The following is a 54,007-nucleotide window of genomic DNA, read 5'->3' on the forward strand; positions in this document are numbered from 1 at the left end:
TCGCTCGTCATCTCCGTACGCATCGGACGAGGACTCGTCGTCGAACTGGTGAGCCTGCGCAACAGCGCCCTGGAGATCGCACGCCGCAAACTCCCTCAGGCCATGCGCAGGCTGCGCGCGGGGGAGGAGATCGACGTCGACTCCGAGGCGCCCGGCGGTCCACCCGCCGATGACGAGACCGGGCAGGTCGCCGAGGCCCTGGGCATCGTGCACCGCGCCGCTCTGCGCGCCGCCGTCGAACGCGCGGAACTCGCCAGCGGAATCTCCGGGGTGTTCGTCAACCTCGCGCGGCGCAGCCAGGTCCTGGTGCACCGCCAGCTCAACCTGCTCGACAGCATGGAGCGCCGCTCCGAGGACCCGAGCGAACTGAGCGACCTCTTCCGGCTCGACCACCTCACCACGCGGATGCGCCGCCACGCCGAGAGCCTCATCATCCTCTCCGGCGCCGCGCCCGGCCGGGCCTGGCGCATGCCCGTCTCACTGACCAACGTCGTACGGGCCGCGGTCTCCGAGATCGAGGACTACGCGCGCGTGGAGGTACGGCAGCTCCCCGAGGCCTTCGTGATCGGCACCGCGGTAGCCGACCTCACGCACCTCCTCGCCGAACTCATCGAGAACGCCGCACAGTTCTCGCCGCCCCACACGCGCGTGCGCGTCAACGGAGAGCCCGTCGGCAACGGCTACGCCGTCGAGGTCGAGGATCGGGGACTCGGCATGGGCAAGGAGACCCTCACCGAGGCCAACCGGCGCATCGAGCAGTCCGAGGCGCTCGACCTGTTCGACAGCGACCGGCTCGGCCTCTTCGTGGTCAGCAGGCTCGCCTCCCGGCATGACGTCAAGGTGCACCTGCGCACCTCGCCCTACGGCGGCACCACCGCCGTCGTCCTCCTGCCGACCGCCCTGCTGCACGACGGCGCAGCGGAACCCCCTCCTCGTACGGCGGACGCCGAGCGGGACGAGGACCGCGAGTACGCGCGCGTGGCCGCGGTCCCGCCGCCGGGGGAGCCAGTGGCGCAGGCCGCGGAACGGCCCGCGCTGGCACGTTCCGCCCGCGTCGCAGCGGAACGCTCCGCCGATTTGCCGCCCGAGAACCATCCCCCTGGAGTCGCTCCCCTGAGGCTGCACCGCCCCGCGGACGACCCCGAGGCCTCCGACGACCTCCCGCGACGGGTACGGCAGGCGAGCCTCGCCCCCCAGCTTCGCGACCGACGCCCGGAAGACGGCGCGACAAGCGCTCCCGGCTCCTGGCGCGACGACGAGCGCACCCCCGAACGAGTACGGGACCGCATGGCGGCCTACCGAGACGGCTGGGCACGTGGCGGTGGCCGCGCACCCGGACATGCGGCCCGACCCGCCGGCGACAGCAGTGAAGGAGACCCCGCATGATCCAGGACCCGAGCATGAGGGCCGCCCAGCGGTCGGGTGAACTCGACTGGCTGCTGGACGACCTGGTGGTACGCGTGAACGAAGTCCGGCACGCCGTGGTGCTGTCGAACGACGGCCTGGCGGTCGGCGCCTCCACCGGCCTCAGCCGGGAGGACGCGGAACACCTGGCGGCCGTCGCCTCCGGCTTCCACAGCCTCGCCAAGGGCGCGGGCCGCCACTTCGGTGCGGGCGGTGTACGGCAGACCATGGTGGAGATGGACGACGGCTTCCTCTTCGTGGCGGCCGCGGGCGACGGCTCCTGCCTCGCCGTCCTCACCGCCGTCACCGCCGACATCGGCCTTGTGGCGTACGAGATGGCACGACTGGTCAAACGCGTCGGCGAGCACCTCTACACCGCGCCCAGGGTGGGCGCGCGACCGCCCGCCGCCGGATGAGGACCGAGGGCGGTCGCAGATGACCGAGGACAGGACAGGCGTCCCGTACCAGCCGGGCAGCCAGTGGTACGACCACGAGGCGGGCCCCCTCGTGCGGCCCTACGCGATGACGGGCGGCCGCACCAAACCGGGCCCAACCGGGGTGCGCTTCGACCTCATCGCCCTCGTCTCGCTCGACCCCGGGGCACCGAACCTCGACGACGACGCCGCGCTGGGCCCGGAACACCGGGCCCTGATCGACCTGTGCCGCATCGAGACCCAGTCCGTCGCCGAACTGGCCGCGGGGGCCGACCTGCCCGTGGGTGTCGTCCGAGTGCTCCTCGGGGACCTCCTGGAGTTGGGGTGTGTGTCGGTCAGCCGCCCCGTACCGCCGGCCCAACTTCCTGATGAACGGATTCTGCGCGAGGTCATCGAGGGACTGAGGGCGCTGTAGGCGATGGGCCGTAAGCACAGCGGGCCGGACCCGTACCGAGTTGTACGTTCATTCGGGCGCCGAATGGACGACAGGTGGTCGCATCGGTCAAAAGCGGTCGAACTCCCCGTGGGTGCACCGCCGTTGCCATGATGCTGACTCCGCACGGATGTACTGAAGTCGACCGTGGTCGGCACTCCCGAGAGAAGTGATCGATGGTCTCCGAGCACTCCGACGCCACCGAGGACGAGATGGCCGCCCTGGCGTTGAAGATATTGGTCGCCGGCGGATTCGGCGTGGGCAAGACCACCCTGGTGGGCGCGGTCAGCGAGATCAGGCCGCTGCGCACCGAGGAACTGCTGAGCGAGGCGGGCCAGTCCGTGGACGACACCGACGGTGTGGACCAGAAGGTCACGACGACCGTCGCCATGGACTTCGGGCGCATCACCATCCGGTCCGGGCTCTCGCTCTACCTCTTCGGTACACCGGGTCAGGACCGGTTCTGGTTCCTGTGGGACGAGCTCTCCCAGGGCGCCCTCGGTGCCGTGGTGCTCGCGGACACCCGACGGCTCGAGGACTGCTTCCCGGCGGTGGACTACTTCGAGCACCGGCACATCCCGTTCGTGGTCGCCGTCAACTGCTTCGCCGGAGCCCGCGGCCACGCGGCCCAGGACGTGTCGCGCGCCCTCGACCTCGACCAGGGCACGCCGGTGGTGCTGTGCGACGCGCGGGACCGCGACTCGGGGAAGGAGGTGCTGATCCGCCTCGTCGAGTACGCCGGGCGGATGCACACCGCCCGGCTGCTCGACTCCGTGGGCTGACGCGTCGGCCGGCCAGGGCCGGCCGGTCCTATTGGGCGACGGACGAATAGGCCAGGACCTTCTCGACCCGTACCCGGACGAGGAGTTCTCCCGGAACGCCGTTGCGGGCTCCGAACTCCTCGGCCCGGTCCTCACCCATGTACCGGGCACCGAGCCGCGTCGCCCAGTGCCGCACCTCCTCCGGATCCTCCGACAACTCGGCCCGCCCGTGGAGCACGACGAAGTCGTACGGAGGGTGGTCGTCGTCCACACACAGGGCGACTCGGCCGTCCCTGGCCAGATTCCGCCCCTTCACGGTCTCCTTACCCGTGTTGAAGACCACGTCGTCACCGTCCAGCAGGAACCAGATCGGCGCCACATGCGGGCTGCCGTCGGCGCGGACCGTGGAGAGCTTCCCGGTGCGCGTCCCGTGCGAGACGAAGGCCCGCCATTCCTCGTCGGTCATCTTCTGTGCCATACCCCCATCCTGCTTGCCGGGACGGCGGCTGTGGGGAAGGCTGGCTGTCCGGATCCTCCGGCCAGGGAGAGCTACGACACGGGGAGAACGGACCATGGCGCAGAACACGGAGCTCGGCTGGCTCCTGGACGACCTGACCGAGCGTGTGGAGCCGATACGACACGCGCTGGTCCTGTCCAACGACGGACTGGTGACCAGCACCAGCACCGGGCTGCGGCGCGAGGACGCCGAGCACCTCGCCGCCGTCTCGTCCGGTCTGCACAGCCTGGCCAAGGGCTCAGGCCGCCACTTCGGCGCGGGCCAGGTACGGCAGACCATGATCGAATTCGAGGACGCGATCCTGTTCGTCACGGCGGCCGGGCCCGGAAGCTGCCTGTGCGTGCTCAGCGCCGCCGAGGCCGACATCGGCCATATCGTCTACGAGATGACACTGATGGTGAACCGGGTCGGGGAGCACCTCGCCGTGGCCGAGCGAGAGCGGGGCACGCCCACAGTGGACCTCTGACCTGCGTCGACGGTGGAGCGAGCGGAGTTTTCCACAGGCTCGTTCCGGGATCCGGCGATGGGGCTACGGTCTCTCCGACGCGGACGCACACGGCGACCGCAGCGGACTCCACGGGGGAGAACGGCCATGTCCGGACGCATGATCACGCCCGTCAACGCGGAAACCACCGGTGCCGCGGACGTCACGTCGCGGTTGCCGTCGCTGGCGTTGACCCGCGCCGCACGTGAACTGGGACTCAGGCGGGGCGAGTTGGACCTCGCCGTCCGGCTCGGCTGTGTGCGGACGGTACCCGACGACAGGGGAGGGGGCGGCCGCCGCATCACGCGTGCCGAAATCGACCGGGTCCGATGCGAGGACGGGTTCCCCGAGACGCTCCGGGAACGGGTGGCGACGGTGGGCACCAGGGACGGCGCGGCCCTGATGGACGTGACGCCCGCCCGGTTCACACGGTTCGCACGCCTGGGTCTGATCGTGCCGGTGAACTGGTACCTGAACCGCTACCGTGCCGTGGTCTGGCTGTATCTGGCCGAGGAGGTCAAGCAGTTCGCCTCCGGAGAGGCGAACGCGCCGCTGCTCACCGGCCGAACGCCGGAGGGGCTGCGTGACCAGTTGGACGCGGGGCTGGATCTGCGGCCCCGCAACTGGCGGGGGCGCAACCTCGGATTCCGGCTGCGGCTGACGGAGGACCGGTGGGCGAAGGCCGCCGTGGTGGCGTCCCTGCTGGAGCCGGCGCACGTGGCGGATGTCGTCCGGGATCCGTACGAGCGTGCCGAGCTGTACCGCCTGCGGCCTGCCCAGTCCGTGCAGTGGCCGCCCGACTCACCCGCGGCCCGGATCGCCGCGCGGATCATGATCGCGGACGATCCCGACGAAGTCGGCTGGCTCCGGGCCGATCTGGGCCGGGCGCTGATCGAGGCGCGGCGAGAGCGGCCCGCGTCGTGGCTGTCACCAAAGGTCCCCGACGACGAACGCCTCGGGCTCGGGACCGTCCACCGTCCTGCGCCGGCCCATGGGGCCGGGGCCGCGACGGTCTGCGGGAACACGACCGTGCACAGGGCCACGGACGTGGGCCGGACCGCGAGCCTCACCGAAACGGCCATCCCGGGAGAGCCTGTGGCACACACCGGGACCGCGCCCGACCGGCAGGCGAGGGCCGGGCGCCATGAACAGACGCCGCCGCGAGGCGTGCTCGGGTGGCTCCGCCGCAGAAACCCCTGACCGGCCTCGCGGCGACCGGCCGACGCGGGCGTGAGACAGGCGTGCCCGTCACCGCTCGAGCCGACGGAAGAGCCCCTCCTGGACGACCGAGACGAGCAGGCGACCCTCGACGTCGTAGATGCGGCCCCGGGCAAGACCCCGGCCACCCACCGCGATCGGGGACTCCTGGTCGTACAGGAACCACTCGTCCGCGCGGAACGGCCGGTGGAACCACATGGCATGGTCCAGCGACGCCATGTCGAAGCCCCGCGGCCCCCAGAGCGGTTCGACGGGGATGCGGACGGCGTCCAGGAGCGTCATGTCGCTCGCGTACGTGAGCGCGCAGGTGTGCACGAGCGGATCGTCCCCGAGCGGGCCCACGGCACGCATCCACACCGCGCTGCGTGGGTCGGCGTCCTTGATCTCGTCGGTGCTCCAGCGCAACCGGTCCACATAGCGGATGTCGAACGGCTGGCGCCGGGCCATCCGCTCCAGCGTCTCGGGCAGCGCGCCCAGATGTTCCTTGACCTCCTGCGCCACCGTCGGCAGCGACTCCGGGGCCGGTACCTCCCGGGCCGGCGGCAACTGGTGCTCGAAGCTCCCCTCTTCAGGCTTGTGAAAGGAGGCGGTCAGATTGAAGATCGTGCGGCCCTGCTGCACGGCCGTGACCCGCCGGGTCGTGAAGGACCTTCCGTCACGGACCCGTTCGACCTGGTACACGATGGGCACGCCCGGTATGCCCGGGCGCAGGAAGTACGCGTGCAGCGAGTGCACCGGCCGTTCGCCGTCCGTGGTGCGGCCGGCGGCGACCAGCGCCTGGCCGGCCACCTGGCCGCCGAAGACCCGCTGCAAGGACTCCTGGGGGCTGCGGCCACGGAAGATGTTGACTTCGATCCGCTCCAGGTCGAGCAGGTCGACGAGCCTCTCGGCTGGGTTCGTCATGGGTGGTGTGCTCCTGTGTTCACAGCTGGCCGACGTCGGTGACCCGGACGACGGCGCGGCCCTCCGCGTCGGAGGCCGCGAGGTCGACCTCGGCGCTGACGCCCCAGTCGTGGTCGCCGTTCGGATCGGCGAAGATCTGGCGGACCCGCCACAGCCCGTTCTCCGGCTCCTCCTCGATGATCAGCAGCTTGGGGCCGCGAGCGTCGGGGCCGGTGCCGAGTTCGTCGTACTCGTCCCAGTACTTGTCCATGGCGGCCCCCCACGCCTCGGCGTCCCAGCCGGACTCGGCGTCCATCTCGCCGAGTTCCTCGATCTGGTCGAGGGCGGCGAGCTCGACGCGGCGGAACATGGCGTTGCGGACCAGCACCCGGAAGGCGCGCGCATTGGCGGTGACCGGTTTGACCTGGTCGGCCTTCTCCTGGGCTTCCTCGGCCGTCATCTCCTCGGGGTTGGCCAACTGCTCCCACTCGTCCAGCAGGCTGGAGTCGACCTGGCGCACCATCTCGCCGAGCCAGGCGATCAGGTCCTCCAGGTCGTCCGACTTCAGGTCGTCGGGGACGGTGTGCTCGAGGGCCTTGTAGGCACTGGCCAGGTAGCGCAGCACGATGCCCTCGGTGCGTGCCAGCTCGTAGAACGAGACGAACTCCGTGAAGGACAACGCCCGTTCGTACATGTCGCGGATGACCGACTTGGGCGAAAGCGGATGGTCGCCGACCCAGGGGTGGCTCTTGCGGTAGGTGTTGTACGCCTGGAAGAGCAGCTCCTCCAGCGGCTTGGGGTAGGTGACGTCCTGGAGCCGCTCCATGCGCTCCTCGTACTCGACACCGTCCGCCTTCATCGCGGCCACGGCCTCGCCGCGCGCCTTGTTCTGCTGGGCGATGAGGATCTGACGCGGGTCGTCCAGCGTGGACTCGACGACGGAGACCATGTCGAGGGCGTAGGACGGGGACTCGGGATCGAGGAGTTCGAACGCGGCCAGCGCGAAGGTGGACAGCGGCTGGTTGAGCGCGAAGTCCTGCTGCAGATCGACGGTGAGGCGCACGATGCGGCCGGTGGCGTCCGGCTCGTCGAGCTTCTCGACGATGCCGCCGTCCAGCAGCGAGCGGTAGATCGCGATCGCCCGCCGGATGTGCCGCAGCTGCTGCTTGCGGGGTTCGTGGTTGTCCTCCAGCAGATGGCGCATCCCCTCGAAGGCGTTGCCCGGGCGGGCGATCACCGACAGCAGCATCGTGTGGGTGACCCGGAAGCGGGAGGTGAGCGGCTCCGGCTCGGAGGCGATCAGCTTCTCGAAGGTGTTTTCCGTCCAGCCGACGAAGCCTTCCGGTGCCTTCTTGCGCACCACCTTGCGACGCTTCTTCGGGTCGTCGCCGGCTTTGGCGAGCGCCTTCTCGTTCTCGATGACGTGCTCCGGCGCCTGCGCCACGACGAGGCCGGCCGTGTCGAACCCGGCGCGCCCGGCGCGACCCGCGATCTGGTGGAACTCCCGGGCGCGGAGGGTGCGCACCCGGTTGCCGTCGTACTTGGTCAGGGCCGTGAAGAGCACGGTGCGGATGGGAACGTTGACGCCGACGCCGAGGGTGTCGGTGCCGCAGATCACCTTCAGCAGGCCGGCCTGGGCCAGCTTCTCCACCAGGCGCCGGTACTTCGGCAGCATGCCGGCGTGGTGGACGCCGATGCCGTGCCGCACGTAACGGGAGAGGTTGCGGCCGAACTTGGTGGTGAAGCGGAAGTTGCCGATCAGTTCGGCGATCTGGTCCTTCTCCTCCCGCGAGCACATGTTGATGCTCATCAGCGCCTGGGCCCGTTCCACGGCCTGCGCCTGGGTGAAGTGGACGATGTAGACAGGGGCTTGCCGGGTCTCCAGCAGTTCGGTGAGCGTCTCGGTGAGCGGGGTGCGTCGGTACTCGTAGGAGAGCGGCACCGGACGCGTCGCCGAGCGCACCACCGCCGTGGGGCGACCGGTGCGGCGGGTCAGGTCCTTCTCGAACATCGAGACGTCGCCGAGCGTCGCCGACATCAGGATGAACTGTGCCTGCGGCAGCTCCAGGATCGGGATCTGCCACGCCCAGCCGCGGTCACCCTCGGCGTAGAAGTGGAATTCGTCCATCACGACCTGGCCGACGTCGGCCTGCCTGCCGTCGCGCAGCGCGATCGACGCCAGGACCTCGGCCGTGCAGCAGATCACAGGCGCGTCCGCGTTGACGGAGGCGTCACCGGTGAGCATGCCGACGTTCTCGGTGCCGAAGAGCTTGCACAGCTCGAAGAACTTCTCCGAGACGAGTGCCTTGATCGGTGCGGTGTAGAAGGTGACCTCGTCCCGGGCGAGCGCCGCGAAGTGCGCGCCCGCGGCGATCATGCTCTTGCCGGAGCCGGTGGGCGTCGACACGATCACGTTCGCTCCCGAGACCACCTCGATCAGAGCCTCCTCCTGGTGCGGATAGAGGGTGAGCCCGCGCTCCCCGGCCCACGACTCGAAGGCTTCGTAGAGGGCGTCGGGGTCTGCGGTCTGCGGGAGCTGATCGATGAGGGTCACGTCACCATCTTGCCTGCCCGCGCACCCGATGAGGGAATCGGCTGCCGACCCGAAGATCATGAACGCTACGCTGTGGCGCCGACAGTACGTCGACGCACAGGGACAACTGGACAGCGCTACAAGAGGAATGGGGCGGGATGCGGCCATGATGGGACCAGCACACTCACTGTCGGGGGCCGCGGCCTGGCTCGGGGTGGGAGCGGCCGCCGCAGCGTCGGGTCATCCGATGCCCTGGCCGGTCCTTCTCGTCGGTGCGCTGATCTGCGCTGGTGCCGCGCTCGCCCCGGATCTGGATCACAAGGCGGCCACCATCTCGCGGGCCTTCGGACCCCTTTCCCGCTGGGTGTGCGAGATCGTCGACAAGCTGTCGTACGCCGTCTACAAGGCGACCAGGAAGCCGGGCGATGCTCGCCGGTCGGGCGGGCACCGCACGCTCACGCACACCTGGCTGTGGGCGGTGCTGATCGGGGCGGGAACGGCCGTGGCGGCCGTCACGGGCGGCCGCTGGACGGTGCTGGCCATCCTCTTCGCGCACATGGTGCTGGCCATCGAGGGACTGCTGTGGCGAGCGGCGCGCGGCTCGAGCAGCGATGTGCTGGTGTGGCTGCTGGCCGCGACGAGCGCGTGGATTCTGGCCGGCATACTCGACAAACCGGGCAACGGTTCCGACTGGCTGTTCACGGCGCCGGGCCAGCACTACCTGTGGCTCGGCCTGCCGATCGTCCTCGGCGCCCTGGTGCACGACATCGGGGACGCGCTGACGGTCTCCGGCTGCCCGATCCTGTGGCCGATACCCGTGGGCCGCAAGCGCTGGTATCCGGTGGGCCCGCCGAAGGCGCTGCGGTTCCGGGCGGGCAGCTGGGTGGAGCTGAAGGTGCTGATGCCGGTGTTCATGCTGCTGGGCGGGGCGGGCTGCGCGGCAGCGCTCAACGTCATCTGAGGGCGGCTGGGGGACGACGGCCGTTCGACGGGTGCTGCGACCTACTGTCCGGAGCCGCCGTCTGCTCCCCGTCCCCTGGCGTAGCGCCGCTCGAAGCGGGCGATGCGCCCCTCCGTGTCCACCGTGCGGGCCTTGCCCGTGTAGAAGGGGTGGCTTTCGGAGGAGATCTCGACGTCCACCACCGGATACGTCGTCCCGTCGTCCCACTCGATGGTCTGGTCACTGGTCGCGGTGGACCGGGTCAGGAAGGCGTACCCGGCGGCGCGGTCGCGGAAGACCACGGGGTGGTAGTCGGGGTGCTTGTCCTGCTGCATGGGGCCTCCTTGCGTGACGCGTGCGGCGGGTGGCGTTCAGCCGGGCAGCGTGTCCTCGTCGACGATGTGCACGGCCGCCTCCTCGGCCGAGGCTGCCGCGCCGTCGATGCCGACATCGGTGGCGACCAGTCCGTGCTCCTCGTCCTCGTGCGCCCCTTCGTCCGGGGCGACGAGACGGCCGGAGCGGGTGTCGCCGACCTCGTTGTCCAGGGGTTCCCCGTCGCCGTCGGACCAGTCCCCGATGCCGTCGTCGTCCGGGACGGAGATGTCCGGTATTTCCTCGGCGAGCCGTTGGTCCAGGGTTTCGCCCTGATGCCCCTCGGCCGCGGTCACGCCCACGTGCTCCACCGCCCAGGGCCGCTCGGGCGGCGACCAGCCCCGGTCGAGCGGGTTGGTGACGCCGTCGCTCTCCAGGGTGTCCTCGGCGTCGAGCAGCCCCGCGTCGTCCTGCACCTCGGATCCGTCGGGCTGGTAGACGTCGTCGCCCCATCCCTCGGTGCTGTCCACAGATACCTCCAGGTGGTGGGGACGGAACCGATTGCCGCCATGCACGCGTCGCGGACGCGGGGGACCACTCGGACGGGCCGCGCCCTCCCGAGCCGGATGGTTCCGGCACGTCCCCCGGGCCGGTGCCACCTCCAGCCTTCCACCCCGCGTCGGCACCGCGCAACGGCAGCCGGACAGCGGCCGGGAAAGGCCGGGGCAGGCGTGTGCGAGCGGGCGGACCGGCGCACTCGCGACGGCAGCGGGGTGACCGACCGCCTGCCCGGGCCGCCGATCCCGGGCAGTCGGCCCCGGACCGCCGCGGGCGGGCGGCTGAGGTCACCCGTGCCAGGAGCGCCACAGCGCCGCGTACGCCCCGTCGGCGGCGACCAGCTCCTCGTGGCTGCCCAGCTCGCTGATCCGCCCGTTCTCGACGACGGCGATGACGTCGGCGTCGTGGGCGGTGTGCAGCCGATGCGCGATGGCGACGACTGTGCGGCCGTCCAGCACACGGGCCAGGGAGCGCTCCAGATGGCGGGCCGCCCGCGGGTCGAGCAGGGAGGTCGCCTCGTCCAGGACCAGCGTGTGCGGGTCGGCGAGTACCAGCCGGGCCAGCGCGATCTGCTGCGCCTGCGCCGGGGTGAGCGCCAGACCACCGGAGCCCACCTCGGTGTCCAGGCCGTCGTCCAGGGCACGCGCCCAGCCGTCCGCGTCCACGGCTCCGAGGGCGGCCCACAGCTCGGCGTCGACGGCTCCCGTCCGGGCCAGCAGCAGGTTGTCGCGCAAGGAGCCCACGAAGACGTGGTGCTCCTGGTTGACCAGGGCCACGTGCGAGCGCACCCGCTCGGCCGACATCCGCGACAGTTCCGCGCCGCCGAGAGCGACGCGGCCGTCCCGGGGCGCGTAGATGCCGGCGAGCAGTCGGCCCAGCGTCGACTTGCCCGCGCCGGACGGGCCGACCAGGGCAAGGCGGGTGCCGGGCGCCACCTGCAGGGAGACCTTGTGCAGCACGTCGACGCCCGCGCGGTAGCCGAAACGCACCTCCTCGGCGGCCACGTCACGGCCGTTCGGCGTCAGGGAGGTGTCGCCCGCGTCCGGCTCGATCTCGCGGACCCCGACGAGCCGGGCCAGCGACACCTGGGCCACCTGCAGCTCGTCGTACCACCGCAGGATCAGCCCCACCGGGTCGACGAGCATCTGAGCGATGAGCGCGCCGGTCGTCAGCTGGCCGATGCCGATCCAGCCCTGCAGGACGAACACCCCGCCGATCAACAGGACCGAGGACAGGACGGTGACGTGTGTGACGTTGATGACCGGAAAGAGGACCGACCGCAGCCAGAGGGTGTACCGCTCCCAGGCGGTCCACTCCTTGACCCGCCGGTCCGACAGCTCGATGCGCCGTTCGCCGAGGCGATGCGCCTCGACGGTGCGCCCCGCATCCACGGTCTCGGCGAGGACCGCGGCCACGGCGGCGTACCCGGCGGCTTCGGAGCGGTAGGCGGACGGGGCTCGCTTGAAGTACCAGCGGCAGCCGATCACCAGCAGCGGTACCGCGACGAGCACGGCCGGTGCCAGCGGCGGGGCCGTGACGGTGAGGCCGCCGAGCAGCAGCACGGCCCACACCACGCCGATCGCCAGCTGCGGCACGGCCTCGCGCATGGCGTTGGCGAGCCGGTCGATGTCGGTGGTGATCCGTGAGAGCAGGTCGCCGGTACCGGCCCGCTCCAGGACGCCCGGCGGCAGTCTCACGGACCGTACGAGGAAGTCCTCGCGCAGGTCGGCCAGCATCCGCTCGCCGAGCACGGCGCCGTGCAGCCGCACCAGGCGTACGAAAAACGCCTGGACGACGAGCGCGACGACGAACAGCGCGACGGTGCGTTCCAGATGGAGTTCCCGGGCGCCGTCCGAGACGCGTTCCACGAGCCCGCCCAGCAGGTACGGGCCGGCCATCGAGGCGACCACGGAGACCGTGTTCACGGCGATGAGCAGCAGGAAGGGGCGGCGGTGCCGGCGGAACAGTTCGGCCACGTAGGCGCGTACGGTCTCGGGGGCGCCGACGGGCAGCGTGGTCGCCGTCGTCGGGGCCGCCGGGTCGTACGCCGGTGGCGCCACGCCGATCATGCGGTCTCCTCGATCTCTTCCAGGTCTTCAAGCTCGTGCAGTTCGGCCAGGACGTCGGCGCGCGCGGCGGTCTCGTCGTCGGTCTCGCGGGTGACGACCGAGCGGTACCGGGGTTCGGCGTGCACCAGGTCGCGGTGCAGGCCGACTGCCGCGACCTCTCCCTCGTGCACCAGCACCACCCGGTCCGCTCGGTCCAGGAGCAGGGGCGAAGAGGTGAACACGACCGTTGTGCGACCCGCCCGCAGACGGCGGATCCCGTCGGCGATCCGTGCCTCGGTGTGCGAGTCGACGGCGGACGTCGGCTCGTCCAGGACCAGCACCTGCGGGTCGGTGATGAGCGACCGGGCCAGGGCGAGCCGCTGGCGCTGGCCGCCGGACAGGGACCGGCCGCGCTCGGTGATCCGTGCGTCCATCGGGTCGTCGGTGTCCGTCGACCCCTCCACGAGGGCGTCCAGGACATCACCGCACTGCGCGGCGGCGAGCGCCTCCTCGGCGCCGACCTCGCCGGAGGCGGGTACGTCGAGCAGGTCGCGCAGGGAGCCGGACAGCAGCACCGGATCCTTGTCCTGGACCAGGACGGCGGTGCGGGCCGTCTGGAGCGGCAACTCGTCCAGCGGGACGCCGCCCAGCAGCACCGGGGGGCTTTCCTCCGTTGGGTGTCCGCCCAATCGTTCGGCCAGCACCCCCGCCGCGTCCGGGTCGCCGCAGACGACGGCGGTGAACTCTCCCGCGGGCGCGAGCAGGCCGGTTTGCGGGTCGTACAGGTCGCCGGCCGGCAGGCTCGCCTCGCGGGAGCCCTCGGCGTCCGTGGCGCGCTCCAGGGCCAGCACCCGGGCCGCGCGCCGGGCGGACGGCCGAGAGAAGGAGTACGCCATGGCGATCTCCTGGAAGTGCTGCAGCGGGTAGGTGAGCAGCATGACGGCGCTGTACACGGTCACCAGTTCGCCGACCGCGATACGCCCCTCATGGGCCAGCTGGACACCGCGCCAGACGAGGGCGATCATCAGCAGACCCGGCATCAGCACCTGGATCGCCGCGATCAGCGACCACATGCGGGCGCTGCGCACAGCCGCGGTGCGGACCTCCTGGGAGGCCCGGCGGTAGCGCTCCAGGAACAGTTCCTCGCCGCCGATGCCGCGCAGCACCCTCAGGCCCGCGACGGTGTCCGAGGCCAGCTCGGTGGCGCGGCCCGCCTTCTCGCGCTGGACGTCGGCGCGCCGGGTCGCCCGGGGCAGCAGCGGCAGCACGGTGAGCGCCAGCGCCGGCACGCCCACCGCCACGATGACGCCGAGCGCGGGCTGGTAGACGACGAGCGCGACGCAGACCGCGACGACGGTGAGCGCGGCCGCGCTGAACCGCGAGAGGGCCTCCACGAACCAGCCGATCTTCTCGACGTCACCGGTGGAGACCGCGACGACCTCACCGGCCGCCACCCGCCGGGTCAGGGCGGAGCCGAGCAGGGCCGTCCTGCGCGCCAGGAGCTGCTGGACCCGCGCGGCGGCGGTGATCCAGTTGGTGACCGCGGTGCGGTGCAGCATGGTGTCACCGAGTGCGATACCGGCCCCGCACAGCACAAGCAGTCCGCCCGTCAGCGCGAGCCGGGCGCCCGACCGGTCGACGACGGCCTGGACGGCGTGACCGACGCAGAAGGGCAGTCCGCAGACGGACAGGAAGTGCAGCAGCCCCCACGCAAGGGACTTAAGTTGCCCGCCCAGTTGGTTCCGGCCGAGCCACCACAGGAATCGGGGGCCCGAGCGTGCGTCCGGCACACCCGGGTCGGGATACGGAAGGTCGTGAATCTGCATGACGTCCCAGTGGCTCGTGTCAGCGGAAACGGGTGGCGGGGCAGGCCGGGGCAGCGTCTGGGGGTCCGCGCCTGCCGTGACAAGCCGTGACAGCCTCGCGTCGGAACGCGCTCGAAAGCAAACGGTTTTCCGGCCCGGCAGCAGAGAACCGGCCTCCGCAGTTGCGTGCGGCCGGATGGCGGACATCCGGACGGAAGGGCCCGGAAAGTGATGTGACGATACGACATATGCGAACAGGTCGTGTGAGCGGTGCGGCGGTGGACAGGTGGACGGTGGCGGCGGCCTGCGGTGTGCTGCTGATGTCCGTACCCGGGTGTGGCGGTTCGGCGGGTGAGGGCCACCGGGCGAAAGGCCCCGATCCGACACGGGACGGCCGGACCGTTCGCGGTGCTCCGGGGAACGGGGCCGGGAGAACACCTGCATCCACGCCCGGGCCGGGCCGCATTCCGGGTGTCGGTGACGGGCTGCACCGGCGGATCCCCGACGGGTCGCGTCAGGTCGTGGTGGTCTACGGCGACGACGAGGACTCTCCGCAGTCCACGGTCGTTCTCTACCTGAGGGAGGGCCCGGCATGGAGGGAGTCCGGGCGCTGGCGCGGGCACAACGGGAAGGCCGGCTGGACGACGGACCACTACCTGGGCGATCTGCGCAGTCCGGTCGGGGTGTTCACTCTCAGCGACGCCGGCGGTCTCCTCGACGATCCGGGGACGAAGCTCCCGTACAGCCAGGGGGAGTCGTACAAGGCACCGGAGGAGTGGGGCGAGTCGCACCGGAACGTCTTCGACTACGTCATCGCCGTCGACTACAACCGGCTCAGGGGCACCCCGCCCCATGATCCGGCCCGCCCCGAGGGCGAGGAGAAGGGCGGCGGCATCTGGCTGCACGTGGATCACGAAGACGGCACGCTCGCCTGTGTCACACTGCCCGAATCCGGTATGAGGCACCTGCTGCGCGTGCTGGATCCCGACCAGAAGCCCGTGGTGGTGATGGGCGACAGGGCGCACCTGAGGACCTGGGAGCAACCGGAGGCACTCGCTGACGCCCGGTGAGGCCCCGTCGTGGGCCGGGGGAGTTCCCGTGGAAACCGCGACGGGGGAGGCGGGCGTCGCTCCGCAGGCCGGCCCCAACGGCGCGTCAGGAGCCCGCGCACGAGGTCTGACGCAATGACAGGGCGCGGCTGCCGGGGGAAAGCGGGAGCCGCACCCCGCCACACGTGGTTCAGGTGCCTGATGTCAGCACCGGCGCTCCCGTTCCGCTGCGAGCCCCCGCTCGGCTGTGAGGTCGCGCTCGGCTGCCAGGGCGCCGTCGCCGCCGTCGATCAGTGTGGTGAGCAGATCGCCGAGCACCTCACGCTGCTCGTCCGTCAGGGGAGCGAGAATCTCCTCGGCCGCGGACCGGCGCGCACCGCGCAACGCGCGCAGCGCCCTGCGCCCCTCGTCCGTGACCTCTATCCGGATCACCCGTCGGTTGGTCGGATCCGGTACCCGGCGCACCCTGCCGCTCGCCTCCAGGCCGTCGACCAGCGTCGTCACCGCCCGCGGCACCACCTCCAGACGCTCGGCCAGATCCGCCATGCGGGGCGGTGAGCCGAAGTGGGCGAGGGTGCGCAGCAGCCGGGACTGGGCGGGGGTGATACCCAGGTCGCATCGCTCCAGGTGGCGCTTCTGGATGCGGTGGACCCGACGGGTGAGCCGCAGCAGCTGCTCGGCGAGCATGCTGTCCGGATCGGGGGTCGTCATGCGGGAACAATATCAGGACCTTGTGCATTGTGAGTATAGGTAACAATGAGCTAGGATCCCGATACTCGTCGAGACTCGTCCATGCGCGTTCCGACGCGTTCCGACGCCTCACCTACGTAGGAGCCCATGCACCCCGACCAACCCACATGGACACCGTCGCCCGGTGACTCACCGGAGCAGCCGCGGCAGGTCCGCCGCATCCTGAAGCTCTTCAAGCCCTACGGTGGCCGGCTCGCAGTCGTCGGCCTGCTCGTCGGCGCATCGTCGCTGGTCTCCGTCGCCACTCCCTTCCTGCTGAAGGAGACCCTGGACGTCGCGATCCCGCAGGGCCGCACCGGTCTGCTGACCCTGCTCGCCCTCGGCATGATCCTCAGCGCCGTCGTCACCAGCGTCTTCGGCGTGCTGCAGACCCTGATCTCCACCACCGTCGGCCAGCGCGTCATGCACGATCTGCGCACCGCGGTCTACGGCCGGCTGCAGCGCATGTCGCTCGCCTTCTTCACCCGCACCCGCACGGGCGAGGTGCAGTCCAGGATCGCCAACGACATCGGCGGCATGCAGGCGACGGTCACCTCCACCGCGACCTCCCTGGTGTCCAACCTCACCAGCGTGGTCGCCACCATCGTCGCCATGGTCGCCCTCGACTGGCGCCTCACCGTCGTCTCGCTGCTCCTGCTGCCGCTGTTCGTGTGGATCAGCCGACGCGTCGGCAACGAACGCAAGAAGATAGCCACCCAGCGCCAGAAGCAGATGGCCGCGATGGCCGCCACGGTCACCGAGTCGCTCTCCGTCAGCGGCATCCTGCTCGGCCGCACGATGGGCCGCGCCGACTCGCTCACCCAGTCCTTCGGGCGTGAGTCCGAGAGCCTGGTCGACCTCGAGGTGAAATCCAACATGGCGGGCCGCTGGCGCATGGCCGTCATCACCATCGTCATGGCCGCCATGCCCGCAGTCATCTACTGGACCGCGGGGCTGGCGGTCCAACTCGGGGGCCCGTCCATCTCGATAGGCACCCTGGTCGCGTTCGTCTCGCTCCAGCAGGGCCTGTTCCGGCCGACGGTCAGCCTGCTCTCCACCGGTGTCCAGATCCAGACCTCCCTGGCGCTCTTCCAGCGCATCTTCGAGTACCTCGACCTGCCCATCGACATCACCGAGCCCGACGAGCCGGTCCACCTCGACCAGGTCAAGGGCGAGATCCGTTTCGAGGACGTCGAGTTCCACTACGACGACAAGAGCGGCCCGGTCCTCAAGGGCATCGACATCACCGTCCCGGCAGGCGGCAGCCTCGCCGTGGTGGGACCCACCGGCTCAGGGAAGTCCACGCTCGGCTACCTGGTGCCCCGGCTGTACGACGTGACGGGCGGGCGGGTCACGCTCGACGGCGTGGACGTGCGCGAACTGGACTTCGACACGCTCGCCCGCGCGGTCGGCGTCGTCTCCCAGGAGACCTACCTCTTCCACGCCTCGGTCGCCGACAACCTGCGCTTCGCCAAGCCGGACGCCACCGACGAGGAGCTGTACGCGGCGGCCGGGGCGGCCCAGATCCACGACCACATCATGTCCCTGCCCGACGGGTACGACACGGTCGTCGGCGAGCGCGGTCACCGCTTCTCGGGTGGTGAGAAACAGCGGCTAGCCATCGCCCGAACCATCCTGCGCGACCCGCCGGTCCTCATCCTCGACGAGGCGACCAGCGCGCTCGACACACGGACCGAGCACGCCGTCCAGGAGGCCATCGACGCCCTGTCGGCCAACCGCACGACGCTCACCATCGCGCACCGGCTGTCCACCATCCGCAGCGCCGACCAGATCGTCGTCCTCGACTCCGGACACGCGGTCGAAGGCGGCACGCACGAGGAGCTGTTGGAGCTGAACGGCCGGTACGCGGCCCTGGTCCGGCGGGACGCGCAACTGGAGACCACGAGTTGAGGGCCGGCGACATCGCGCCTCATGCGGCGGCGACCGGTTCCCCCGCCAGCAGACGCCTGATGTCCTGCACGGCCGCGCGTCCCGCACGGTTCGCGCCGATCGTGCTCGCCGACGGACCGTAGCCGACCAGGTGGATCCGCGGGTCGGAGACCACCTGCGTGCCCTCCACCCGGATTCCGCCGCCCGGCTCGCGCAGCCGCAGCGGAGCCAGGTGGTCGATCGCGGCCCGGAAGCCGGTCGCCCACAGGATGACGTCGGCGTCCACATGCCGCCCGTCGTCCCACTCCACGCCGTCCGGCACGATCCGGTCGAACATCGGCTGCCGGTCCAGCACACCGTCGGCTATCGCCTGCCGGACCGCGTCATTGAGCGGCAGCCCGGTCACGGACACCACGCTCCTCGGCGGCAGCCCCTGCCGCACCCGCTCCTCCACGAGTGCCACGGCAGCCCGTCCCACGTCCTCGGTGAACGGGCCCTCGCGGAACACCGGCGGACGCCGGGTCACCCATGTGGTCGCTGCGGCGTAAGGGGCGATCTCCATCAGATGCTGGGTGCCGGAGGCGCCGCCACCGACGACGACCACCCGCTGTCCGGCGAACTCCTCGGGCCCGGGGTACTGGGCGGTGTGCACCTGCCGCCCCCGGAAGGTCTCCTGCCCGGGATAGCGCGGCCAGAAGGGCCGGTCCCAGGTGCCCGTGGCGTTGATCAGGGCCCGTGTCGACCATGTCCCGGCCGACGTCTCGACGAGCAGCCGCCCCTCCGTGCCCTCCCGCACGGCCCGTACCTGCACCGGCCGCCGTACGCGCAGGTCGAAGGTGCGCTCGTAGGAGTCGAAGTACGCGCCGATGACCTCCGACGACGGCTGCGCCGGATCCGCGTCCGTCAGCTCCATGCCCGGCAGCGCGTGCATCCCGTGCACCTTGCCGTAGGTCAGCGAGGGCCAGCGGAACTGCCAGGCGCCGCCCGGAGAGGGGGAGTGGTCCAGGACCACGAAGTCGTGCTCCGGCTCGAACCCGGTGCGCCGCAGGTGATAGGCGCTGGACAGGCCGGCCTGCCCAGCGCCTATGACCACCACCTCGACCTCGCGTGTGTTGTTCACGCTTCCACCAACCCTGTCGGGGGCGTGGATCTTCCCATCGGGTCAGCGTCCGCTCGCGACGAGGAGCGGCGCCCGCCGCTATGGATCCACGGTCCAGCAGCCCGCGGTCCGCCGGCTCCGGGATCACGCCCTCCCCGAACCAGTACGCCTCCTCCACATGGGGATAGCCGGACAGCACGAAGTGCTCGATGCCGAGCGTGTGGTACTCCTCGATCCGGTCGGCGACCTCGGCATGACTGCCGACGAGCGCGGTGCCCGCCCCGCCGCGGACCAGACCGACGCCCGCCCACAGGTTGGGGTGGATCTCCAGCGCCTCCCGGGAGCCGTCGTGCGTGGTCGGCATCCGCTGCTGGCCCTCCGACTCGCTGCGGCCGAGCGCCGCCTGCGCTGCCGCGACCGTGTCCGCGTCGAGATCGTCGAGCAACCGGTTCGCCCTCGCCCAGGCCTCGGCGGCGGAGTCTCGGGAGCTGGTGTGCAACCGGATCCCGAAGCGGACCGTGCGCCCCTCGCGCTCGGCGAGCGAGCGAATCCAGTCGATCTTCTCCTTGACCTGGGCGGGAGGCTCGCCCCAGGTCGGATACACGTCCAGCCGGCCACGCGTGACACGTCGGTACGTCGCCGCCATCTGCGCGTCGAGCGTCGGCGAGATCAGCCCCGGCCGGAAGGCGACCAGGAACTTCAGCAGTGAAGTCGGACGGTCACGTCACGACTCCTTCAGAACACGGGGCGTGGTGGTGGACGGCGGCAGGTTGCCGTTGAACTCGGTGTCCACGAAGTCGCCGAAGTTCACCTTGCGCGGGATGAGCTTCAGGCCGGTGAAGGTGTCCGCGATCTGCTGCTCGGAGGCGATCAGCGACTGGTCCACGGCGACCGGGACCCGGGAGGCGTTGGTGCGCTTCACCGCGGCGAGTGCCACCTCGTACGACAGACCGGTGTCCTTCGCCCACACCTTGGCCCAGGCCTCGGGGTGCGCGTAGACCCAGTTCTGGGCGCGCCGCAGCCGCTCCAGGTAGTCCTTGACGGCCGCGGCCTTGTTCTTGTCCTTCAGGGCGCTCGGAGCCGCCACCTGGAAGGTGAGGCCGTTGGTCACGCCGTCGCCGGTGGTGAGGACGCGCCCCTTACCCCCTTGCAGCACCTGCGAGGTGTACGGGTCCCACACCGCCCAGGCGTCGACCTTGCCGCTGGTGAAGGCGGCCAGGGCGTCGGCCGGCTGGAGGTACTTGACCTTCACGTCACTCAGCTTCAGCCCGGCCTTGTCGAGGGAGGCGACCAGCTGGTAGTGCGCGGACGAGCCCTGCGCCACCGCAATCGACTTGCCCTTGAGCTGCTGCACCGCGGTCAGCTGGGAGTTCTTCGGTACGAGGATGGCATCGCCCTTGGACGTGCCGTGCCAGGCGGCCACCACCGTGATCTTCGAGTCGGCGCCCGCGGCGAAGACCGGTGGGGTGTTGCCGACGCCCCCGATGTCGACGGCGCCCGCGTTGACCGCCTCCAGCAGGGGCGGTCCGGAGGTGAAGGTGGACCACTTGATCTTGTAGTCGAGGTTCTTGAGCTCACCGGCGGCCTCCAGGACCGCTTCGGCACCCCCCTTCTGGTCACCGACGTTGAGGGTGAGGGAGCCCTTGCCGTCGGTTCGGCCGCCGGCTGAGGTGTCGGCGGCGGAGTTGCCACCGCAGGCGGTGAGCAGCAGGGCGAAGGGCAGGAGCAGCGCGGCGGGCAGGAGGCGTTGTCGCATGACGGAACCGTTCGTGTGCAGTGAGTTACAGGAAGACGGGGGGGAAGTCAGCCGGCTTCGGTGGCCGTGCCGACGCCGAGGCGTTCCAGCAGTCCGGCGCGCACCTCCGCGAAGCGAGGGTCGGTGATGTCGCGCGGGCGGTCCAGGTCGACCGTCGTCTCGTGGGCGATGACGCCGCCGTCCATCACCAGGACGCGGTCGGCGAGCAGCACCGCCTCCTCGACGTCGTGCGTGACCAGCAGCACGGCGCAGCCACGCTGCTGCCACAACTCGCCCACCAGGCGCTGGGCCTTGATACGGGTGAGCGCGTCGAGTGCGCCGAACGGCTCGTCGAGCAGCAGCAGATCCGGTTCGCGCACCAGGGCGCGAGCCAGGGAGGCACGCTGGGCCTCGCCGCCGGAGAGGGTCTTGGGCCAGGCGTCCGAGCGGTGCGCCAGGCCGACCTCCTCCAACGCCTTTTGGGCGACGGTGCGTTCGGGCTTGCCGGGCAATCCGAGCAGCACATTGCGCCACACCTTCTTCCACGGCATCAGCCGGGGGGCCTGGAAGGCGACCGCCTTGCGGCGCGGGACGAGGACGGTGCCCTCGATGTCGCGGTCGAGGCCGGCGAGGATGCGCAACAGGGTCGACTTGCCGCAGCCGCTGCGGCCCAGCAGAGCCACGAACTCTCCCGGCCGCACATCGAGTCGCAGGCGGTCGATGACGGCGCGCCCGTCGAAGGAGCGGGTGAGCCCCTCGACGCGGACGGCCGAGGCGGGGGCCGGGGCCTTTGCGGAGCCGGTCGTCACCGGCCCGTGAACGTCGGTCGCCATTGCAGCAACAGCCTTTCGAGGGAGCGGACGATGAAGTCGGCGAGCAGGCCGAAGAAGGCGTAGACGATGAGGCAGACCACGATCACGTCGGTCCGCAGGAAGTCCCGCGCCTGCACCATGAGGAAGCCGATCCCGGCGTCCGCGTTGACCTGCTCGGCGAACACGAGGGCGAGCCAGGCGATGCCGAGGGAGTAGCGCAGACCGGTCATCGCGCCGGGCAACGCGCCCGGCAGGACCACATGCCGGACGAGCCCCCACCGGGAGAGCCCCAGGGACTCCCCGGCCTCGATCAGCTGGGCGTCCACGCCGCGGATGCCGGCGTAGACGTTGAGGTAGAGCGGAAAGGTCACACCAAGGGTGATGATGGCGACCTTCGGGGCCTCGCCGATGCCGAACCAGATGATGAACAGCGGGATCAGGCCGACGAACGGGACCGTCCTCAGCATCTGGACGGGCGCGTCCACGAGGTCCTCGCCGATGCGGAACAGCCCGGAGACGAGGGCCAGTCCGGTGCCGATGACGGTGCCGAGCAGCAGACCGGCCGCGACCCGGCGCAGCGAGGTGCCCATCGCGGAGGGCAGAGATCCGTCGGCGACGAGATCACCCGCGACCTGCGCGATCCTGCCGGGAGAGGCGAGGACGTCGGAGGGCAGTACGCCTGTGCTGCTGAGGAGTTGCCACAGGGCGAGCAGCAGAAGCGGGCCGGAGGTGCGCCGCAGCCAGCGGGGGACGCGTGTGCGGCGAGCAGAGGAGGGGACGAGGGGCTCGAGCTCGGGCGCGATCTGCCCGTCTCTTGACATAGCCGAAATATCGGACTCGGAGGCGCCGGGTGGGGCATGGCTGATGCTCATGAGTGCTCCATGAGGAGGAGAGCGGCCGGGCGGGGACGCACCTTGGCGGCACCGCGTCAGAGAGGGCTCAGACGTGCGGGCAGGGCGGTACCAAGGCGAGGAAAAGAGGGTGAAAGAGAGGGAAAGAAGGCGTCAGCGACCGCGGCGACACGCGGCAGAGACCACCCGCAGCAGGTCGATGTGACCGCGCGTGGTGAGCAGGGCTGAACGCAACATGCGGCTGAAAGTAGCCAGATGGCGCCTTCCGGGTCAACGGTGTCTCGAGAAGTGGACCTCTCGTATCGCCGGACGGGCCATCAGCTGTGTGTGAGATCGGTCGTGTGGGTGACGATGGAGGCATGTCCGATGCCTTCAGCACCCGCGTCCTGAATATCGCCACCGGATCCTCGGAGACGGTCTTCGACCTCACCCGAGAGTGTGTGACCTTCCTGCGTGAGGTGAGCAGGGGCCGGGACGGCCTCCTGAACATTTTCGTGCCGCACGCCACGGCCGGCGTGGCGATCATCGAGACGGGCGCCGGCAGTGACGACGACCTCCTGGCCGCCCTGCACACCCTCCTCCCTGCCGACGACCGCTGGCAGCACCGCCACGGCAGCCCCGGCCACGGCCGCGACCATGTCCTGCCGGCCCTTGTCCCGCCCCACGCGACCCTGCCGGTCATCGGCGGAGAGCTGGAACTGGGGACCTGGCAGTCGGTATGCCTGGTGGACACCAACCGGGACAACACCCAGCGCCAGGTGCGGTTGAGCTTCCTCGGGTGACCTTCGCTCCGGCTCGGGGGCGCCCGGGATGAGATCGGCACGTGTCGATCACGTGCAGCGGGGGACTCGGTGTGCGCAGGCAGAAGATCCGCACCCGCCGCGGTTGCCACGGCGGGTGTGCCGCCTGCGTGTAGGCCACAACGGAGGAGCCGATGACCGTCGAGACCCCCTGTCCGCCCCTTCCCGCCCCCGCGTGGACCCCACCGGGTGTGTACGAGCCGCAGGAGGACACCTGGCTGCTGACCCGGGCCCTGCGCCGGGAGGACATCACCCCCGGGGCGGACGTTCTCGACCTGGGCACCGGCAGCGGAGCCCTGGCGCTGGAGGCCGCACGGCTCGGCGCGCGTGTCACCGCCATCGACATCTCCTGGCGGGCGGTACTGGCGGCCCGGGTGAACGCGCTGCTCAGCGGGCAGCGCATCAGTGTGCGCCGCGGCGACCTCACGACGGCCGTGCCCGGACGCCGTTTCGACCTGGTGGTCAGCAATCCGCCGTACGTCCCCTCACCCGATGCCGGAAGCCCCAGGGGCCCCGCCCGCGCCTGGGACGCCGGCTGGGACGGGCGGCTGCTTCTGGACCGTATCTGTGATGCCGCGCCCGGGCACCTGCGCCCCCGTGGAGTGCTCCTCATGGTGCATTCCGCGCTGTCCGGGGTGGACGAGACCCTGGACCGACTTACCTCGGCGGGGCTCAGTGCCCGGATCACCGATCGCGTGCCCATTCCGTTCGGCCGGGTGCTGCGGTCCCGGCTGGCCTGGCTGCGGCAGCGCGGGCTGCCCGCCGACGACATGGTGGAAGAGCTGGTGGTCGTCCGTGCCGTACGAGAGTGAACGCGTGGTCCGTATCCGGGCCGATCGCGACGGCCCGCTGCTGGTCGAAGGCCCCGTGGAGGTCACCGGCCCCGACGGCGACACCGTCGTCAGTCGGCGGTTCGTGGTGGCGATCTGCACCTGCCGACGCAGCCGCACCTACCCGTGGTGCGACACCAGCCATCGCCGCCGCGGGAAACCGACGGACGACCGGGAAACCGGGGCGAAGGAGATGCCGGGTGACCGGCAAACCAGGCCGAGGGAGATGCCGGGTGACCGGCAAACCGGACCGAGGGAGATGCCAGAGGGGGCCCAAGCGGGGTGCGGAAGGCCAGGGGCTCCTGGGGGTCAGGGCCGGGAAGGAAAGGAGACGCGCGCGTGACGACCGGCCGACGTGAACCACGCCAGTTCAGCCCGCCGCTGCCCCTGCCCAGGGGCCCGCTCTCGCACGCTGCGGTCAGCGCGCTGCGTGAGCGGGGCAGCCCGCTGTCGCTGGCGTCCCTCGCGGACAGCGACCCCTACGGCGAAGACCTGCAGCTGGCGTTGTACGTTCTGTACGAACTGCACTACCAGGGGTTCGACGGGGTCGACGACGACCACGAGTGGGACCCCACCCTGCTCACCTTCCGGCGCGCCCTGGAGGACCGTTTCCTGGACGCTCTGCGTGCCGACGTCCCCGTCGACGCCGCGGCGCAGGAGGCCCTGGACGAACTCCAGGTCGAACCGGTCGGCGACGACGGCGGGAGCGTCACCCACTTCCTGCGGAGCGAGGGCGGACTGCGCCACCTCAGGGAGTACGCGGCGCTGCGGTCGCTGTACCACCTGAAGGAGGCGGACCCGCATGCCTGGGTGATCCCCCGGCTGCACGGCAGGGCCAAGGCGGCCATGGTGGCCGTCGAGTTCGACGAGTTCGGGGCCGGACGGGCCGACGAGATCCACGCGGGCCTCTTCGCCGACCTGATGGAGGACCTGGGGCTCAACACGGCCTACGGCTACTACGTGGAGGCCGCGCCCGCGGAGATGCTCGCCACGGTCAACCTCATGTCCCTCCTCGGCCTGCACCGCAGCCTGCGCGGCGCTCTGACCGGCCATTTCGCGGCGGTCGAGGTCACCTCTTCCCCCGGCTCCCGCCGCCTGGCCGAGGCCATGCGCCGGGCGGACGCGGGGGAGGCCGCCGCCCGCTTCTACGACGAGCACGTGGTGGCGGACGCCGTGCACGAACAGGTCGTACGCCATGACGTGGTCGGCGGGCTGCTGGAGAGCGAACCCGATCTGGAGACGGACGTCGTCTTCGGGATCCGGGCCACCGGCTTCCTCGAGGACCGGCTCGGCGCCCACCTCCTCAAGGCATGGCGCGGTGGGGACAGCGCCCTGCGCACGGGGGCTCCGGCCGCCTGACGCGTCCGGAATCCCGGAGCGCGGACGGGGAACCCGCTCCGCGACAAGAACAGGGCACACAAGAACAGGGGCACATCGGGAAGGAGTCGTCATGACCGATCACCGAGATGACGAAGAGTTCTACAAGCGTGACCGCCCGGCCCAGCCGACCCTGGAGGAGGACCGGCCCCGCGGAGGGAAGCCGAAGGAGAAGGCACCGGCGAAGTACCGCGGGTCCTGGAGCATGGTGGCGATCATCGTCGTGATCGTCCTGCTGGTCGTCCTCGGCATCGCGCTCTTCCCCTGAGGACGGGCCGCATGAGGGCAGGGGCGGTCGTCGGCAGGCCGAGGGCCGTGCACGGCATGGAACGGCCGGTGGGAGGCGGGAGAAGGGGGAGTTCCTTGGACCGGGACCGGTGTGAGGGTTTCGCCGACCACCCGGGGGAGGCACGGTGAAGGCGGGGCAGCGGCCACCGGCCCCGTCCGCGCAATCCGAGGCCCGCCGTCCCGGGGAGCGGTTCGCCGACGCGGCGGACGGGCGGGCGCCCGTGCTGGACGGCGGCGGACGGCTGCTGCGCAAGGCCTTCCCCGAGCACTGGTCGTTCCTCCTCGGCGAGATCGCGCTCTACAGCCTGCTCGTGCTGATCGTGACCGGCGTGTGGCTCACGCTCTTCTTCAAGCCGGCGATGCACGAGGTCGTCTACCACGGGCCTTATGTGCCGCTGCGCGGCACGCTGGTGTCGGAGGCGTTCGACTCGACCCTGCACATCAGCTTCGAGGTGCGCGGTGGCCTGCTCATCCGGCAGATGCACCACTGGGCCGCGTTGGTGTTCGTCTCCACGATCGGGCTGCATCTGCTGCGGATCTTCTTCACCGGCGCCTTCCGCAGGCCCCGGGAGATCAACTGGATCATCGGTGTCACGCTGTTCCTGATCGCCCTGGCCGAGGGCTTCGCGGGCTACTCGCTCCCCGACGACCTGCTCTCCGGCACGGGGCTGCGCATCGCCCAGGGCATCATGCTGTCCCTGCCGGTCGTGGGGACCTATGTCAGCATGTTCGTGTTCGGGTCCCAGTACCCCGGCGAGGACATCGTGTCCCGCCTGTACCCTGTGCACGTCCTGCTGCTGCCCGGAGCACTGCTCGCCCTGGTCACCGTGCACCTCATCCTGGTCTTCCACCTGAAGCACACCCAGTGGCGCGGCCCGCGCGCGACCAACCGGAACGTCATCGGCAAGCCGCTGTTCCCGCAGTTCGCCGCGTCCTCCATCGGCCTGTCCCTCATGGTCTCCGGCGTGATCGCGCTGCTCGGCGCGGTCGCGCAGATCAACCCGGTGTGGACGTACGGCCCCTATCGGCCGGACCAGGCGTCGACCGGCTCGCAGCCCGACTGGTACGTCGGCTTCCTGGAGGGATCGCTGCGGCTGATGCCGCGTTGGGAAACCACCGTCGCCGGTCACACGATCATGTGGAACGTGCTCCTGCCGGGGGTCGTCCTGCCGCTGCTGCTGTTCGCCGTCCTGTACGCCTACCCGTTCCTCGAACAGCGGCTGACGGGGGAGCGGCACCGGGAACAGCACCTGTGCGACCGGCCGCGGGAACGCCCGGTGCGCACCGGGCTCGGCGTCGCCGGGATCACCTTCTACGGCGTCCTGCTGCTGGCCGGCGGCAACGACATCGTGGCCGACACCTTTCAGATCTCGCTGAACTCGCTGACGTGGACCCTGCGCATCGCCCTCGTGGCGGCGCCCGCGGTCGCCTTCCTGCTCACCCGCCGGCTGTGCCACGCCCTGCTGGAGGCGGAGCACAAGCGCCTGGCCGAGGGCGAGGAGACCGGGGAGGTGCGGCAGACGGTGGAGGGCGGCTACGAGAGCGGCCACGAGCCGGTGACCGACTTCCGGCCGGGAGCGCCGAGGAAGCCGCTCAGCTCCCTCGAGCCGCGTACTGGAACACCATCCCGAGAACACCCCGAGCCAGCACCCCGAGGCCGATGAGGAACAGCCACAGCCCGAAGACCACACCGGTCGCGGCGAGGGCGAAGCCGAGCGCCGTGACCACGGGCCACGGGCTGTGGGCCGGGAAGAACTCCAGCGGACCGGCCGCGTCCATCACCTCGGCGTCCTTGCGGTCCTGCGGGCGGCGCCCCTTGCGCCGGTACTGCACGGCGCAGAAGAAGGCGACCAGGGCCGCCGTCCCGAAGGCGATGACCAGGCACGCCGTACCCGCCGGATCCCTCGACCAGGCACCGTAGAGGACGGCGGAGCCCGCGAAGAACACGGCGACGCCGCCGAACAGCATGGCCTCGGTCTTCATCGCGCTCCCTCCTCGAGGGACTGCCGCAGGACCTGGGGATGGTGCAGTTCGAAGGCGGGCGAGTCGGACCGCACCCGGGGCAGGGCCACGAAGTTGTGGCGCGGCGGCGGGCAGGACGTCGCCCACTCCAGCGAGCGGCCGTAGCCCCAGGGGTCGTCTTCCGTGACCCGTTGGCCGTACCGCGCGGTGTGCCAGACGTTGTACAGGAAGGGCAGCGTGGAGACGCCCAGCAGGAACGCGCCCGCGGACGAGAGTGTGTTCAGCAGGGTGAAGCCGTCGGCCGGCAGGTAGTCGGCGTAGCGGCGGGGCATGCCCTCCGTGCCCAGCCAGTGCTGTACCAGGAAGGTGAGCTGGAAGGCGGGGAACAGCAGCCAGAAGTGCAGTTTGCCAAGCCGCTCGTCCAGCATCTTCCCGGTGAACTTCGGCCACCAGAAGTAGAAGCCCGCGAACATCGCGAAGACCACGGTGCCGAAGAGGACGTAGTGCAGATGCGCCACGACGAAGTACGAGTCGGTGACGTGGAAGTCGATCGGCGGCGACGCGAGGAGCACACCGCTCAGCCCGCCCAGCAGGAACGTCACCAGGAAGCCGAGCGACCACAGCATCGGTGTCTCGAACGACAGCGACCCGCGGTGCATCGTGCCGATCCACGCGAAGAACTTGATCCCCGTCGGGACCGCGATCAGGAACGACATCAGGGAGAAGAACGGCAGCAGCACGGCACCCGTGGTGAACATGTGGTGCGCCCATACCACCGCGGACAGCATGGTGATCGCGGTCGTCGCACCGATCATCGGCAGATAGCCGAACAGCGGCTTGCGCGAGAACACCGGGAGGATCTCCGAGATCACCCCGAAGAACGGCAACGCGACGATGTACACCTCCGGGTGCCCGAAGAACCAGAACAGGTGCTGCCACAGGACGGCGCCGCCGTTCGTCGCGTCGAAGACGTGTGCCCCGAACTTCCGGTCGGCCTCCAGTGCCAGCAGCGCGGCCGTGAACACGGGGAACGCGGGCAGCACCAGGATGGAGGTGAACAGGACGTTCCAGGTGAAGATCGGCATCCGGAACATGGTCATGCCCGGGGCCCGCAGGCACATGATCGTGGCGATGAAGTTGACCGCGCCCAGTGTCGTCGACACACCCGTCACCACCAGGCCCATCGTCCACAGATCGCCGCCGGCGCCGGGCGTGCGGTAGGCGCTGTTCAGCGGGGCGTAGGCGAACCAGCCGAACGAGGCGGCCCCGGAGGGCGTCAGAAACCCGGACACCACCATCAGGCCGCCGAACAGGTACATCCAGTACGACAGGGCGTTCAGGCGCGGGAACGCCACGTCCGGCGCACCGATCTGCAGCGGCATCACCGCGTTGGCGAACCCGGCGAACATGGGGGTCGCGAAGAGCAGCATCATCACCGTGCCGTGCACCGTGAAGAGCTGGTTGTAGAAGTCCTCGGACATGAACTGCAGGCCCGGACGGGCCAGCTCGGCCCGCATCGCCATCGCCAGCACACCGGCGAAGAGGAAGAAGCAGAACGCCGTGACCATGTACAGACGACCGATCACCTTGTGGTCGGTCGTCGTGATCCAGTTCAGCACCGTGCGACCGAGAGGGGAGGGGGCGGTGGCCTTGCGCCGGAGGGTCGCGGTGTATTCCGACAGTTCTGTCATCGTCCTCCTCCACGCGCCGTCGCCCGCGCTGTCGCACCCGGCGCACGAGCCGGGCGGCACGCGGGCGCATCGCGGGTGCCCCGGCTCGGCCGGGGAAAACCGGCCGGGAGGAGGAAAGGGCCACCGTGCGGCTCCGCGATCGGAGCCGGCCCGCCGACCCGGCTCCGCCCCGTCGCGGGCGCCCGCCACCGAAGGGTTTGTTTCCGGCAGAGGGGTACCCGGAAAAAATGCTGACGATCTCTCTTCAATTGGCCGCTTCCGATGCCGCCTGGGGCGTGCTCGGCGCCTTCGTCGGCGGTCTCCTCATCGCGGGAGCCCTGGTGTGGGCCGTCCGGCTCGGCATCAGGGTGCGACGCCGGGAACCGTCGCCGCCACGCCCCTCCGACCAGCCGACCCGGCCGACCTCCGGACCCGTCATGGAGTCCCGGGAGGTCAGGGAGCCGAACGAGGTTCCGCGTGCGCAGGACGAGAGCGAGCGTCTCACCCCGCACGAGGTCCACGCCTCCGGCACCCGGCGCAGTGGGGAGCAGAAGCGCCCGCGCTGGAACTCCGGCTCCAGTGGCTCCTTCGGCAGCGGGGGCTCCGGTGCCACCTGACCGGAGCCGGCCCGTCCCGGCGGACCGCCGCGGCGCGGGAGACCGTGCCGCAGCCGTGCAGGACCGCGCCCATCGGGTACTCGGCGCCTGAGCGGCGGGGACCGGAACCGTCGCTCCGGGGGACCCCCGGGGAGACCCGGGAGACCTGTGGAGAAGGGACAAGCCATGGCCCAGCACGTACGCGACATCATGACCGCCGAACCCGTCAAGGTCGAACCGCAGACCTCGCTGGCGGCGGTGGCGCAGATCATGCGCGATCGGGACATCGGAGCCGTCCTCGTGACCGAGGAGGACCATCTGCGTGGCCTGGTCACCGACCGCGACCTCGTGGTGCGCGCGCTCGCGGAGGGAGCCGACCCGCAGGAGACGACGGTGGCTCGCGCGTGCAGTGAGGAGCTGGTCACCCTGACCCCCGACGAGGACCTGGACCGGGCGGTGCAGGTGATGCGCGAGCACCACATCCGCCGTATCCCCGTCGTCGAGGGCGGAGAGCCGGTGGGGATCGTCTCCCTCGGCGACCTGGCCGTGGAGCGCCAGCCGGAGTCGGCGCTCGGCGACATCAGCGCGGCGGAGCCCAACGTCTAGGACACCGCGGGCGGGGGGATCCGGGGCCGGGCATCAGCCCGGCCCCGCTGCCGCGCGTACGGCCGTCGCGGTGCCCGGCGGACGTCAGGTACGCGGAGGACCGGCCTGTTCGACACGCTCGGCGTCCCGCTTCTTGAGGCGCGCGGCTTCCTTGCGGACCTCGGCCTGGGTGGCGCGCTCCTTCTCCAGCCACTCGGGACGGTCCTTCTTCAGCGCCTCGATCTGCTCCGTGGTGAGCGCCTCGGTGATTCCGCCGCGTGCGAGGCCGGCGATGGAGACGCCCAGCTTCGCGGCGACCACCGGGCGCGGGTGCGGGCCGTTGCGTCGCAGCTCCCGCAGCCACTCGGGCGGGTTGGCCTGGAGCTCGTTCAGCTCGGCCCGGGAGACGGCACCCTCCTGGAACTCGGCGGGGGTGGCGGGGAGGTACACACCCAGCTTCTTCGCCGCGGTGGCGGGCTTCATCGTCTGGGTGGTCTGCTGCGACTTCATGCTGTCCAGACTATCGGCCGGATTCGGGCCCTTTGACCACGCCCGGTAACCTGGCGGGGTGACAGGCACGGATGCATCCCCCTCTTTCCGGCTCGTGTACGTCCCCGGGGCGACGCCCGCCAAATGGGTGCGGATATGGAACGAGCGCCTGCCCGATGTACCCCTCACCCTTCTTCAGGCGCCGGCGGCCGAAGCGCCCGAGGTGCTGCGCGGCGGCGAGGCGGACGCGGGGCTCGTACGGCTGCCGGTGGATCGCACGGTGTTCAGCGCGATCCCCCTCTACACCGAGACCACGGTGGTCGTCGTCCCCAAGGACCACGTGGTGGCAGCCGTCGACGAGGTGTCCTGCGACGACCTCGCCGACGAGGTCGTCTTCCACCCCCTCGACGATGTCCTGGGGTGGGAGCGACCGCCGGGCGAACCCGCCTTCGAGCGCCCTGCCACCACCGAGGACGCCATCGAACTCGTGGCGGCGGGCGTGGGCCTGCTCGTCGTGCCCCAGTCGCTGGCGCGGCTGTACCACCGCCGCGACCTCACCTACCGCCCGGTCGTGGACGCGCCCCAGTCGAGCGTCGCCCTGTCCTGGCCCGAGGACGCGACCACCGACCTGGTGGAGGACTTCATCGGGATCGTGCGCGGACGGACGGTCAACAGCACCCGGGGCCGCACCCCCGCTCAGCCCCCCGCCGAAGCCAAGCGTCAGCGCAGCGACGCGGCAGGGACCCGGCGCAAGCCCGCCCCGGGGAAGTCGACGGGCCGTAGTCCCCGCGGCGGTTCCGGCGGCCCCAAGGCCGCACGGCGCGGCAAGCCCCGTCGGCGGTCGTGACCGCGGCCGGACACTGCGCGGGAAACGACAGGACCCGGCGCGGAAGGACCGTGACCAGGGCCTTCGGCCGACGGCTCGGAGCCTCGCCGCGGGAGCCCTCCGGACCCGCCGCCACCCCGCTCACCACATGCCGACGAACCGTTCCTGATCAGTGAGCAGGAGCGAGTCTTGGACCCGTACCTGATCGCTGTGGGCATCCCGAACGATGTTGGATGTTCTGGTCGCCCGCTTTCGCACCGCGTCCGGTGACACGGATCGTGTCCGTGGTCCTGGGATGCGGGGGCGGGTTCGTCTTTCTCGCGGGTCTTCTCCGCGGCGAAGTCCGGGTCCCCGGTGGCGATCGCAAGGCGGTGGCGCTACGAGGACGCCGCGCCCGGCAGCCAGGCGCGAAGTACGCCGGCCCCGGGTCAGTTCGCCGCCGCGCGGCCGATCGACTCCACCAACGGCAGCAGGCGGTGCGGTACGCGTTCGCGCAGTGCCACCTCCGTCCGGGTGCGGACCACCCCGGGCAGGCTGATGAGCTTCTGGATGACGTCCTCCAGGTGTGCGTTGTCGCGTGCGACCACCCGGGTCAGCAGGTCGCCGCCACCGGTGATGGAGAACGCCTCCACGATCTCCGGCACACCCGCGAGCGCGTCGCCCACCTCGTCCAGATGCCCCTGCGTGACCTCGATGTGCACGAACGCCAGCACGGGGTGCCCGAGCGCGGCGGGGGAGAGGGACGGCCCCGTGCCGGTGATCACTCCGTCGCGTTCCAGACGGTCGAGGCGGGCCTGCAGGGTGCCCCGGGCAATGCCCAGGATGCGCGCGTACTCGCGCACGCTGGTGCGCGGCTGTTCGAGCAGCAGCCGCAGGATGCGGGTGTCGAGTCCGTCCACGGCCATGGTCCGTTGGCCTCCCGGTGGTATGAATGGATCCTGCTCGACTGTACCAATGGCCCAGTGACGAGTGCGCCGGTTGAGCCACTGCGGCTCTGATGCTTTTCTTAGGGGTATCAATGGCGCCGCGCAGCGCAGGACCGGTGACGAGGCCGGAATCCGTGCCCGCGGCGCCATTCCCATGTCCTTTGCGTCGCGATGGCATGAGAAGTGGGGGCGGACGGACGACGGTGACTCACCCGGCGCTGAAGAAGTTGAAGAAGATGTTCACGGCTCCGGATCCCGGGCTGTTCCGGCTGCGCGCGTCGCTGCGCGCGGTGCTCGGCATCGGCCTCGCCGTGACCGCGTGCGAGGCGGCCGGGCTGCCGCTGCCGGCCTCGGTCACCGGCGGGCTCGCCGCGCTGCTGGCGCTGTTCACGGTCGCCGACCCGACCGTGCGCGGCCAGGCGGTCACCACCGCGCTGCTGCCCGCCGTCGGCCTTCCCGTCCTCACGGTCGCGACCGCCCTGCACGGTGTGCCGACGGTGCGGGACGCGGTCTGGCTCGCGGTCGTCTTCACCGGTGTGTACGCCCGTCGCTGGGGACCGCGCGGGCACGCGCTCGGCATCTTCGCCTTCATGACCTTCTTCGTCGCACAGTTCCTGCACGCCGTCCCGGGACAGCTGCCGGAGCTGTACGCGGCCGTGGCGCTCTCGCTCGCCACCGCCTCGGCGGTGCGCTTCGGGGTGTGGTGCGTCGAACGCCGTTCGCCTCTGCCCGCCGCGCCGGCACCGCTCGGTGGCCGTGGCCTCGCCAGGCCCGCCACCCGCCAGGCCTTCCAGGCGACCGCCGCTTGCGCCTTCGCCATCGCAGCGGGCCAGGTGTTGTCCCACGAGCGCTGGTACTGGGCCGTCGGCACCGCATGGTGGATCTTCGTGAACACCGCCTCGCGCGGCGAGACGCTGGTGCGCGGCTTCCGACGGGTCGTCGGTACGGTCACCGGCATCCTCGCCGGACTGCTGGTCGCGGTGCCGCTGCACGGCGCCCCGGTGCCCACCGCCGTGCTCGTCGCCGTCTGCGTGTTCGGCATCTTCTACACGGCGGCCCCGTCCTACAGCTGGATGATGTTCTTCGTCACGGTGATGGCGGGCCTGCTGTACGGCCTCCTCGGCGTGCTGCACCCGGGGCTGCTCGCTCTGCGCCTGGCGGAGACGGGTGCCGGGGCCCTGGGGGCGGGCCTCGCCGTCGCGCTCGTACTGCCGATCACCACGCACACGGTCACCGACCAGTGGGTGCGCCGGGCCGTGCACGCGGTGCACGCCTGCACCGCCGCGGCGGCACGGAGGCTCGCGGGCGACCCGGAGGCGGACCCCGCGCCGCGCGCGGCGGAGCTGGAGGCGCTGCTGGGGCGCGTCCGCCAGGCGCTCGCGCCGTTGGTGCATCCGCTGAACCCACTGCGGGCGCGCAAGGCCCGGGCTCGCCAGGTGCTGGAGCTGCTCGACGAGTGCGCCCGTCAAACGCGCGGCCTCGTCGCCGTCGCCGCCGACCCGGACGCCTCGCACGACGCCCGTTTCACGGATGCGTGCCGGCGCGTCGAGACCGCGGTGGAGGCGCTGCTCGGAGCGGTCCCCGAACGCGCCCTGACGTCTCCCGCGGGCGTCCCGGGCCACCACCCCGGCGCCGAGCAGGCCCTCAGCCACCTCCACGGACTGGAACGGGCACTGATCGCCCTGGCCGTTCCGCTGCACGGTTCGTCCCCGGTCCGGGTCTGACGGCGGCCGTCCCGCAGCGGGGTCGGCGGCAGCCTTGCCCGTGACACGACCAAGGGCCCGTTCCTTCAGGAGCGGGCCCTTGGTCGTACGGCTGCCCGGCGGGTCAGCGCACCGGCGTCCCCTGCGGCTGCTGCGGGGCGATGCCCAGCGCAGTCGTGTACTTGGCGAGCGCGAGCTTGCCGATCGCCGGGTACGGGCCGAGCGCCTCGGCGGCGGGGCAGCCCGCTTCCTCGGCGGCCGCCTCCAGCAGCCCCGGCTCGAGCTCCGGACCGATCAGGTACGGTGCGAGCGCCAGCTGCTGCGAGCCCGAGGACCGCAGCTGCTCGGCCACGGACGTGATCGAACCTTCCTGGTCCAGCGCCGCCGCCATCACGGGGACGGCGAGCCGCGCGGCCAGCAGCATGCCCGTGATCCCGGCCGCCTGCACGGCCTCGTCGCCGCCGACGGAGGCCAGGATGATGCCGTCCGCGGCCGTTGCGACCGTGAACAGGCGGGCACGGTCGGCACGGGCCAGACCGGCCTCGGACAGGCGCACGTGCAGCGCCTCGGCGAGCAGCGGGTGCGGGCCGAGGGCATCGGTCAGGTCGGCCGCGACCCGGCTGTCCATGACGGCCTGGCGGACCCGGCGCAGCAGCGCGCTGTCCGGCCCGGCCAGCAGCGGCACCACCACGGCGACGGGGCCGTCGGGCTCCTTGACCTCCAGGCCGGCGGCGACCGCCTGCTCGTAGCGCGCGGTGCGCTCCTCGGCGGTGTGCGTGAGCACGGACTTCAGCGCGGGGAACTCCGAGTCGTCCCCGTCCAGGTAGCCGATGCGCGCGTCCAGGCCGGGCAGCTCGGAGCGCGCGATGCTCACGACCTCCTCGACGAGGCTGCGCGTGGCGGCGCTGGGCGTGCCCGGCACCGCGAGGACGAGCGCGGGCGCGCCCTCGGGAGCCACCACGGGTTCCGGGCGGCGGTGCCGCCCGGGCTGGCGGGGTCGCGGCATTCGTACAGGCAGGCCGGATGCGGGCCCAGTGGGGGAGCTCATGGCGCCGCATGCTACTGGCTTTGTGGGCTCCTCTGTTCGGGGAGGGTGCAGGTGAGCGGTATCCGTCCGGTTTTGTCTGATGAGTTACGTGCCGATGAGAAGTGATCGGTACGGTGTGACTTTCCCGGCAAGTACCAGGACGTAACTTCCCTCTCCCGGCAAGGGGAATCACTCGCTCTTTTCGGTCACGACATGTAACAGGCGTTCGTCGTCGGGGAGTGTGAGTGAATCGTTCGCAACTGCGAGCGCGATGCGCACGGCGCCGTACAGGGGGTCGCCCTCCGCGGGGACCAGGCGCGCCTGCGGCACCTGGCGTGCCAACTCGCGCCGCAGCGGTACGAGAAGGGGCTCGCCCATTCGGAACAGGCCCCCGGTGAGGGCGACGCGGGGCTCGCCCGAGGCGGGGCACACGGTGGCCGCGGATTCGGCCATGTGCCGGGCGGCCGCGCCCAGGATGCCGTCGGCGACCGGGTCGTCCGCGGCGCAGGCGGCCACTTCGGGAGCGAACGAGGCCAGCACAGCCGCCCGGTCGGGGCGCGGGTACACCTTGCCGGGCAGGCCGGTGACCGGGCCGAACATCGCCTCGGCCCGCGCCAGCAGACGCTCCGAACCGCCGGGCCGCCCGTCATGCGCGCGCAGCGCAGCCTCCAGCCCGGCCCGCCCGATCCACGCGCCGCCGCCGCAGTCGCCCAGCAGATGACCCCAGCCGTCCGCCCGGTGCCAGCTCGTCAGATCCGTGCCGAGCGCGATCAGGCCGGTGCCGGCCGCCACCACTGCGCCGGGGCGTGCGCCGAGCGCGCCCACGTAGGCGGTGACGGCGTCGGCGACCAGCGCCACCCTGCGTGCACCGAGCTCACGGGCCAGCGCGCCGGGAAGCCGGGCGCGCAGGTCGTCGCCCAGCGTGGCCAGACCTGCCGTCCCGACCGCGACCGCCCGCAGTTCGGCACCGCCGGCGTCCGCCAGTAATCGCCGTGTGATCGGCAGGAGTTGTTCGAGCAGATGCCCGGCATCGATCCCCCGGGCACCGGTGCGCACCGGCTCCCGGGACGTGCGTGGGACCGTCGCCGCCGAGGCCGGGCCGCCCCGCGGGGCGAGGGTGACCCGAAGGCCGGAGCCCCCGGAGTCCACTGCGAGCACGGCCTCTGGCAACGCGCCGGGTGCGCCCGCCGGCGGAACGGGCCCCGGCCCGGAGGGTGTCACGGCAGACGCCAGTCCACCGGCTGCCCGCCCTGCCGGATCAGCAGGTCGTTGGCCCGGCTGAACGGCCGTGAGCCGAAGAAACCCCGGTCCGCCGACATCGGCGACGGATGTGCGGACTCGATCGCCGGGAGATCGCCGAGCAGCGGGCGCAGATTGCGCGCGTCGCGGCCCCACAGGACGGACACCAGCGGCTTGCCGCGCCCGGCCAGCGCCCGGATCGCCTGCTCGGTGACCTCCTCCCAGCCCTTGCCACGGTGGGCTGCGGGACGGCGCGGCGCCGTGGTGAGCGCCCTGTTGAGCAACAGCACGCCCTGCCTGGTCCACGGGGTGAGGTCGCCGTTGGACGGCTGGGGCAGGCCCAGGTCGGCGGTCAGCTCCCGGAAGACGTTGATCAGGCTGCCCGGCAGCGGCCGTACCTCCGGAGCGACCGAGAACGACAACCCGACAGCGTGGCCCGGTGTGGGATAGGGGTCCTGGCCGACGATCAGGACGCGGACCTCGTCGAAGGGCTGCTGGAAGGCCCGCAGGACGTTCGGTCCCGCCGGGAGGTAGGTGCGTCCCGCGGCGATCTCCGCGCGCAGGAAGTCTCCCATCGCGGCGATCCGTTCGGCCACCGGCTCCAGGGCCTTCGCCCAGCCTGCTTCGACGATTTCATGCAACGGTCGTGCTGCCACGGGCGTCACCCTACTGCCGCGCGCGCACTGGCGATCAACCGGTGGCCCGTGGATGACCGGGAATGATCGCGCGGCAGGTGAACAGGGGCGTCAACCGGCGGATTGATGTCGGATCAGGCGATCACCGCCGCCCGTACGCACAGCACGTCCGGAAGATGGGAGGCGAGCTGCTGCCAACTGTCACCGTCGTCCGCCGACGCGTAGACCTCGCCGTTGCGGTTGCCGAAGTAGACGCCCGCCGGGTCCGCGTCGTCCGTGCACAGGGCGTCCCGCAGGACCGTGCCGTAATGGTCCTCGGTCGGCAGGCCCGCGGTGAGCGGCTCCCAGCTCTTGCCCGCGTCCGCCGTCCGGAACGCGCGGCATCGGCGACCGGCCGGGACGCGGTCCGCGTCCGCGTTGATCGGGAAGACGTACGCCGTGTCCCCGCGGTGCGGATGGGCGGCCACGGCGAACCCGAACGTCGACGGCAGGCCCTCGCCGATGTCCGTCCAGTGGGCGCCCGCGTCGTCGCTTCTGTACACCCCCCAGTGGTTCTGCAGATAGAGCCGGTCCAAAGCCGCCGCGTCCTGTGCGATCTTGTGCACGCACTGGCCGAACTCGGGGTTCGGGTCGGGCAGGAACACCGCGGAGACCCCGGAGTTGGACGGCTCCCAGCTCGCGCCGCCGTCCCGGGTGCGGAAGACGCCGGCCGTCGACACGGCGACCGTCACGGCCTTCGGGTCCCGTCTGTCGGTGACCACGGTGTGCAGGCCCTCGCCGCCCCCGCCCGGCACCCACTTGTCGCGCGTCGGATGCTCCCACAGGGGGCGCACCAGCTCGAAGGTCTCGCCGCGGTCCTCCGAGCGGTACAGCGCGGCCGGTTCCGTGCCCGCGTACACCACGTCCGGCTCCGCCGCGGCCGGGTGCAGCTGCCAGACGCGCTCCAGCGAAGCGCCGGTGCCCTTGGGGAACTTGACGGCGGGTCGCGCGGGCTCGGTCCAGGTGCGGCCCAGGTCGTCGGAGTGGAACACCGAGGGACCCCAGTGCGAGCTGTCCCCTCCGGCCAGCAGACGCGGGGTGGCGCCCCGGGTGTCGATGGCCACCGAGTAGACGGCCTGGGCGTTGAAGTACGGGCTTTCGTCGAACTCCCAGGCGCCGCCTCGTCGCCGTGCGATGAACAGTCCTTTACGTGTGCCCACGGTGAGCAGTACGTCGGCCATGCCGACCACCTCCGAAACGCCGTTGTTCCAGACATGGGCCAGTGTGCACCCCGGCACTGACAGTCACCCTCGTGGACGGGGTCACCGCAGGTCAGAGCCGTGTTTCCGAAGACCGGAGACGAAGGCGCCGGGCGAGAGGCGAGCCTTGGCGGCTTCGCGCGGGGACCTCGGACCAAGGGCCGGCGGACGTCGGGTGAGCAGTGGTGGGTCCGCTCGCGTATGGGAGGGCGGTCGGGGGGTGTCCGTGCATGCGTGAGGAGGATGCCGTCGATGAGGTGGCTGTCGTCGATGACGTTCCACGGTCGCAGGGTGTGGCTGTGGCGGTGGCGGCGCAATCCGCTGCGGCGCCGCAGCGATGCGCTGGAGGCCTGGGTGGTGCTGGCGGTCTGGGCCGTGACCGTGGTCGGGGGAGTGCTGACGGGATGGGCGGCGACGCACTCGGTGGAGCGAGGGCTGGCCGAGGAGCGGGCGCAGTGGCACCCGGTCGTGGCCCTGGTCACCCAGGACGCCCCGAAGGCGGGCGCCGCCGGGGCGCAGCGGGTGTGGGCGAAGGTGCGATGGACGGGTGAAGACGGTTCCTCGCACGCCGGGCAGGCCCGGGTGGCCGCCGGCAGCCCCACGGGCACGGCCGTCACCGTGTGGACGGACCGTGAGGGCTCCCTGGTGACACAGCCCGCCACCGAGTCCCAGGCGCAGGTCCGCGCGGCCATGGTCGGGGTGCTGGTGGGGGCCGGCGCGGCCGCGGTCCCGTTCGTGGGCGGACGCCTCCTGCGCGAACGCCTGGAACGCCGGCGCATGGCGCAGTGGGACGAGGCCTGGGCGCGGTTCGGGCCGCTGTGGGGCCGGATGACGGGCTGACCGGTGGCCGGCCGCAGGCGACCTGACCGTCGTCGATGTGCCGACGCCGGGGGACACCCCGCCGGGCGTGTCCCCAGTGCGCTAGACGTCCGCGCGGGTGGGCGAGGACAGGTCAGACGGAACGGTGGTACTGGTCCGGAATCCGAACCTCGCCGCCCAGTTCGCGGGCCGCGAGTCGGGCGAAGGAGGGATTGCGGAGCAGTTCGCGGCCCAGCAGCACGGCGTCCGCCTCCCCGTTGACCAGGATCTTCTCGGCCTGCTCGGGGTCGGTGATGAGTCCGACCGCGGCCACCGGAAGGGACGTCTCCGCCTTCACCCGGGCGGCGAAGGGCACCTGGTAGCCGGGGCCCGTCGGGATGTGGACGCCCGCCGCGTTGCCGCCGGTCGAGACGTCGAGGAGGTCCACGCCGTGTGTCTTGAGGTCGGCCGCGAAACGCACCGTGTCGTCGGCCGTCCAGCCGCCCTCGTCCAGCCAGTCGGTGGCCGAGATGCGGAAGAACAGCGGCTTGTCCTGCGGCCAGACCTCCCGCACCGCGTCGACGACCTCGAGCGCGAAGCGGGCGCGGTTCTCGTACGAGCCGCCGTAGGCGTCCGAGCGGTGGTTGGAGTGGGGGGAGAGGAACTCGTTGATGAGGTAGCCGTGCGCGCCGTGGATCTCCAGGACCTCGAAGCCGGCGGCCAGGGCGCGGCGGGCCGCGTCCGCGAACCGCCCCACGATCTCCTGGATCCCGGTCACGGTCAGCTCGGTCGGCACCGGGTGGCGTGCGTCGAACGGCACCGCGCTCGGCGCGAGCGGCTGCCAGCCGTGCGCGTCGGGGCCGACCGGCGCGCCGCCCTTCCATGGCCGGTCCGTCGACGCCTTTCGGCCGGCGTGCCCGAGCTGGACCCCCGGAGTCGTGCCCTGCTCCTTGAGGAAGCCCGTGATCCGCCGGAACACCTCGACCTGGGTGTCGTTCCACAGGCCGAGGTCGTACGGGGTGATGCGCCCTTCGGGGGACACGGCGGTCGCCTCGACGACGATCAGCCCCGTGCCGCCGGTCGCGCGCGCCGCGTAGTGCGCGAAGTGCCAGTCGGTCGGCGCGCCCATGGCCGGCCCTTCGGGCGCCGCCGAGTACTGGCACATCGGAGGCATCCAGAGGCGGTTCGGGACTGTCACATCGCGCAGCGTGAAAGGTTCGAAGAGCGCACTCACGGCGGACTCCATTCGGTGCGGTGCCGACTACGGACCCTTGTACGATAGCTGTCGTAGTACGGAAGATGTCAAACTACGATGGCCGTCGTACCATGAGGGGAGTCTCCCGGACGCCCCGCCGGACGGACCCCCGGACGAACTGGAGCCGTTGTGACCCCCGCCGCCCCCGCTCTCGGCAGCCGCGACCTTCCGCACCCGGTGCGTGAGGACATCCGTCTGGAGGCCGTGCTGCACGCGCTGTCCGACCCCATGCGGCTGCGGATCGTGCGGGAGCTCGCCGCCGTCGGCGACGAGCTCTCCTGTTCGCACTTCGACCTGCCCGTCACCAAGTCCACCACCACGCACCACTTCCGGGTGCTCCGCGAGAGCGGGGTGATCCGGCAGGTCTACCGGGGCACGGCCAAGATGAACGGCCTGCGCAGGGGCGACCTAGACGATCTCTTCCCGGGGCTCCTCGACACCCTGCTCGCCGCCGCCGCGCGTCAGGCCGTCCGCCTCCAAGACGGCTGAACCGGCCTTCGAGGGCAGGTGGTTGAAGAGCAGATTCAATACGATCGCGGTCAGACAGCCGGCGCTGATGCCGCTGTTCATCACCGTCTGGAACCAGTCCGGGAACTTCTCGTAGACCGTCGGCACCCCGACCGGCAGCATGCCGACCGCCACGGAGACGGCCACCACCGTCAGGTTGTGGTTGCCCCGGAAGTCGACGCCGGCCAGCGTCCGCAGTCCGCTCGCGGCGACCGTCCCGAACATCACCAGACCCGCCCCGCCGAGCACCGGCGCCGGAACGGCCGCGACCACCGCGCCCAGCTTGGGCAGCAGACCCAGCAGCACGAGCATGCCGCCGGAGGCCGCCACGACCCAGCGGCTGCGCACCCGGGTCATGCCGACCAGGCCGACGTTCTGTGCGTACGCCGTGTACGGGAAGGTGTTGAACACGCCGCCGAGAACCGTGGAGAGCCCGTCGGCCCTCAGGCCGTCCGCGAGGGAGCGCGGCTCGGCCCTGCGGCCGGTCATCTCGCCGACCGCGATCAGGTCGCCGGTGGTCTCGGTCATCGTCACCACCGCGACCACCAGCATGGACGCGATCGCCGAGGCGTGGAAGACGGGCGCACCGAAGTGGAACGGCGTGCTGATCCCGACCCAGTCGGCGTGCCCTACCCCGCCGAAGTCCGTGAAGCCGAACGGCACCGCGACCGCCAGCCCCACCGCGATGCCGATCAGCACCGCGATCCGGCTCAGGAACGCCGGCGCGAAGCGCTGCACCGCGAGCACGAGCAGCAGCACGAACGCAGCGAGGGCCAGATTCCTCGGCTCCCCGAAGTCCTTCGAACCCTGGCCGCCGGCGGCCCAGTTGCCGGCCACCGGCAGCAGCGACAGGCCGATGATCAGGATGACCGTACCGGTGACGAGGGGTGGGAAGAAGCGCAGGAGTCTGCCGAAGACGGGCGCCAGCAGCACGATCGCGAGGCCCGCGACGATCACCGAGCCGTAGACGGCGGGGAGTCCGCCGCCCGTCGTCCCGATGAGCACCATGGGGGACACGGCGGCGAAGGTGCAGCCCTGCATGATCGGCAGCCGTACGCCGAAGCGCCAGAAGCCGACGCACTGGATGAGGGTCGCGATGCCGCACACCAGCAGGTCGGCGGTGATGAGATAGGCGAGGTCGGCGGCCGGCAGTTTCATGGCGCCGCCGACGATGAGCGGTACCGCCACGGCGCCGGCGTACATGGCGAGGACGTGTTGGAGGGCGTAGGCGGACAGTTGGCGTATCGGGGGGACTTCGTCAACGGGGTGCACGGTGGACATGGGGGAGAACGTAAGCTCCTTGAACAGTTTGTTGATTTCAGGGGTGTTGCGGGGCTGTGTCGTGCGCGGCGGCCATCAGCGACCGCCAGTCCGGGAGCTTCACCACTCCCCGGCCCAGCGACGCCCCGAGTGCTGCCTCCGCCCGTTCGATCGCCAGCCATCCCGGCCACTCGACCGGCCGCACTCCGTCCGCCCGCAGGGCCGCGAGCGCGTCGTCCGGGACCTCGCGGGCGGCGAGGCCGGGCGCGTCCTGGAGCAAGGAGGTCACCGTCTCCTTCGCACAGGGGCGGTTCGTGCCGATGACGCCCGTCGGGCCCCTCTTGATCCACCCCGCCACGTACTCGCCGGGGGAGACCTCCCCGGCGCGCAGCACCCGTCCCGCCCGATGCGGCACCGTGCCGGTCTTCGCGTCGAAGGGCAGGCCCTCCAACGGCACTCCGCGGTAACCCACCGAACGCAGCACGAGCTGTGCCTCGATGTCCTCGTACCGCCCGCTGCCGGTGACCCCGCCCTGTCCGTCGGGCAGCGTCCGCTCGCAGCGTACGGCGCCCACCCGGCCCCCGTCGGCCAGTAGTTCGACCGGGCGCAGGAAGAACCGCAGCCGGACCCGCCGCGCCGCACCGCTCGGTGGTGCCGCGGCCCAGCCGCGCAGCACCTCCACGTTGCGGCGCTGGGTGGCCGGCAGCCCGGACGGATCGACGTACGCCGGGTCGAGCGCCAGTTCGGCCTCGTTCACGACCACATCGGTGTCCGGCAGGGTGCCCAGCTCGCGCAGCTCCTTGGTGGTGAAGCGGGCCTGGGAAGGGCCGCGCCGCCCCACCATGTGGATCTCCGTGACCTTGTTGGCGGCCAGCGCGGTGAGCGCCGCCTGCGGCATGTCGGTGGGGCTCAGGTCCGCCACCTCGCGGGCCAGGATCCGGGTCACGTCGACCGCGACGTTCCCGACGCCGATCACCACGGCCGCCCGCGCGTCATGCAGGAAGCCCTCCTCGAGGGAGTCCGGGTGTGCGCTGTACCAGGACACGAACTCGGTGGCCGACCAGCTGCCGGGCAGGTCCTCGCCCGGGATGCCGAGATGCCGGTCGGTCGCGGCGCCCACGCAGTAGACCACCGCGTGGTACAGCTCGCGCAGCCGGGTCACCGGCACCCCGCCCCCGCCCACCTGGACGCCGCCGAGGAAGCGGATCCGCTCGTGCTCCAGGACCGTGCGCAGATTGTTCTGCAGGGACTTGATCTTCTCGTGGTCGGGGGCCACGCCGTACCGCACCAGCCCGTACGGGCACGGCAGGCGGTCGAGAACGTCGACGCGCACCTGTGGATCCTGCTGGACCAGGCCCTGGGCGGTGTAGACCCCGCTCGGACCCGAGCCGACGACGGCGACATGCAGCACGGCGGAACTCCCTAGCGGAGGAGATCGCTGGTGGCTCCAGCATTGCACCGCGCACGGCGGGAGGGGAGGGGGCGTGCCGCTGGGCCGACGGGGTGCGGTGCGCGCTCCTTCTGTGCGTGGCTCTCCGCATGGTATGTGATCAGTCGCTTACCTTCCGTGTGTGCTGGAAGTGTCCTTTCAGGATTTTTCCGATCGATCCCGGCCGGATGTGCCGGTGGCCGTGTGGCCCGCCTGGGAAGTGCGGGAGCACGGGAGTGTCACGTCGTGGTACGCGGTCCGGCTCGATCTGCCCGACGGGGGCCGGGTCGACGTCCTCGCCGTGGTCGCGGGCGGCGGCGTTTCGATCGAGGAGGTGCGGGCCCAGCCGCCCCTGTCGCTCGGCGATCTGACGGCCCTCGTCGACTGGATCGAGGAACCGTTGCTCGAGGCGTGCGGTGCGGACTCCGGGTCGCCGTACGAGCCCCTGGGGGCGCCGGCGGACCGGCACCGGCCCGCCTGGCCGCGCGGCGTCGAGGGGTGGCGTCTGGTGGCCGAGGAGTACCGTGCTGCCCAGACCGAGGGCGTCGACCCGGTGTACGCGGTCATGTGTGCGACGGGCCGAAGCCGGCGCCGCTCACTGAAACTGATCGCCGGAGCGCGCGATGCCGGATTCCTGACGCCGCGTCATGCCCGGAGCTGACCGGGCGGGGCCCGCTCGGAGCGAACCCCTCACGACATCTCGCGCATCCGGCTGATCTCGCTCGTCTGCTGTGCGATCACATCGTCGGCCATCTCCTCGATCTGGATGTTGTTCCCCTCGGCCTTCGCGTCCGTCGCCATCGTGACGGCGCCACCGTGGTGTGTGATCATCAGCTTGAGGAACAGCTCGTCGAACGCCTTGCCCTCCGCCGCGCGCAACTGCTTCAGTTGGGCCTCGGTCGCCATGCCCGGCATCGCGTCGTGCTGGTGGGGGCTGCCGTGGTCGTCCTTCGCATGCGCCGTCAACCAGGCTTCCATCGAGGCGATTTCAGGCTCTTGTGCGGCAGTGATCCGTTCCGCGAGTCGTTTCACCCGGTCGGACTCCGCACGCTGCGGTGCCAGTCGTGTCATCTCGAGCGCCTGCCGGTGATGTTCGATCATCATCCGCGCATAGGAGAAGTCCGCCGCGTTCGGAGTGTCGTCCTCCGCGCGTCGCTTGCCGGCCTCCTCCGCGGAAAGCGTCTGCGCCGCCTCGCCGGGCTTTCCGGGGGCGATCACCGAAGGGCCGTTCGCGGCGGCCGAGTTGCCTCCCGACCCGGAGTCGCACCCGGTGATCAGGGCGATCGCCAGCGGCAGCGCCACCAGCGACATGACGGACGCGCGGCGGCGGAGAGCACGCGCGCGACCAAAGACGTTCGTTACGAGTGCATTGCCATCTGTTGATCTGCCCATGAGAAAGACGATACTTCGGAGGTCCGTGATCCGTTCAAGCCCGAACGGCTACCAGGGAGGACACAGTGACCCTGTCCCACGACCACCGAACGCGCCGCAGACGCCTGGGAGTCTGCGCCGTCGCGGCCGGACTCCTGGCCGCACTGCTCACGGCCCAACCCGCGGCCGCCACCCCCGACCCCGGAGACGTTCCCGCCTCGCGCGAGGTGTCCAAGAGCACCGAGAACCAGGCGAGGAAGGCGATCGCGGACGGCGCGATACCCGGCCAGGACGAGATCGTCCACTCCGCCAACGTCCAGCACCTCGCCAACATCCCCAAGGACGCGCTGCCCGGCTTCAACTCGGACCTGGCGTTCCAGGGCAGGTACGCCTTCGCCGGCAACTACGACGGCTTCCGCATCTTCGACATCGCCGACCCCGAGGCCCCGAAGACGGTCGCCCAGGTCCTGTGCCCCGGCTCGCAGAACGACGTCTCCGTCTCCGGCAATCTGCTCTTCCTGTCCACCGACTCCTCGCGCAGCGACAGCAGTTGCAACAGCACCACGCAGCCCGCGACCGAGAAGTCGTCCTGGGAGGGCATGAAGGTCTTCGACATCAGCGACAAGAAGAACCCCAGGTACGTCGCCGCCGTCGAGACCGCCTGCGGCTCGCACACGCACTCGCTGGTGCCGAAGCGCGACAACGTCTACATCTACGTCTCCTCGTACTCGCCGAGCAGCACGTTCCCCGACTGCCGGCCGCCGCACGACGGCATCTCGGTGATCAAGGTGCCGCGCAAGGCACCCGAGAAGGCCGCGGTGGTGAGCTTCCCGGTGCTCTTCCCCGGTGAGGGACCGGACGGCGGCGGAAACCCCGGCGCACCCACCAACCCGGGCGTCTCCAAGACCACCGGCTGCCACGACATCACCGTGCTGCCCTCCAAGGACCTCGCGGCGGGCGCCTGCATGGGCGACGGCATCCTGATGTCCGTCAAGGACCCGGAGCATCCGAAGGTCATCGACCGGGTCCAGGACAACGTGAACTTCGCGTTCTGGCACTCGGCCACCTTCAACCAGAAGGCGGACAAGGTCGTCTTCACCGACGAGCTGGGCGGAGGCGGCGGGGCCACCTGCAACGCGCAGATCGGGCCGAACCGCGGCGCCGACGGCATCTATGACATCGTCGGCAAGGGCGAGAGCCGCAAGCTCGTCTTCCGCGGCTACTACAAGATCCCGCGCCACCAGGCGGACACCGAGAACTGCGTCGCCCACAACGGGTCGCTGATCCCGGTCAAGGGCCGCGACCTCATGGTCCAGGCCTGGTACCAGGGCGGTGTCTCCGTCTGGGACTTCACCGACTCCGCGCGCCCCGAGGAGATCGCCTACTTCGAGCGCGGACCGCTCACCACGGACACCCTCACCGTCGGCGGCTCCTGGTCGGCGTACTACTACAACGGGTACATCTACTCGAACGACATCGCCAAGGGGTTCGACGTCCTGAAGCTGACCGACCGCCGCACGGACCCCGCGCAGCGGGTCCGACTCGGTGAGCTGAACGTCCAGACGCAGCCGGACTACTTCGGCTGACCGCTGCTCTCCGGCGGGCGGTCCTCCGTCGCGAAGAACCGCGACAGATCCGCGTCGTACGCCTCGTCGGTCCCCTCGGGGGCCGGCGGGGCACCCATCTCCCAGGCGAGGCCGTACCGCTTGAACAACTCGGCCCGCAGGACGGCAAGCGGCATCGGAACGCCCGGCACCAGCGCCGCGTAGACCGCGCCCATCAGCAGGACCCGCAGCATCGGGTAGTCGGTGTCGGGGGCCGTGGAGCCGTGCCGTGCGACCGTGTCCCGCAGCAGCTCCGCCAGCCGCTTCTGCTCGGGGCACTGCACGAACCCCTCGGCCTGCAGGATCCCCGCCATGTGCTGCCGCATCAGCACGGGGTGGTGCACGGTCAGGCCCAGGATCGCGTCGATGGCCCGCGCCATCCGCTCCCGGCCGTCCTCCGTGCGCGGCTCGCGCTCCAGCGCCTCCTCCAGGGTGCGGTGCATCAGCCGGTGCACGGCCGACTGGAGGAGCTGCCGCTTGCCGGGGAAGTAGTACGACACCAGGCCCCGCGCGGAGCCGGCGCGGTCCGCGATGTCGCCGAGCGTGGTCGCGTCATAGCCGCGCTCGCTGACCAGTTCGACGGCCGCGTGCAGAAGCCGTTCGCGGGAACGCCGCCGCAATTCTTCATTGACCGAGGCGCTGCGCGGCGACATCCTGGACTCCTGCGTTGACTGGCTGCCAGCCAACTATACTCAGTGCGTCCCGGGACCGCGCCCTCGCAGGCCGGCCCCGGACGGCGCCTGCCCCGGGCCACACGGGGGATGGTCCAGGGCAGGCGCGCGCCTCTTCTCTCCCGCCATCGGTGTCGCACGGCCGGTCGACCCTCCCTAGTGCTGTGGCCGGAAAGGTTCACCGGCTCGCGACGCCCGGCACGGCACCTCGCCGCGTTGTCGCATCGCCCGAGTACATCCGGTACGCGGGCGACGCTCCGCCGTGCGATGCACCGCACCGGACGCCGCGAGCCTTCCGGCAAACCTTTCCGGCCACAGCACTAGAGTGGTCAGCAGTCACCGAGGAGGCGTACAGACATGGATCAGGACCAGATCCTGGGCAGGATTTCGGCCATGGTGGAGGAGGAGCGAGCCCTGCGCGAGGCGCTGTCGTCCGGCCGCATCGACAGTGCGACGGAACAGGAGCGCCTCGGCGAGGTGGAGCGCGCCCTGGACCAGTGCTGGGACCTGCTGCGCCAGCGCCGCGCGAAGGCGGAGTTCGGTGAGAACCCGGACGAGGCACAGGTCCGCCCGGCGTCGCAGGTCGAGGGCTACGAGAGCTGAGGGCCTGGGCGCGCGCCCGGCTCAGCCGATCAGGTCCAGCACCGGGCGGAGCCCGTCCGGGCGCTCGGTCACCGTGCGGTGCTCCACGAAATGCGCCGCGCAGCCCAGGTCCGCCGCGCCGCCGTCGGCGCGGCGGTCGTCGCCGACCATCAGTGTGTCCTGAGGAGCGACGCCGAGCGCGTCGCAGGCGAGCCCGAACAGTCGGGTGTCCGGCTTCTGGATGCCGTGCTCGTACGACAGCACGTACGCGTCCACATACCGGTCGACGCCGTGCTCGCGGAAGACCGGCCGCAGGTCCCAGCCGATGTTGCTGACCACGCCGACGGCCACCCCGCGCTCGCGTAGCGCGGCCAGCACCTCCACCGTGTCGGGGTAGGGCCGCCAGGCGGCGGGCGTCATATGACGGTCGTACAGCGCGTCGTGCAGACGCGCGTCCGGCAGTTCCACCCGGCGGGAGAGCCCGGTGAACGCGGCCCGGTGAGCCTCGGCGCTGCGGTCCCGCACCGCCCACAGCGCGGACAGGTCCTCCGGGAGCGGCCCCGTGGGCGAGGCACCGCCCGCCAGCGCGCCCGCGGCCTCCAGTCGCCCCGCCAGCCGCAGCAACTCGCTTTCGGGCAGCGTCACGTCGGCCTCCGCGAGCACCGCGCGCAGCCACGACTCGGTCGACTCGATACGGAAGAGGGTCCCGGAGAAGTCGAAGAGCACGCCTTTGATCCCCATGGGGCTGATCCTTCGTGACCCGCCCCCCACGGTCAAGGACGCCGTTCGCGCCGGACCGGCTCTTCCTCCCCTTGGCACCACCGCTCGTACGACGCCACCGCGAGCGCGACCAGCAGGGCCCCCAGCAACCAGCCGCCCAGCACGTCCGACGGCCAGTGCACGCCCAGCCAGACACGCGTCAGCCCGACGCCCACGACCGAGACCACGGCCACCGTGAGCGCCGTACACCACAACAGGCGGCCGGCGCCGTGGCGGTGCAGGAGCCACAGCAGCAGTCCGCACACCACGGTCGCCGTCATGGCGTGACCGGAGGGGAAGGCCGCGTAGTGGGCGGAATCGACGGGATTCGGCCACACCGGACGGGGTCGGCCGACAGCCGCCTTGAGCGCGTTCTGCGCCAGCGCCGCCAGCGCGCACGTGGCCGCCACCCACAACGCGAGCAACCATGCTCTGCGCTGCCACAGCAGCCAGACCACGGCGGCAGCGCACAGGGCGCGCATGGTCTGGGGGTCCCACACCCAGTCCGTGAGGATGCGGGACGCGTGCGTGATTCCGCGGTGTTCGACCGCCCAGCGGTGTGTGGTGGTCGCGATGTCGGCGTCGAGCGTCATGAGCGGACGCCAGGAGACGGCGACCAGCACCAGGAGCAGCACTGACGGGGCGGCGAGGGCGGCGGCGGTGAGCGCCGCGGTCCGCGGGGCCGGAGGGCGGGACGGTGAGTCGACGGGCGCTGGGTGCATACCGTGATCCTCGCCGACACGTGCGGCCACCGGTCAAGCCCTGGCCGCCGGGCGCCTCCCGTGACTACCCGAGTGCGCGCAGCCCCGGTACGAACGCCACCAGCACCGGAATCACCGGGACCAGCGCCGCGGTCGCCGTCAGCCGCAGGCGCCGCGCCGCCGGAAGCCGGTCCGGGGGAGTGAGGAGGCGGTGCACACGCTGCGGAACGTGGGCCTGCGGGGTGGGGCAGGGCCCGAACACGCCACGGTCCTCATTGAGTTCCACCAGCGCGAGCGCGGTGGTGAGGCGGCCGTGGCGGCGCGAGGCCATGTCGTCGGCGGCGAGTTCGACCAGCCGGTGCATCTCGTCGCGGAACGCGGCGAAGACGGGCACCTGGGGAAATCCGTTGGCCAGTGCGGCCGAGGAGTGCAGCAGCCAGTCGTGCCGGGCCCGCGCGTGGCCCTGCTCATGGGCGAGCACCGCGTCCAGCTGCCTGCCCTTGAGCCGGCGCAACGCGGCCGTCGTGATGACCAGTTGGGGTGCCGGCCCCGGCAGCCACCAGGCGTCCGGGCGCTCCCCCTCCAGCACCACCAGGCGGTCGCCGCGCGGCTCCTCGCCGGGCAACAGCGGGGCCCGCACCAGCAGTTCGGTGCGACTGTGCCGACGGCGCGCCCGTGCCCGGGAGACTTCCCGGACCAGCATCGCCGCGCTCCACACGCCACCGCACGCCAGCGCCACGGCGGTCGTCGCGGCCCAGGGGCTCCCCGTGTTCAGCGCGTACGCGGCCACGACCGAGTGCGGGGCGGGGGCGAACACATGGCCCCGCACGGCCGCCCACGCGGCGGCCGCGCTCAGCGTCATCGACAGCACGCAGCACACCAGGACCGCCGCCACCACGCACTGCCACACCCACAGGGCGACCACCGGTTCGCGGTCCGGCCAGTCCGCCCGGGCGAGCAGCCGCGGAGCGAGGACGGCGGTCAGCGCGCCGAGCAGCAGCAGTGCCGCGGGGACCATCATGGGCCGAAGCCTATGAGCCGGGCGGGGGCACGGCCTATGTACTGTCGCGGCAAAGTGACGCACGCCACGGATGCGCGGCGTCCTGTTCCGCCGCCGACCTGATGCCGGCTCCGCCCGACGCCCGGCTCACAGCGTAAGGAGCATCGCCAGCATCGCGATCGCCATGGACAGGCGGCAGGCACGCGCGAGTTCGGGCCGGTCGCCCCACCCCGCGCCCGGCGCACCCCCGGCCGCGGCCACCGACACCGCGGGCACCAGCCGTACCCCGGACCTCAGCACATAGACCGTGAAGTAGAGCAGCAGTGTCCCGGTCAGCAGCGATACGCCGCCGTGCGTGTGGTGTCCGTGCGAGGCGGCCATCGCCGCCGCCATGTAGACCATGGCGCACGCGCCGACCAGATGGTGCAGATGGTGGGCGCCGCCCCGGGCCTCCCACAGGGCCCGTACGGCCGCCCCGCCGAAGACCACGGCGTACGCGATCCACACGGCCCGCGGCGGCACGGCGACCGCCGCGGGCACGGCCATCACCGCCATGCCGAACCCCATCAGCGCCTCGCCGCCCGCGGCGCGGCGCTGCTCCTCGACGGTGCTGCGCATCCGCAGCAGACAGTAGGCCCCGGTCGCCGCGCACAGCGCGACGAGCAGCCAGCCGGGCGAAGCCGGTCCGTGCACCGCGCACCTCCCCGCTGGACGGTCTCGGACGGTCACCGGGGGCATGCCCGTGACGCAGGGTGCACACGCAAGCGCACAGGGGTACAGGGGGGAGCGCGGGGCGGCGCGGTAGGCCGGGCGTGGTCGCCGCAATCATTTACGAGTAAAACACCTGTTAAGCTTATGTCCATGAGCAGTGTCACACCCCGAACCTCCCGAGTGCGCCCTTTGCCCCTATCCGGCCATCTGCGCCTCGGCAGGCCCTCGGAGATCTGGTTCAAGCCCGCACTGAGCGTGGTCGCCGCGATCGCCCCGCCGAACCTGACGCTGCTCGCCCTCGGCCGCCTGGACCTGGCCGTCTACACGATGGCGGGCTCCCTGTGCGCCCTCTACGCGCACAACCGCCCGTACGCGGCCCGCGCCCTCACCCTCGTCCGGGTCGTCCTCGGCATGCTCGGGGGTTTCGCCGTCGCGCTGGTCGCCGCGTCCCTCACCGCGAACGCCGTGGTCCTGGTGACCGTGGGCGCCCTGCTGGCGGCGGTGCAGAAGGCGCTCTGCGACGCGACCCGCGTCGGGCCGCCCGGCAATGTGATCTTCACCTTCGTCAGCTCGGCGTCCCTGTTCGCCCCGCAGACCCTCGGTCAGGTCCCCGCCCACCTCGGTCTCGCCGCCGCGGCGGGCGCCTGGTCCTGGATCGTCGGCATGGCTCCCGGCCTGCTGCGGCCGCACGGCCCCGAGCGCCGCGCCACCGCCCACGCCCTGAGCGCCGCCGCCGTGTTCGCCGAGACCGGTGCGGCCACCGCCCGGGCCGGTGCCGCGGCCGCCGTGCACACCGCCTGGCAGTCGCTGCTGTCCACCGGCTCTGCATCTCGGTGCGCGCTGGCGCGGCTCGTCGTCCGTGCTGAGGTCGCGCTCGCGGCGCCCGGCGACACCGACCCCGAGCGGCTGCGCGCCTGGGCGCGCGACCTGCGCGCAACCGGGCCCCTCCCGCTCCCGGACGACCTGGGCGGGACCGCCGACGAACTCCTCGGTGTCGAGGCCGAACTCGCGAGCCCGCGGCGCCCCCTGCACCGCAGGCTCGGCCCGCTCGCCCCCATCGCCCTGCGCACCGCCCTCGGTTGCGCCCTCGCCGGATACGCCTCCCTGGCGCTGGGCGTCGGCCGCCCGTACTGGGCGCTGGTCACCGCCGCCTCGCTGTACCAGGCCAACGTCACCCTCACCTGGCGCCGAGGCGTCCAGCGCGTCATCGGCAACCTCCTCGGCGTCCTCCTCTTCGCGGCCATCGCCCCGCTCGCTCACCTGAACCAGCTCGCCCTGGTGCTGTGCGGCCTGGTCTTCAACTTCGGCGCCGAGGCGCTCATCAGCCGCAACTACTGGCTCGGCAGCGTCTGTGTGACGCCGATGGCCCTGCTCATCACCGAGTTCGCCCGCCACCAGGAGCCCGCCGCGCTGATGGCCGACCGGGTCCTGGACACCCTCATCGGAGCGCTGGTCGGCTTCGTCGCCGCGATCGTCGTCACCAATCGGCGTGCCGGCGACCGTCTCGACCACGCCCTCGCCGCCGTCGACCGCGCCCGCGAGCGCGCGACCCGGCTGCTGGCCGCCGGGCACGCCGAGCCAGGAACCCTGGAAGCCGCACGCCGCGCTCTCGCCGCGGCCCTCGTGGAACTGCGCGCCACGGCCGACGCCGCGGCCGGAGAGTGGTGGCAGCGCGCCCTGCCCGAGGAGCGGGTGCTTCGCACCGAACAGGCCGGGGACCGTACGCTCGCCGCGACGGTACGACGGCAGGGACTGCACACCTCGGAAGGCGCACGGACATGACGGCTGTGAACGGACCGACGACACGGGCGCAGGGCGGTGCGGCCGGACCGGGGCCCGTCGCGGACGACATCGTCGCCGCCGTCGTGCGCCAGTGGCGGGCCGTCCGCCCCGACATCGACACCGGGCCCATGGAGATCATCGGGCGGGTCAACCGCTGCGCCGCCCTGCTGCAGCAGGCCGAGGACGCACCGCTGCGCCGCGCCGGCCTCACCAGGCCGGAGTTCGACGTCCTCGGCACGCTGCGCCGCACGGGGCACGAGCTGACGCCCGGGGAGCTGGCCCGGGAGACCTTCTCCTCCGGCGCCGCGGTGACCAAACGGATCAAGCAGCTCGCCGAGCGCGGCCTGGTCGAGCGGCGCGGGGACTCCCGTGACCGCCGCGTGGCGCATGTGCGTCTGACGGATGCGGGCCGCGAGCTGGTCGACGCCGTCCTGCCCGAGCAACTGTCGTACGAGACCGCCGTCCTGTCCGGGCTCGGCACCGACGACCGGCGCCAACTCGCGCAATTGCTGGGTGAGTTGCTCGTCCAGCTGGAAGGCCGGCTCGGCGCACCGCGCGGCTGAGGGCGCACACCCGGAGACTTCACGATCACGACCCGTTGACGCCGGTCGAGCGGCACTTCTACGGCCGGACCGGCAATTCGATCAATGTCCGATATATCGACGTGCGCCGAGGCGGGGCGGCACCCGGCTCGAAGACCGGCCCTGGCCCGGGCGCCGCTCGGCTCGCCGGCGGGTCCCCCTGACCACGCCAAGGCCATCCCCCGGGGGGAAGCATCAGGTCCCCGGCCGGTACCGCAGGGGGTGGTCGGCCGGGACCTCGACGAGCACGATCTCCGTGCCGTCCGGGTCCTCGATCCACATCTCGATCAGACCCCACGGCTCCTTCACCG

General features: G+C 71.5%; 56 protein-coding genes and 1 pseudogene (2 of these 57 cut by a window edge). 26 read left to right on the forward strand and 31 right to left on the reverse strand.

Features of this window, described 5'->3' with window-relative positions:
• From ACZ7L1_RS17075 to ACZ7L1_RS17090, 4 genes are all read left to right on the forward strand, one after another.
• A protein-coding gene (locus ACZ7L1_RS17075) for a sensor histidine kinase (RefSeq protein ID WP_471437929.1) crosses the window boundary here: on the forward strand, positions 1–1,386 show its 3' portion. It extends 1,143 nt beyond the left edge of the window; the window shows 1,386 of its 2,529 coding nt (coding positions 1,144–2,529); its start codon lies off the left edge, out of view; its stop codon occupies positions 1,384–1,386.
• Positions 1,383–1,820, forward strand: coding sequence for a roadblock/LC7 domain-containing protein (locus ACZ7L1_RS17080; protein WP_403610139.1), 438 nt, complete (start codon positions 1,383–1,385; stop codon positions 1,818–1,820). The genes ACZ7L1_RS17075 and ACZ7L1_RS17080 overlap by 4 nt, the downstream gene beginning before the upstream one ends.
• 19 nt (positions 1,821–1,839) lie before the next feature.
• Positions 1,840–2,253 carry a DUF742 domain-containing protein gene (locus tag ACZ7L1_RS17085; protein WP_471437931.1) on the forward strand — a complete coding sequence of 138 codons (414 nt, stop codon included), beginning with the start codon at positions 1,840–1,842 and terminating at the stop codon, positions 2,251–2,253.
• 194 nt (positions 2,254–2,447) lie between these two features.
• Positions 2,448–3,053 carry a GTP-binding protein gene (locus ACZ7L1_RS17090; RefSeq protein WP_471437932.1) on the forward strand — a complete coding sequence of 202 codons (606 nt, stop codon included), beginning with the start codon at positions 2,448–2,450 and terminating at the stop codon, positions 3,051–3,053.
• Positions 3,054–3,081: 28 nt separating this feature from the next.
• On the opposite strand, the gene ACZ7L1_RS17095 is transcribed toward ACZ7L1_RS17090, so the two are convergent.
• Positions 3,082–3,510, reverse strand: a complete 429-nt coding sequence (locus tag ACZ7L1_RS17095; protein ID WP_471437934.1) for a PPOX class F420-dependent oxidoreductase — start codon at positions 3,508–3,510, stop codon at positions 3,082–3,084.
• Positions 3,511–3,604: 94 nt separating this feature from the next.
• Here ACZ7L1_RS17095 and ACZ7L1_RS17100 point away from each other — a divergent pair, with 94 nt between their 5' ends.
• Complete coding sequence (locus tag ACZ7L1_RS17100; RefSeq protein WP_471437936.1) at positions 3,605–4,015, forward strand: roadblock/LC7 domain-containing protein; 411 nt, start codon at positions 3,605–3,607, stop codon at positions 4,013–4,015.
• A gap of 126 nt (positions 4,016–4,141) precedes the next feature.
• Positions 4,142–5,233 carry a DUF6397 family protein gene (locus ACZ7L1_RS17105; protein WP_471437938.1) on the forward strand — a complete coding sequence of 364 codons (1,092 nt, stop codon included), beginning with the start codon at positions 4,142–4,144 and terminating at the stop codon, positions 5,231–5,233.
• A gap of 48 nt (positions 5,234–5,281) precedes the next feature.
• On the opposite strand, the gene ACZ7L1_RS17110 is transcribed toward ACZ7L1_RS17105, so the two are convergent.
• A complete protein-coding gene (locus ACZ7L1_RS17110) occupies positions 5,282–6,154 on the reverse strand; it encodes an acyl-CoA thioesterase (RefSeq protein ID WP_471437939.1) in 873 nt (290 codons plus the stop codon).
• 19 nt (positions 6,155–6,173) lie between these two features.
• A complete protein-coding gene (locus ACZ7L1_RS17115; protein ID WP_471437941.1) occupies positions 6,174–8,687 on the reverse strand; it encodes a DEAD/DEAH box helicase in 2,514 nt (837 codons plus the stop codon).
• Positions 8,688–8,832: 145 nt separating this feature from the next.
• On the opposite strand from ACZ7L1_RS17115, the gene ACZ7L1_RS17120 reads away from it, so the two are divergent.
• Complete coding sequence (locus ACZ7L1_RS17120; protein ID WP_471437943.1) at positions 8,833–9,627, forward strand: metal-dependent hydrolase; 795 nt, start codon at positions 8,833–8,835, stop codon at positions 9,625–9,627.
• 41 nt (positions 9,628–9,668) lie between these two features.
• On the opposite strand, the gene ACZ7L1_RS17125 is transcribed toward ACZ7L1_RS17120, so the two are convergent.
• The 4 genes from ACZ7L1_RS17125 to ACZ7L1_RS17140 all read right to left on the reverse strand — a co-directional run bounded on the left by ACZ7L1_RS17125 (position 9,669) and on the right by ACZ7L1_RS17140 (position 14,350).
• On the reverse strand, positions 9,669–9,941 hold the full coding sequence (locus ACZ7L1_RS17125; RefSeq protein ID WP_471437944.1) for a type B 50S ribosomal protein L31: 273 nt from the start codon (positions 9,939–9,941) through the stop codon (positions 9,669–9,671).
• A gap of 36 nt (positions 9,942–9,977) precedes the next feature.
• Positions 9,978–10,448 carry a DUF5709 domain-containing protein gene (locus tag ACZ7L1_RS17130; protein ID WP_471437945.1) on the reverse strand — a complete coding sequence of 157 codons (471 nt, stop codon included), beginning with the start codon at positions 10,446–10,448 and terminating at the stop codon, positions 9,978–9,980.
• 315 nt (positions 10,449–10,763) lie between these two features.
• The gene (locus ACZ7L1_RS17135; protein WP_471437947.1) at positions 10,764–12,545 is read right to left on the reverse strand and encodes an ABC transporter ATP-binding protein; all 1,782 of its coding nucleotides are present in this window, start codon (positions 12,543–12,545) and stop codon (positions 10,764–10,766) included.
• Positions 12,542–14,350, reverse strand: a complete 1,809-nt coding sequence (locus ACZ7L1_RS17140) for an ABC transporter transmembrane domain-containing protein (RefSeq protein WP_471437948.1) — start codon at positions 14,348–14,350, stop codon at positions 12,542–12,544. Before ACZ7L1_RS17140 ends, ACZ7L1_RS17135 begins: the two co-directional genes overlap by 4 nt.
• Before the next feature lie 500 nt (positions 14,351–14,850).
• Between ACZ7L1_RS17140 and ACZ7L1_RS17145 the strand changes: the two genes are divergently transcribed.
• On the forward strand, positions 14,851–15,399 hold the full coding sequence (locus ACZ7L1_RS17145; protein WP_471437949.1) for a hypothetical protein: 549 nt from the start codon (positions 14,851–14,853) through the stop codon (positions 15,397–15,399).
• 183 nt (positions 15,400–15,582) lie between these two features.
• Here the strand turns inward: ACZ7L1_RS17145 and ACZ7L1_RS17150 are convergent, their stop codons facing one another.
• The gene (locus tag ACZ7L1_RS17150) at positions 15,583–16,089 is read right to left on the reverse strand and encodes a MarR family winged helix-turn-helix transcriptional regulator (protein WP_471437951.1); all 507 of its coding nucleotides are present in this window, start codon (positions 16,087–16,089) and stop codon (positions 15,583–15,585) included.
• A 126-nt stretch (positions 16,090–16,215) separates the two neighbouring features.
• Between ACZ7L1_RS17150 and ACZ7L1_RS17155 the strand changes: the two genes are divergently transcribed.
• Positions 16,216–18,018, forward strand: coding sequence for an ABC transporter ATP-binding protein (locus tag ACZ7L1_RS17155; protein WP_471437952.1), 1,803 nt, complete (start codon positions 16,216–16,218; stop codon positions 18,016–18,018).
• 19 nt (positions 18,019–18,037) lie between these two features.
• Here ACZ7L1_RS17155 and ACZ7L1_RS17160 read toward each other — a convergent pair whose 3' ends face one another.
• The 5 genes and pseudogenes from ACZ7L1_RS17160 to ACZ7L1_RS17180 form a co-directional block, all read right to left on the reverse strand.
• Positions 18,038–19,117 carry an NAD(P)-binding domain-containing protein gene (locus ACZ7L1_RS17160; RefSeq protein WP_471437953.1) on the reverse strand — a complete coding sequence of 360 codons (1,080 nt, stop codon included), beginning with the start codon at positions 19,115–19,117 and terminating at the stop codon, positions 18,038–18,040.
• A 42-nt stretch (positions 19,118–19,159) separates the two neighbouring features.
• Positions 19,160–19,808 (reverse strand): annotated as a pseudogene (locus tag ACZ7L1_RS17165) (LLM class flavin-dependent oxidoreductase); the annotation flags it as partial.
• 12 nt (positions 19,809–19,820) lie between these two features.
• Positions 19,821–20,852, reverse strand: coding sequence for an ABC transporter substrate-binding protein (locus ACZ7L1_RS17170; RefSeq protein WP_471437954.1), 1,032 nt, complete (start codon positions 20,850–20,852; stop codon positions 19,821–19,823).
• 47 nt (positions 20,853–20,899) lie between these two features.
• The gene (locus tag ACZ7L1_RS17175) at positions 20,900–21,664 is read right to left on the reverse strand and encodes an ABC transporter ATP-binding protein (RefSeq protein WP_471437955.1); all 765 of its coding nucleotides are present in this window, start codon (positions 21,662–21,664) and stop codon (positions 20,900–20,902) included.
• Positions 21,637–22,515, reverse strand: coding sequence for an ABC transporter permease (locus ACZ7L1_RS17180; RefSeq protein WP_471437956.1), 879 nt, complete (start codon positions 22,513–22,515; stop codon positions 21,637–21,639). Before ACZ7L1_RS17180 ends, ACZ7L1_RS17175 begins: the two co-directional genes overlap by 28 nt.
• Positions 22,516–22,853: 338 nt before the next feature.
• Here ACZ7L1_RS17180 and ACZ7L1_RS17185 point away from each other — a divergent pair, with 338 nt between their 5' ends.
• The 6 genes from ACZ7L1_RS17185 to qcrB all read left to right on the forward strand — a co-directional run bounded on the left by ACZ7L1_RS17185 (position 22,854) and on the right by qcrB (position 27,453).
• On the forward strand, positions 22,854–23,276 hold the full coding sequence (locus ACZ7L1_RS17185) for a secondary thiamine-phosphate synthase enzyme YjbQ (protein WP_471437958.1): 423 nt from the start codon (positions 22,854–22,856) through the stop codon (positions 23,274–23,276).
• Between the two features lie 152 nt (positions 23,277–23,428).
• Positions 23,429–24,106 (forward strand): HemK2/MTQ2 family protein methyltransferase, encoded by a 678-nt coding sequence (locus tag ACZ7L1_RS17190; RefSeq protein WP_471437959.1) that lies wholly within the window; start codon positions 23,429–23,431, stop codon positions 24,104–24,106.
• A gap of 55 nt (positions 24,107–24,161) precedes the next feature.
• Entirely contained in the window at positions 24,162–24,467 is a 306-nt protein-coding gene (locus ACZ7L1_RS17195; protein WP_471437961.1) for a CDGSH iron-sulfur domain-containing protein, read from the forward strand.
• Positions 24,464–25,483 carry an iron-containing redox enzyme family protein gene (locus ACZ7L1_RS17200; RefSeq protein WP_471437962.1) on the forward strand — a complete coding sequence of 340 codons (1,020 nt, stop codon included), beginning with the start codon at positions 24,464–24,466 and terminating at the stop codon, positions 25,481–25,483. The genes ACZ7L1_RS17195 and ACZ7L1_RS17200 overlap by 4 nt, the downstream gene beginning before the upstream one ends.
• A 91-nt stretch (positions 25,484–25,574) precedes the next feature.
• Positions 25,575–25,769 (forward strand): hypothetical protein, encoded by a 195-nt coding sequence (locus ACZ7L1_RS17205; protein WP_471437964.1) that lies wholly within the window; start codon positions 25,575–25,577, stop codon positions 25,767–25,769.
• A gap of 145 nt (positions 25,770–25,914) precedes the next feature.
• Positions 25,915–27,453, forward strand: a complete 1,539-nt coding sequence (gene qcrB / locus ACZ7L1_RS17210; RefSeq protein ID WP_471437965.1) for a cytochrome bc1 complex cytochrome b subunit — start codon at positions 25,915–25,917, stop codon at positions 27,451–27,453.
• Here the strand turns inward: qcrB and ctaF are convergent.
• Together ctaF and ctaD are read right to left on the reverse strand one after the other, a co-directional pair.
• A complete protein-coding gene (gene ctaF / locus ACZ7L1_RS17215; RefSeq protein WP_471437967.1) occupies positions 27,383–27,772 on the reverse strand; it encodes an aa3-type cytochrome oxidase subunit IV in 390 nt (129 codons plus the stop codon). The two genes, qcrB and ctaF, sit on opposite strands and share 71 nt — an antisense overlap.
• Positions 27,769–29,442, reverse strand: a complete 1,674-nt coding sequence (ctaD, locus tag ACZ7L1_RS17220) for an aa3-type cytochrome oxidase subunit I (RefSeq protein WP_471437969.1) — start codon at positions 29,440–29,442, stop codon at positions 27,769–27,771. Before ctaD ends, ctaF begins: the two co-directional genes overlap by 4 nt.
• Positions 29,443–29,669: 227 nt before the next feature.
• Here ctaD and ACZ7L1_RS17225 point away from each other — a divergent pair, with 227 nt between their 5' ends.
• Both ACZ7L1_RS17225 and ACZ7L1_RS17230 read left to right on the forward strand, forming a co-directional pair.
• Positions 29,670–30,038, forward strand: coding sequence for a DUF6479 family protein (locus ACZ7L1_RS17225; protein ID WP_471437971.1), 369 nt, complete (start codon positions 29,670–29,672; stop codon positions 30,036–30,038).
• A gap of 165 nt (positions 30,039–30,203) precedes the next feature.
• Positions 30,204–30,623, forward strand: coding sequence for a CBS domain-containing protein (locus tag ACZ7L1_RS17230; RefSeq protein WP_471437973.1), 420 nt, complete (start codon positions 30,204–30,206; stop codon positions 30,621–30,623).
• Between the two features lie 84 nt (positions 30,624–30,707).
• On the opposite strand, the gene ACZ7L1_RS17235 is transcribed toward ACZ7L1_RS17230, so the two are convergent.
• Complete coding sequence (locus ACZ7L1_RS17235; protein ID WP_471437974.1) at positions 30,708–31,112, reverse strand: DUF5997 family protein; 405 nt, start codon at positions 31,110–31,112, stop codon at positions 30,708–30,710.
• Positions 31,113–31,170: 58 nt separating this feature from the next.
• Between ACZ7L1_RS17235 and ACZ7L1_RS17240 the strand changes: the two genes are divergently transcribed.
• A complete protein-coding gene (locus ACZ7L1_RS17240; RefSeq protein ID WP_471437975.1) occupies positions 31,171–31,938 on the forward strand; it encodes a LysR substrate-binding domain-containing protein in 768 nt (255 codons plus the stop codon).
• A gap of 407 nt (positions 31,939–32,345) precedes the next feature.
• Here ACZ7L1_RS17240 and ACZ7L1_RS17245 read toward each other — a convergent pair whose 3' ends face one another.
• Positions 32,346–32,822 carry an Lrp/AsnC family transcriptional regulator gene (locus ACZ7L1_RS17245; RefSeq protein WP_471437976.1) on the reverse strand — a complete coding sequence of 159 codons (477 nt, stop codon included), beginning with the start codon at positions 32,820–32,822 and terminating at the stop codon, positions 32,346–32,348.
• A 257-nt stretch (positions 32,823–33,079) separates the two neighbouring features.
• On the opposite strand from ACZ7L1_RS17245, the gene ACZ7L1_RS17250 reads away from it, so the two are divergent.
• Positions 33,080–34,567 carry an FUSC family protein gene (locus tag ACZ7L1_RS17250; RefSeq protein WP_471438183.1) on the forward strand — a complete coding sequence of 496 codons (1,488 nt, stop codon included), beginning with the start codon at positions 33,080–33,082 and terminating at the stop codon, positions 34,565–34,567.
• Positions 34,568–34,670: 103 nt separating this feature from the next.
• Here the strand turns inward: ACZ7L1_RS17250 and ACZ7L1_RS17255 are convergent, their stop codons facing one another.
• The 4 genes from ACZ7L1_RS17255 to ACZ7L1_RS17270 all read right to left on the reverse strand — a co-directional run bounded on the left by ACZ7L1_RS17255 (position 34,671) and on the right by ACZ7L1_RS17270 (position 38,667).
• A complete protein-coding gene (locus ACZ7L1_RS17255) occupies positions 34,671–35,594 on the reverse strand; it encodes a sirohydrochlorin chelatase (protein ID WP_471437978.1) in 924 nt (307 codons plus the stop codon).
• A gap of 168 nt (positions 35,595–35,762) precedes the next feature.
• The gene (locus ACZ7L1_RS17260) at positions 35,763–36,731 is read right to left on the reverse strand and encodes an N-acetylglucosamine kinase (protein ID WP_471437980.1); all 969 of its coding nucleotides are present in this window, start codon (positions 36,729–36,731) and stop codon (positions 35,763–35,765) included.
• Positions 36,732–36,790: 59 nt separating this feature from the next.
• Entirely contained in the window at positions 36,791–37,468 is a 678-nt protein-coding gene (locus ACZ7L1_RS17265) for a uracil-DNA glycosylase (RefSeq protein ID WP_471437982.1), read from the reverse strand.
• A gap of 113 nt (positions 37,469–37,581) precedes the next feature.
• Entirely contained in the window at positions 37,582–38,667 is a 1,086-nt protein-coding gene (locus tag ACZ7L1_RS17270; RefSeq protein ID WP_471437984.1) for a WD40/YVTN/BNR-like repeat-containing protein, read from the reverse strand.
• A gap of 288 nt (positions 38,668–38,955) precedes the next feature.
• On the opposite strand from ACZ7L1_RS17270, the gene ACZ7L1_RS17275 reads away from it, so the two are divergent.
• Complete coding sequence (locus ACZ7L1_RS17275; protein WP_471438185.1) at positions 38,956–39,525, forward strand: Rv1733c family protein; 570 nt, start codon at positions 38,956–38,958, stop codon at positions 39,523–39,525.
• Positions 39,526–39,637: 112 nt separating this feature from the next.
• On the opposite strand, the gene ACZ7L1_RS17280 is transcribed toward ACZ7L1_RS17275, so the two are convergent.
• Entirely contained in the window at positions 39,638–40,717 is a 1,080-nt protein-coding gene (locus ACZ7L1_RS17280; protein ID WP_471437986.1) for an NADH:flavin oxidoreductase/NADH oxidase, read from the reverse strand.
• A gap of 150 nt (positions 40,718–40,867) precedes the next feature.
• Between ACZ7L1_RS17280 and ACZ7L1_RS17285 the strand changes: the two genes are divergently transcribed.
• Positions 40,868–41,227 carry an ArsR/SmtB family transcription factor gene (locus tag ACZ7L1_RS17285; RefSeq protein WP_471437988.1) on the forward strand — a complete coding sequence of 120 codons (360 nt, stop codon included), beginning with the start codon at positions 40,868–40,870 and terminating at the stop codon, positions 41,225–41,227.
• Here the strand turns inward: ACZ7L1_RS17285 and ACZ7L1_RS17290 are convergent.
• Positions 41,147–42,526 (reverse strand): nucleobase:cation symporter-2 family protein, encoded by a 1,380-nt coding sequence (locus ACZ7L1_RS17290; RefSeq protein ID WP_471437990.1) that lies wholly within the window; start codon positions 42,524–42,526, stop codon positions 41,147–41,149. The genes ACZ7L1_RS17285 and ACZ7L1_RS17290 overlap by 81 nt on opposite strands.
• 37 nt (positions 42,527–42,563) lie before the next feature.
• Entirely contained in the window at positions 42,564–43,916 is a 1,353-nt protein-coding gene (locus ACZ7L1_RS17295; protein ID WP_471437992.1) for an FAD-dependent oxidoreductase, read from the reverse strand.
• A 214-nt stretch (positions 43,917–44,130) separates the two neighbouring features.
• Here ACZ7L1_RS17295 and ACZ7L1_RS17300 point away from each other — a divergent pair, with 214 nt between their 5' ends.
• Positions 44,131–44,595 (forward strand): DUF6214 family protein, encoded by a 465-nt coding sequence (locus tag ACZ7L1_RS17300; protein WP_471437993.1) that lies wholly within the window; start codon positions 44,131–44,133, stop codon positions 44,593–44,595.
• 29 nt (positions 44,596–44,624) lie between these two features.
• On the opposite strand, the gene ACZ7L1_RS17305 is transcribed toward ACZ7L1_RS17300, so the two are convergent.
• Positions 44,625–45,326: a DUF305 domain-containing protein gene (locus ACZ7L1_RS17305; protein ID WP_471437995.1), complete on the reverse strand. Its 702-nt coding sequence runs from the start codon at positions 45,324–45,326 to the stop codon at positions 44,625–44,627.
• A 65-nt stretch (positions 45,327–45,391) separates the two neighbouring features.
• On the opposite strand from ACZ7L1_RS17305, the gene ACZ7L1_RS17310 reads away from it, so the two are divergent.
• Positions 45,392–46,891 carry an LVIVD repeat-containing protein gene (locus tag ACZ7L1_RS17310; RefSeq protein ID WP_471437996.1) on the forward strand — a complete coding sequence of 500 codons (1,500 nt, stop codon included), beginning with the start codon at positions 45,392–45,394 and terminating at the stop codon, positions 46,889–46,891.
• On the opposite strand, the gene ACZ7L1_RS17315 is transcribed toward ACZ7L1_RS17310, so the two are convergent.
• Positions 46,879–47,562, reverse strand: coding sequence for a TetR/AcrR family transcriptional regulator (locus ACZ7L1_RS17315; RefSeq protein WP_471437998.1), 684 nt, complete (start codon positions 47,560–47,562; stop codon positions 46,879–46,881). The two genes, ACZ7L1_RS17310 and ACZ7L1_RS17315, sit on opposite strands and share 13 nt — an antisense overlap.
• Before the next feature lie 375 nt (positions 47,563–47,937).
• Between ACZ7L1_RS17315 and ACZ7L1_RS17320 the strand changes: the two genes are divergently transcribed.
• Positions 47,938–48,183 carry a DUF2630 family protein gene (locus ACZ7L1_RS17320; protein ID WP_388990322.1) on the forward strand — a complete coding sequence of 82 codons (246 nt, stop codon included), beginning with the start codon at positions 47,938–47,940 and terminating at the stop codon, positions 48,181–48,183.
• A 21-nt stretch (positions 48,184–48,204) separates the two neighbouring features.
• Here ACZ7L1_RS17320 and ACZ7L1_RS17325 read toward each other — a convergent pair whose 3' ends face one another.
• The 4 genes from ACZ7L1_RS17325 to ACZ7L1_RS17340 all read right to left on the reverse strand — a co-directional run bounded on the left by ACZ7L1_RS17325 (position 48,205) and on the right by ACZ7L1_RS17340 (position 51,315).
• Entirely contained in the window at positions 48,205–48,903 is a 699-nt protein-coding gene (locus ACZ7L1_RS17325) for an HAD family hydrolase (protein ID WP_471437999.1), read from the reverse strand.
• A 32-nt stretch (positions 48,904–48,935) separates the two neighbouring features.
• Positions 48,936–49,643, reverse strand: a complete 708-nt coding sequence (locus ACZ7L1_RS17330) for a phosphatase PAP2 family protein (protein WP_471438001.1) — start codon at positions 49,641–49,643, stop codon at positions 48,936–48,938.
• 64 nt (positions 49,644–49,707) lie between these two features.
• Positions 49,708–50,643 carry a M56 family metallopeptidase gene (locus ACZ7L1_RS17335; protein WP_471438003.1) on the reverse strand — a complete coding sequence of 312 codons (936 nt, stop codon included), beginning with the start codon at positions 50,641–50,643 and terminating at the stop codon, positions 49,708–49,710.
• Between the two features lie 126 nt (positions 50,644–50,769).
• Positions 50,770–51,315: a DUF5134 domain-containing protein gene (locus ACZ7L1_RS17340; protein ID WP_471438005.1), complete on the reverse strand. Its 546-nt coding sequence runs from the start codon at positions 51,313–51,315 to the stop codon at positions 50,770–50,772.
• A gap of 168 nt (positions 51,316–51,483) precedes the next feature.
• Between ACZ7L1_RS17340 and ACZ7L1_RS17345 the strand changes: the two genes are divergently transcribed.
• Both ACZ7L1_RS17345 and ACZ7L1_RS17350 read left to right on the forward strand, forming a co-directional pair.
• Positions 51,484–53,115 (forward strand): FUSC family protein, encoded by a 1,632-nt coding sequence (locus ACZ7L1_RS17345; RefSeq protein ID WP_471438007.1) that lies wholly within the window; start codon positions 51,484–51,486, stop codon positions 53,113–53,115.
• Positions 53,112–53,678 (forward strand): MarR family winged helix-turn-helix transcriptional regulator, encoded by a 567-nt coding sequence (locus tag ACZ7L1_RS17350; protein ID WP_471438008.1) that lies wholly within the window; start codon positions 53,112–53,114, stop codon positions 53,676–53,678. Before ACZ7L1_RS17345 ends, ACZ7L1_RS17350 begins: the two co-directional genes overlap by 4 nt.
• Positions 53,679–53,891: 213 nt before the next feature.
• On the opposite strand, the gene ACZ7L1_RS17355 is transcribed toward ACZ7L1_RS17350, so the two are convergent.
• Positions 53,892–54,007, reverse strand: the final stretch of a protein-coding gene (locus ACZ7L1_RS17355; protein ID WP_471438010.1) for a VOC family protein. It continues 277 nt past the right edge of the window; only the last 116 of its 393 coding nucleotides appear in the window; its start codon lies off the right edge, out of view — the gene reads right to left on this strand; the stop codon is at positions 53,892–53,894.

The organism is Streptomyces sp. NPDC107546 (assembly GCF_055639175.1).

What these genes read in the sequence shown, in the direction of transcription:
- ACZ7L1_RS17140 (WP_471437948.1), bottom strand. Translation starts at nt 14,350, where the DNA reads ATGCAGATTCACGACCTTCCGTATCCCGACCCGGGTGTGCCGGACGCA.
- ACZ7L1_RS17110 (WP_471437939.1), bottom strand. Translation starts at nt 6,154, where the DNA reads ATGACGAACCCAGCCGAGAGGCTCGTCGACCTGCTCGACCTGGAGCGG.
- ACZ7L1_RS17185 (WP_471437958.1), top strand. Translation starts at nt 22,854, where the DNA reads ATGTCCGATGCCTTCAGCACCCGCGTCCTGAATATCGCCACCGGATCC.
- ACZ7L1_RS17335 (WP_471438003.1), bottom strand. Translation starts at nt 50,643, where the DNA reads ATGATGGTCCCCGCGGCACTGCTGCTGCTCGGCGCGCTGACCGCCGTC.
- ACZ7L1_RS17320 (WP_388990322.1), top strand. Translation starts at nt 47,938, where the DNA reads ATGGATCAGGACCAGATCCTGGGCAGGATTTCGGCCATGGTGGAGGAG.
- ACZ7L1_RS17125 (WP_471437944.1), bottom strand. Translation starts at nt 9,941, where the DNA reads ATGCAGCAGGACAAGCACCCCGACTACCACCCCGTGGTCTTCCGCGAC.
- ACZ7L1_RS17325 (WP_471437999.1), bottom strand. Translation starts at nt 48,903, where the DNA reads ATGGGGATCAAAGGCGTGCTCTTCGACTTCTCCGGGACCCTCTTCCGT.
- ACZ7L1_RS17135 (WP_471437947.1), bottom strand. Translation starts at nt 12,545, where the DNA reads ATGATCGGCGTGGCGCCACCGGCGTACGACCCGGCGGCCCCGACGACG.
- ACZ7L1_RS17270 (WP_471437984.1), bottom strand. Translation starts at nt 38,667, where the DNA reads ATGGCCGACGTACTGCTCACCGTGGGCACACGTAAAGGACTGTTCATC.
- ACZ7L1_RS17290 (WP_471437990.1), bottom strand. Translation starts at nt 42,526, where the DNA reads ATGTCCACCGTGCACCCCGTTGACGAAGTCCCCCCGATACGCCAACTG.
- ACZ7L1_RS17175 (WP_471437955.1), bottom strand. Translation starts at nt 21,664, where the DNA reads ATGGCGACCGACGTTCACGGGCCGGTGACGACCGGCTCCGCAAAGGCC.
- ACZ7L1_RS17090 (WP_471437932.1), top strand. Translation starts at nt 2,448, where the DNA reads ATGGTCTCCGAGCACTCCGACGCCACCGAGGACGAGATGGCCGCCCTG.
- ACZ7L1_RS17080 (WP_403610139.1), top strand. Translation starts at nt 1,383, where the DNA reads ATGATCCAGGACCCGAGCATGAGGGCCGCCCAGCGGTCGGGTGAACTC.
- ACZ7L1_RS17330 (WP_471438001.1), bottom strand. Translation starts at nt 49,643, where the DNA reads ATGCACCCAGCGCCCGTCGACTCACCGTCCCGCCCTCCGGCCCCGCGG.
- ACZ7L1_RS17245 (WP_471437976.1), bottom strand. Translation starts at nt 32,822, where the DNA reads ATGGCCGTGGACGGACTCGACACCCGCATCCTGCGGCTGCTGCTCGAA.
- ACZ7L1_RS17350 (WP_471438008.1), top strand. Translation starts at nt 53,112, where the DNA reads ATGACGGCTGTGAACGGACCGACGACACGGGCGCAGGGCGGTGCGGCC.
- ACZ7L1_RS17100 (WP_471437936.1), top strand. Translation starts at nt 3,605, where the DNA reads ATGGCGCAGAACACGGAGCTCGGCTGGCTCCTGGACGACCTGACCGAG.
- ctaF (WP_471437967.1), bottom strand. Translation starts at nt 27,772, where the DNA reads ATGAAGACCGAGGCCATGCTGTTCGGCGGCGTCGCCGTGTTCTTCGCG.
- ACZ7L1_RS17155 (WP_471437952.1), top strand. Translation starts at nt 16,216, where the DNA reads ATGCACCCCGACCAACCCACATGGACACCGTCGCCCGGTGACTCACCG.
- ACZ7L1_RS17120 (WP_471437943.1), top strand. Translation starts at nt 8,833, where the DNA reads ATGATGGGACCAGCACACTCACTGTCGGGGGCCGCGGCCTGGCTCGGG.
- ACZ7L1_RS17250 (WP_471438183.1), top strand. Translation starts at nt 33,080, where the DNA reads ATGTTCACGGCTCCGGATCCCGGGCTGTTCCGGCTGCGCGCGTCGCTG.
- ACZ7L1_RS17180 (WP_471437956.1), bottom strand. Translation starts at nt 22,515, where the DNA reads ATGAGCATCAGCCATGCCCCACCCGGCGCCTCCGAGTCCGATATTTCG.
- ACZ7L1_RS17205 (WP_471437964.1), top strand. Translation starts at nt 25,575, where the DNA reads ATGACCGATCACCGAGATGACGAAGAGTTCTACAAGCGTGACCGCCCG.
- ACZ7L1_RS17225 (WP_471437971.1), top strand. Translation starts at nt 29,670, where the DNA reads ATGCTGACGATCTCTCTTCAATTGGCCGCTTCCGATGCCGCCTGGGGC.
- ACZ7L1_RS17235 (WP_471437974.1), bottom strand. Translation starts at nt 31,112, where the DNA reads ATGAAGTCGCAGCAGACCACCCAGACGATGAAGCCCGCCACCGCGGCG.
- ACZ7L1_RS17230 (WP_471437973.1), top strand. Translation starts at nt 30,204, where the DNA reads ATGGCCCAGCACGTACGCGACATCATGACCGCCGAACCCGTCAAGGTC.
- ACZ7L1_RS17275 (WP_471438185.1), top strand. Translation starts at nt 38,956, where the DNA reads ATGACGTTCCACGGTCGCAGGGTGTGGCTGTGGCGGTGGCGGCGCAAT.
- ACZ7L1_RS17345 (WP_471438007.1), top strand. Translation starts at nt 51,484, where the DNA reads ATGAGCAGTGTCACACCCCGAACCTCCCGAGTGCGCCCTTTGCCCCTA.
- ACZ7L1_RS17255 (WP_471437978.1), bottom strand. Translation starts at nt 35,594, where the DNA reads ATGAGCTCCCCCACTGGGCCCGCATCCGGCCTGCCTGTACGAATGCCG.
- ctaD (WP_471437969.1), bottom strand. Translation starts at nt 29,442, where the DNA reads ATGACAGAACTGTCGGAATACACCGCGACCCTCCGGCGCAAGGCCACC.
- ACZ7L1_RS17095 (WP_471437934.1), bottom strand. Translation starts at nt 3,510, where the DNA reads ATGGCACAGAAGATGACCGACGAGGAATGGCGGGCCTTCGTCTCGCAC.
- ACZ7L1_RS17190 (WP_471437959.1), top strand. Translation starts at nt 23,429, where the DNA reads ATGACCGTCGAGACCCCCTGTCCGCCCCTTCCCGCCCCCGCGTGGACC.
- ACZ7L1_RS17085 (WP_471437931.1), top strand. Translation starts at nt 1,840, where the DNA reads ATGACCGAGGACAGGACAGGCGTCCCGTACCAGCCGGGCAGCCAGTGG.
- ACZ7L1_RS17305 (WP_471437995.1), bottom strand. Translation starts at nt 45,326, where the DNA reads ATGGGCAGATCAACAGATGGCAATGCACTCGTAACGAACGTCTTTGGT.
- ACZ7L1_RS17315 (WP_471437998.1), bottom strand. Translation starts at nt 47,562, where the DNA reads ATGTCGCCGCGCAGCGCCTCGGTCAATGAAGAATTGCGGCGGCGTTCC.
- ACZ7L1_RS17105 (WP_471437938.1), top strand. Translation starts at nt 4,142, where the DNA reads ATGTCCGGACGCATGATCACGCCCGTCAACGCGGAAACCACCGGTGCC.
- ACZ7L1_RS17150 (WP_471437951.1), bottom strand. Translation starts at nt 16,089, where the DNA reads ATGACGACCCCCGATCCGGACAGCATGCTCGCCGAGCAGCTGCTGCGG.
- ACZ7L1_RS17170 (WP_471437954.1), bottom strand. Translation starts at nt 20,852, where the DNA reads ATGCGACAACGCCTCCTGCCCGCCGCGCTGCTCCTGCCCTTCGCCCTG.